46 protein-coding genes, 6 tRNA genes and 2 rRNA genes (1 of these 54 running past the window's edge) are annotated in these 57,671 nt (G+C 44.5%); 12 read left to right on the plus strand and 42 right to left on the minus strand.

Annotated elements, in window-relative coordinates:
• The 32 genes from QZZ41_RS08220 to QZZ41_RS08375 form a co-directional block, all read right to left on the minus strand.
• A 23S ribosomal RNA gene (locus tag QZZ41_RS08220) occupies positions 1–406 on the minus strand; the annotation flags it as partial.
• A gap of 213 nt (positions 407–619) precedes the next feature.
• Positions 620–696, minus strand: a tRNA-Ile gene (locus QZZ41_RS08225).
• A 5-nt stretch (positions 697–701) separates the two neighbouring features.
• Positions 702–777, minus strand: a tRNA-Ala gene (locus tag QZZ41_RS08230).
• A 113-nt stretch (positions 778–890) separates the two neighbouring features.
• Positions 891–2,403 (minus strand): 16S ribosomal RNA (locus tag QZZ41_RS08235).
• Positions 2,404–2,924: 521 nt separating this feature from the next.
• Positions 2,925–4,034, minus strand: coding sequence for a transglutaminase domain-containing protein (locus QZZ41_RS08240; RefSeq protein WP_295070277.1), 1,110 nt, complete (start codon positions 4,032–4,034; stop codon positions 2,925–2,927).
• A gap of 1 nt (position 4,035) precedes the next feature.
• Positions 4,036–4,947, minus strand: a complete 912-nt coding sequence (locus QZZ41_RS08245; RefSeq protein WP_295070280.1) for an NYN domain-containing protein — start codon at positions 4,945–4,947, stop codon at positions 4,036–4,038.
• A gap of 221 nt (positions 4,948–5,168) precedes the next feature.
• Positions 5,169–5,687, minus strand: coding sequence for a hypothetical protein (locus QZZ41_RS08250; protein WP_295070282.1), 519 nt, complete (start codon positions 5,685–5,687; stop codon positions 5,169–5,171).
• Positions 5,688–5,745: 58 nt separating this feature from the next.
• The gene (locus tag QZZ41_RS08255) at positions 5,746–6,282 is read right to left on the minus strand and encodes a hypothetical protein (protein ID WP_295070285.1); all 537 of its coding nucleotides are present in this window, start codon (positions 6,280–6,282) and stop codon (positions 5,746–5,748) included.
• A gap of 22 nt (positions 6,283–6,304) precedes the next feature.
• On the minus strand, positions 6,305–6,829 hold the full coding sequence (locus QZZ41_RS08260) for a hypothetical protein (protein ID WP_295070288.1): 525 nt from the start codon (positions 6,827–6,829) through the stop codon (positions 6,305–6,307).
• 106 nt (positions 6,830–6,935) lie between these two features.
• Positions 6,936–7,011, minus strand: a tRNA-Gly gene (locus tag QZZ41_RS08265).
• Positions 7,012–7,041: 30 nt separating this feature from the next.
• Positions 7,042–7,117: transfer RNA gene (locus QZZ41_RS08270), tRNA-Phe, on the minus strand.
• A 4-nt stretch (positions 7,118–7,121) separates the two neighbouring features.
• A tRNA-Asp gene (locus tag QZZ41_RS08275) sits at positions 7,122–7,198 on the minus strand.
• Between the two features lie 3 nt (positions 7,199–7,201).
• Positions 7,202–7,277: transfer RNA gene (locus tag QZZ41_RS08280), tRNA-Val, on the minus strand.
• A gap of 276 nt (positions 7,278–7,553) precedes the next feature.
• Positions 7,554–7,835, minus strand: coding sequence for a hypothetical protein (locus QZZ41_RS08285; RefSeq protein WP_074718387.1), 282 nt, complete (start codon positions 7,833–7,835; stop codon positions 7,554–7,556).
• 20 nt (positions 7,836–7,855) lie between these two features.
• Positions 7,856–9,385, minus strand: a complete 1,530-nt coding sequence (locus QZZ41_RS08290; protein ID WP_295070294.1) for a DUF4340 domain-containing protein — start codon at positions 9,383–9,385, stop codon at positions 7,856–7,858.
• Positions 9,382–10,971, minus strand: coding sequence for a Gldg family protein (locus QZZ41_RS08295; protein ID WP_295070297.1), 1,590 nt, complete (start codon positions 10,969–10,971; stop codon positions 9,382–9,384). Before QZZ41_RS08295 ends, QZZ41_RS08290 begins: the two co-directional genes overlap by 4 nt.
• 30 nt (positions 10,972–11,001) lie before the next feature.
• Positions 11,002–11,721: an ABC transporter permease subunit gene (locus tag QZZ41_RS08300; protein WP_295070300.1), complete on the minus strand. Its 720-nt coding sequence runs from the start codon at positions 11,719–11,721 to the stop codon at positions 11,002–11,004.
• Positions 11,721–12,839: an ABC transporter ATP-binding protein gene (locus QZZ41_RS08305; RefSeq protein ID WP_295070303.1), complete on the minus strand. Its 1,119-nt coding sequence runs from the start codon at positions 12,837–12,839 to the stop codon at positions 11,721–11,723. Before QZZ41_RS08305 ends, QZZ41_RS08300 begins: the two co-directional genes overlap by 1 nt.
• A gap of 118 nt (positions 12,840–12,957) precedes the next feature.
• Positions 12,958–13,842 carry a bifunctional riboflavin kinase/FAD synthetase gene (locus QZZ41_RS08310; protein WP_295070306.1) on the minus strand — a complete coding sequence of 295 codons (885 nt, stop codon included), beginning with the start codon at positions 13,840–13,842 and terminating at the stop codon, positions 12,958–12,960.
• A 4-nt stretch (positions 13,843–13,846) separates the two neighbouring features.
• Positions 13,847–14,740, minus strand: coding sequence for a tRNA pseudouridine(55) synthase TruB (gene truB, locus QZZ41_RS08315; protein ID WP_295070309.1), 894 nt, complete (start codon positions 14,738–14,740; stop codon positions 13,847–13,849).
• Positions 14,737–15,693: a DHH family phosphoesterase gene (locus tag QZZ41_RS08320; protein WP_295070312.1), complete on the minus strand. Its 957-nt coding sequence runs from the start codon at positions 15,691–15,693 to the stop codon at positions 14,737–14,739. The genes truB and QZZ41_RS08320 overlap by 4 nt, the downstream gene beginning before the upstream one ends.
• Before the next feature lie 11 nt (positions 15,694–15,704).
• Positions 15,705–16,043: a 30S ribosome-binding factor RbfA gene (gene rbfA / locus QZZ41_RS08325; RefSeq protein WP_295070314.1), complete on the minus strand. Its 339-nt coding sequence runs from the start codon at positions 16,041–16,043 to the stop codon at positions 15,705–15,707.
• Between the two features lie 17 nt (positions 16,044–16,060).
• Positions 16,061–16,609 (minus strand): hypothetical protein, encoded by a 549-nt coding sequence (locus tag QZZ41_RS08330; protein WP_295070316.1) that lies wholly within the window; start codon positions 16,607–16,609, stop codon positions 16,061–16,063.
• 39 nt (positions 16,610–16,648) lie between these two features.
• Complete coding sequence (infB, locus tag QZZ41_RS08335; protein ID WP_295070318.1) at positions 16,649–19,396, minus strand: translation initiation factor IF-2; 2,748 nt, start codon at positions 19,394–19,396, stop codon at positions 16,649–16,651.
• Positions 19,397–19,481: 85 nt separating this feature from the next.
• On the minus strand, positions 19,482–19,796 hold the full coding sequence (locus tag QZZ41_RS08340) for a ribosomal L7Ae/L30e/S12e/Gadd45 family protein (protein WP_295070321.1): 315 nt from the start codon (positions 19,794–19,796) through the stop codon (positions 19,482–19,484).
• On the minus strand, positions 19,765–20,043 hold the full coding sequence (locus QZZ41_RS08345; RefSeq protein WP_074718411.1) for a YlxR family protein: 279 nt from the start codon (positions 20,041–20,043) through the stop codon (positions 19,765–19,767). Before QZZ41_RS08345 ends, QZZ41_RS08340 begins: the two co-directional genes overlap by 32 nt.
• A gap of 2 nt (positions 20,044–20,045) precedes the next feature.
• The gene (nusA, locus tag QZZ41_RS08350) at positions 20,046–21,284 is read right to left on the minus strand and encodes a transcription termination factor NusA (RefSeq protein WP_295070325.1); all 1,239 of its coding nucleotides are present in this window, start codon (positions 21,282–21,284) and stop codon (positions 20,046–20,048) included.
• 44 nt (positions 21,285–21,328) lie between these two features.
• Positions 21,329–21,802 (minus strand): ribosome maturation factor RimP, encoded by a 474-nt coding sequence (gene rimP, locus QZZ41_RS08355; protein WP_295070328.1) that lies wholly within the window; start codon positions 21,800–21,802, stop codon positions 21,329–21,331.
• 302 nt (positions 21,803–22,104) lie between these two features.
• Positions 22,105–22,713: a hypothetical protein gene (locus QZZ41_RS08360; RefSeq protein ID WP_295070331.1), complete on the minus strand. Its 609-nt coding sequence runs from the start codon at positions 22,711–22,713 to the stop codon at positions 22,105–22,107.
• 70 nt (positions 22,714–22,783) lie between these two features.
• Complete coding sequence (locus QZZ41_RS08365) at positions 22,784–23,500, minus strand: hypothetical protein (protein ID WP_295070334.1); 717 nt, start codon at positions 23,498–23,500, stop codon at positions 22,784–22,786.
• 313 nt (positions 23,501–23,813) lie between these two features.
• Entirely contained in the window at positions 23,814–24,536 is a 723-nt protein-coding gene (locus tag QZZ41_RS08370; protein WP_295070336.1) for a hypothetical protein, read from the minus strand.
• Positions 24,537–24,548: 12 nt separating this feature from the next.
• Positions 24,549–24,995 carry a LytTR family DNA-binding domain-containing protein gene (locus QZZ41_RS08375; RefSeq protein WP_295070338.1) on the minus strand — a complete coding sequence of 149 codons (447 nt, stop codon included), beginning with the start codon at positions 24,993–24,995 and terminating at the stop codon, positions 24,549–24,551.
• A gap of 361 nt (positions 24,996–25,356) precedes the next feature.
• Between QZZ41_RS08375 and QZZ41_RS08380 the strand changes: the two genes are divergently transcribed.
• The 3 genes from QZZ41_RS08380 to QZZ41_RS08390 all read left to right on the plus strand — a co-directional run bounded on the left by QZZ41_RS08380 (position 25,357) and on the right by QZZ41_RS08390 (position 28,675).
• Positions 25,357–27,774 (plus strand): glycosyl hydrolase family 65 protein, encoded by a 2,418-nt coding sequence (locus QZZ41_RS08380; protein ID WP_295070341.1) that lies wholly within the window; start codon positions 25,357–25,359, stop codon positions 27,772–27,774.
• Positions 27,775–28,093: 319 nt separating this feature from the next.
• Positions 28,094–28,411: a DUF6442 family protein gene (locus tag QZZ41_RS08385; protein ID WP_295070344.1), complete on the plus strand. Its 318-nt coding sequence runs from the start codon at positions 28,094–28,096 to the stop codon at positions 28,409–28,411.
• Positions 28,412–28,465: 54 nt separating this feature from the next.
• Positions 28,466–28,675, plus strand: a complete 210-nt coding sequence (locus tag QZZ41_RS08390) for a helix-turn-helix transcriptional regulator (protein ID WP_072951852.1) — start codon at positions 28,466–28,468, stop codon at positions 28,673–28,675.
• Between the two features lie 316 nt (positions 28,676–28,991).
• On the opposite strand, the gene QZZ41_RS08395 is transcribed toward QZZ41_RS08390, so the two are convergent.
• The 4 genes from QZZ41_RS08395 to QZZ41_RS08410 all read right to left on the minus strand — a co-directional run bounded on the left by QZZ41_RS08395 (position 28,992) and on the right by QZZ41_RS08410 (position 35,305).
• The gene (locus QZZ41_RS08395; protein WP_295070346.1) at positions 28,992–30,125 is read right to left on the minus strand and encodes a hypothetical protein; all 1,134 of its coding nucleotides are present in this window, start codon (positions 30,123–30,125) and stop codon (positions 28,992–28,994) included.
• A gap of 214 nt (positions 30,126–30,339) precedes the next feature.
• Positions 30,340–33,798, minus strand: a complete 3,459-nt coding sequence (gene mfd, locus QZZ41_RS08400; RefSeq protein WP_295070349.1) for a transcription-repair coupling factor — start codon at positions 33,796–33,798, stop codon at positions 30,340–30,342.
• Positions 33,799–33,815: 17 nt separating this feature from the next.
• Entirely contained in the window at positions 33,816–34,442 is a 627-nt protein-coding gene (pth, locus tag QZZ41_RS08405) for an aminoacyl-tRNA hydrolase (protein ID WP_295070352.1), read from the minus strand.
• Positions 34,443–34,540: 98 nt separating this feature from the next.
• Complete coding sequence (locus tag QZZ41_RS08410; RefSeq protein WP_295070355.1) at positions 34,541–35,305, minus strand: histidinol-phosphatase; 765 nt, start codon at positions 35,303–35,305, stop codon at positions 34,541–34,543.
• Between the two features lie 407 nt (positions 35,306–35,712).
• Between QZZ41_RS08410 and QZZ41_RS08415 the strand changes: the two genes are divergently transcribed.
• Complete coding sequence (locus QZZ41_RS08415; protein WP_295070358.1) at positions 35,713–37,035, plus strand: hemolysin family protein; 1,323 nt, start codon at positions 35,713–35,715, stop codon at positions 37,033–37,035.
• 168 nt (positions 37,036–37,203) lie between these two features.
• On the opposite strand, the gene QZZ41_RS08420 is transcribed toward QZZ41_RS08415, so the two are convergent.
• Together QZZ41_RS08420 and QZZ41_RS08425 are read right to left on the minus strand one after the other, a co-directional pair.
• The gene (locus QZZ41_RS08420; RefSeq protein ID WP_295070362.1) at positions 37,204–39,330 is read right to left on the minus strand and encodes an ATP-binding protein; all 2,127 of its coding nucleotides are present in this window, start codon (positions 39,328–39,330) and stop codon (positions 37,204–37,206) included.
• A gap of 17 nt (positions 39,331–39,347) precedes the next feature.
• Complete coding sequence (locus QZZ41_RS08425) at positions 39,348–40,016, minus strand: response regulator transcription factor (protein ID WP_295070367.1); 669 nt, start codon at positions 40,014–40,016, stop codon at positions 39,348–39,350.
• Between the two features lie 362 nt (positions 40,017–40,378).
• Here QZZ41_RS08425 and QZZ41_RS08430 point away from each other — a divergent pair, with 362 nt between their 5' ends.
• On the plus strand, positions 40,379–41,080 hold the full coding sequence (locus tag QZZ41_RS08430; RefSeq protein WP_295070371.1) for a hypothetical protein: 702 nt from the start codon (positions 40,379–40,381) through the stop codon (positions 41,078–41,080).
• Between the two features lie 997 nt (positions 41,081–42,077).
• On the opposite strand, the gene glmU is transcribed toward QZZ41_RS08430, so the two are convergent.
• The 3 genes from glmU to QZZ41_RS08445 are packed head-to-tail and all read right to left on the minus strand — an operon-like array spanning position 42,078 to position 45,403.
• A complete protein-coding gene (gene glmU, locus QZZ41_RS08435) occupies positions 42,078–43,454 on the minus strand; it encodes a bifunctional UDP-N-acetylglucosamine diphosphorylase/glucosamine-1-phosphate N-acetyltransferase GlmU (RefSeq protein ID WP_295070376.1) in 1,377 nt (458 codons plus the stop codon).
• Positions 43,455–43,480: 26 nt separating this feature from the next.
• A complete protein-coding gene (locus QZZ41_RS08440; protein WP_295070380.1) occupies positions 43,481–44,635 on the minus strand; it encodes an alpha/beta hydrolase-fold protein in 1,155 nt (384 codons plus the stop codon).
• Between the two features lie 18 nt (positions 44,636–44,653).
• Positions 44,654–45,403: a hypothetical protein gene (locus QZZ41_RS08445; protein ID WP_295070384.1), complete on the minus strand. Its 750-nt coding sequence runs from the start codon at positions 45,401–45,403 to the stop codon at positions 44,654–44,656.
• 301 nt (positions 45,404–45,704) lie between these two features.
• On the opposite strand from QZZ41_RS08445, the gene ppdK reads away from it, so the two are divergent.
• The 7 genes from ppdK (at position 45,705) to QZZ41_RS08480 (ending at position 56,641) form a co-directional block, all read left to right on the plus strand.
• Entirely contained in the window at positions 45,705–48,332 is a 2,628-nt protein-coding gene (gene ppdK / locus QZZ41_RS08450; RefSeq protein ID WP_295070389.1) for a pyruvate, phosphate dikinase, read from the plus strand.
• Between the two features lie 525 nt (positions 48,333–48,857).
• A complete protein-coding gene (locus tag QZZ41_RS08455; protein ID WP_295070392.1) occupies positions 48,858–51,395 on the plus strand; it encodes a response regulator in 2,538 nt (845 codons plus the stop codon).
• Positions 51,392–52,681: an ABC transporter substrate-binding protein gene (locus QZZ41_RS08460; protein WP_295070397.1), complete on the plus strand. Its 1,290-nt coding sequence runs from the start codon at positions 51,392–51,394 to the stop codon at positions 52,679–52,681. Before QZZ41_RS08455 ends, QZZ41_RS08460 begins: the two co-directional genes overlap by 4 nt.
• Before the next feature lie 14 nt (positions 52,682–52,695).
• Positions 52,696–54,411 carry a bifunctional diguanylate cyclase/phosphodiesterase gene (locus QZZ41_RS08465; RefSeq protein ID WP_295070401.1) on the plus strand — a complete coding sequence of 572 codons (1,716 nt, stop codon included), beginning with the start codon at positions 52,696–52,698 and terminating at the stop codon, positions 54,409–54,411.
• Positions 54,405–54,764, plus strand: coding sequence for an Hpt domain-containing protein (locus QZZ41_RS08470; RefSeq protein WP_295070404.1), 360 nt, complete (start codon positions 54,405–54,407; stop codon positions 54,762–54,764). The genes QZZ41_RS08465 and QZZ41_RS08470 overlap by 7 nt, the downstream gene beginning before the upstream one ends.
• Positions 54,765–55,297: 533 nt before the next feature.
• Positions 55,298–56,047 carry a hypothetical protein gene (locus QZZ41_RS08475; protein ID WP_295066679.1) on the plus strand — a complete coding sequence of 250 codons (750 nt, stop codon included), beginning with the start codon at positions 55,298–55,300 and terminating at the stop codon, positions 56,045–56,047.
• A 129-nt stretch (positions 56,048–56,176) separates the two neighbouring features.
• The gene (locus tag QZZ41_RS08480; protein ID WP_295066682.1) at positions 56,177–56,641 is read left to right on the plus strand and encodes an NUDIX hydrolase; all 465 of its coding nucleotides are present in this window, start codon (positions 56,177–56,179) and stop codon (positions 56,639–56,641) included.
• Positions 56,642–57,091: 450 nt separating this feature from the next.
• Here the strand turns inward: QZZ41_RS08480 and QZZ41_RS08485 are convergent, their stop codons facing one another.
• Positions 57,092–57,671, minus strand: the final stretch of a protein-coding gene (locus QZZ41_RS08485) for a GGDEF domain-containing protein (protein WP_295070407.1). Its footprint extends 812 nt past the window's final position; 580 of the gene's 1,392 nt are visible here — the last part of the coding sequence; its start codon lies beyond the right edge, outside the window — the gene reads right to left on this strand; the stop codon is at positions 57,092–57,094.

Genomic DNA, 57,671 nt, shown 5'->3' on the forward strand with positions numbered 1-57,671 from the left:
CTGGATCCTGCTCGCTGACTCAACTTTTCACCTACGCGATTATCACGCTCTCTGATCGGCTTTCCCACACCGTTCGGTTAAGTCTTGTCAATGCTAAATGCAGTCCGCAACCCCGAAAGAATTGCTTCTCTCGGTTTGGCCTCTTTCCCTTTCGCTCGCCACTACTCAGGAAATCTCGGTTGATTTCTCTTCCTCGCCCTACTTAGATGTTTCAGTTCAGGCGGTTTCCCTCATATACCTATGTATTCAGTATATGATAGATGAGGTTTGCTCATCTGGATTGCTCCATTCGGAAATCCACGGATCAAAGCGTACTTACCGCTACCCGTGGCTTATCGCAGTTAATCACGTCCTTCTTCGGCTCCCAATGCCAAGGCATTCGCCCTGCGCTCTTTTTAGCTTTACCATTTGCTTCATGTTCTATGAGTTCTCTAAGAAATTGTTAATTTCTCAATACTTGTAGTTTATTACCCGATAATTTATCTTATCGTCTTTTACTCGTAGTATCCTCATTTGCATTACTTTTGCTTTATTCAGTTTTCAAGTTCCTTTTCTCTGTTCCTAAGAACAGATCTCAGCAACAACTTTTTTGTTTGTTGCTCAAATCCATGCTTAGGATTGGTGGGCACAAATGGACTCGAACCATCGACCTCACGCTTATCAGGCGTGCGCTCTAACCACCTGAGCTATGCGCCCTTTTTTGGTGGAGATGAGGAGGATCGAACTCCTGACCCTCTGCGTGCAAGGCAGATGCTCTCCCAGCTGAGCTACACCCCCATTATTATTCGGTTCTCTCAGTTGCTTTTCTACAGCATCCTCAAAATCAAACAATGCAATGTAACGGCTCTTGCTGACCAGAGTAGAAACATTTTTGTTTCTTAACTCCTTAGAAAGGAGGTGATCCAGCCGCACCTTCCGATACGGCTACCTTGTTACGACTTCACCCCAGTCATCAATCCCACCTTCGGCTGCGTCCTCATTGCTGTTAGACTACAGACTTCGGGTGTTACCGACTCCCATGGTGTGACGGGCGGTGTGTACAAGGCCCGGGAACGTATTCACCGCGGCATGCTGATCCGCGATTACTAGCAATTCCGACTTCATGCAGGCGAGTTGCAGCCTGCAATCTGAACTGGGACAATTTTTTGAGATTCGCTCCACGTCACCGTCTTGCTTCTCTTTGTTAATTGCCATTGTAGTACGTGTGTAGCCCAGGTCATAAGGGGCATGATGATTTGACGTCATCCCCACCTTCCTCCGTTTTGTCAACGGCAGTCCCTTTAGAGTGCTCTTGCGTAGCAACTAAAGGTAAGGGTTGCGCTCGTTGCGGGACTTAACCCAACATCTCACGACACGAGCTGACGACAACCATGCACCACCTGTCTATATGCCTCCGAAGAGGTTTCATCTATCTCTAGACTATGCATACGATGTCAAGACCTGGTAAGGTTCTTCGCGTTGCTTCGAATTAAACCACATACTCCACTGCTTGTGCGGGCCCCCGTCAATTCCTTTGAGTTTCAACCTTGCGGCCGTACTCCCCAGGTGGATTACTTATTGTGTTAACTGCGGCACGGAAGGGGTCAGTCCCCCCACACCTAGTAATCATCGTTTACAGCGTGGACTACCAGGGTATCTAATCCTGTTTGCTCCCCACGCTTTCGAGCCTCAGCGTCAGTAAAAGCCCAGTAAGCCGCCTTCGCCACCGGTGTTCCTCCTGATATCTACGCATTTCACCGCTACACCAGGAATTCCGCTTACCTCTACTTCACTCAAGAACTACAGTTTCAAATGCAGCTCATGGGTTGAGCCCCTGCATTTCACATCTGACTTGCAATCCCGCCTACGCTCCCTTTACACCCAGTAATTCCGGACAACGCTCGCTCCCTACGTATTACCGCGGCTGCTGGCACGTAGTTAGCCGGAGCTTCCTCCTAAAGTACCGTCATTATCGTCCTTTAAGACAGGAGTTTACAATCCGAAAACCTTCTTCCTCCACGCGGCATCGCTGCATCAGGGTTTCCCCCATTGTGCAATATTCCCCACTGCTGCCTCCCGTAGGAGTCTGGGCCGTGTCTCAGTCCCAATGTGGCCGTTCAACCTCTCAGTCCGGCTACTGATCGTCGACTTGGTGAGCCGTTACCTCACCAACTATCTAATCAGACGCGAGCCCATCTCAGAGTGATAAATCTTTGATAACTAAATCATGCGGTTCAGTTATGTTATGAGGTATTACCATCCGTTTCCAGAAGCTATCCCTCTCTCTAAGGTAGGTTGCTCACGTGTTACTCACCCGTCCGCCACTAAGAATATCTAAGTAAACTCAAATATTCTCCGTTCGACTTGCATGTGTTAAGCGTGCCGCCAGCGTTCGTCCTGAGCCAGGATCAAACTCTTTATTAAAGTTGTATATATAAATCCTTAGATTTAAATATCGATCCAGTTCATAACGCTTGCGTTATTACTTCAAAGTGTTTTTTAGTCTTTTCTTGACTTTTCTTTTTTCAAAGAAATCTCAAGGGTCGTTACTTTTCTTATTCGCATTGTTCAATTTTCAAGATGCTGTTTACCATCTCTTGCGAGACAGCTTTAATATTATATCACTTTCCTTCAGACTTGTCAAGAGGTTTTTCGAAATTTCTTTTGGAAATTTTTCTTTTTCTCTTGACTGTCTTTTAGGACAGCTTTAATATTATATCACAACTCATTTCCTTTGTCAATACCTTTTCGGAAATTTTTGTGATTTGTTTTTCATCTCCGCTCCGTCTTTACCCCTCTAATGCTGCCCCAGCAGTCTTACTCTTCAGCGTCTTTCCCTCGCGGCGACTTATTTATTATAGCAGGTTTGCCATGAAATGTCAACACGTTAATTGTGCCAACCTTATCTGTTGTAATATGCCGAATTGTGTACATTTTTACAACTCTCACGTAAACATCATTGTAAGGCAGAGTTCCTGCTCGTTTTCTTTGAGCGTAAACGTCACTTCACCGTTGTATTCATAGCCCGATTCATCAAGAAGATTGAAGATATTTTCCTCTGTTATGAAGTTCTCTCTGAACCTCTCGTAAGTCTTTGAATCTGAAAAACGTATCTCTATCGTTCCGTTTCCGTTTGACAATTCTCTGCGAACTATTTCTTCCGCTTTCTCTACCGAATCGGCATACAACCCACGCTTCACATAATAGTTCCACTTATTGCTGATGCATGGAAACGGCGTAAATAACGTATCATCGGCATAATGTGTTTTTGAGAAATCTGCATCGGAGCACAGGAAATACATCTGTCTCGTTTCTCCGACAACATCTGTATCCGCCCATGTTACGTCGATATTGTACCATTCGTCGTCTATTTTCACCTGATTCCACGCATGGTTCTCACCTTTGTCGGTAGTACCTGTTATAACCACGCTTTGCAGTCCCAGCTTCCCTGCAAGCAGATTGAAAGCCTTTGCATAGCCCTCACAGTTTGCTTCGCCTCTTACAAGGCAGCCGTAGACAGTTGACGCAAATTCGCTGTCATCACCTGTTATATACTGGCATTTCCTTACAATGAAATCATTGATATATCTTGCTTTCTCCTCATCATTTGTAAGCACGTCAGTCTCGGACATGAACGCATCCAGCGCACCTTCAAGATCCTGCTCCTTCTGATGAGGTCTTGTCATGTCTCTGTATGCTATCTTCGCATCACGAACTTTCTGAGCCGTATAGTAGACAGAATCAAGATAATAAAATGCACTTTCCTGCTTTTCGAGTATGCAGTAGACCTTGGAGTAGGTATTGCCGTCCACCTCGTAGGGCAGGGGTATCTCTTCCTTCCTCTCGCATATTCCACGGTAAAGTGCAGTATATATACTTTTCTCCTTTGTTGTGAGCTGGCTGTATATCGGTCTCATAGCCTTTTCATCTGCTGTGAGGTACGAAGCGTCAGGATAGCTCTTCATTATGCCCGAGCGTTTGATATAACGCCACGACATGAACAGACAGCCGGCACATACGATACAAAGGATAACTGTTATCAGTTTCTTTCCCAAATCAGTTCTCCGTTATCATAACTGTATTGTTCCGTATTTTGAATGACGGCAGATTTTCCACGAACTTGCTGAACTTTGAATACCCGTAGGACTTTACATCAAACTCGGGTATCTTTGCACAGAGCTGCTTTTTGAGCTCACCAAGATTGTAGCCTTTGCTGCCGTTTGTGCGGACTATAGCCGCAAGAGTGTTTTCTATGCGTTCAAGGTCGGTCATGCTGGACTTCTGGGAAACGAGTATGCTGCTTCCCACCTGTCTGAAGCTCAGACCGTCGAAATCCTTCAGGAACTGTGAAAACTTTGAATAGCCGTAGTTTCTCACATCGAAATCAGGATAGCGGTTGAGAAGTCTGCTTCCAAGCTCGCCTATATTGATCTCGTCCTGTAGGTTTGCATTTTCGGTTATTATCCTTACTATAGCCGATTCAAGAGTCTTGAGCTCTACCTTTTCGCTCTCAACTGTACCCTGCAGCTCCTCATCAGCAAGTATCTCAAGGTACTTGAATGCGTTACAGGCTGTACTGAAAGGCTTCGGGGTTTTCTGCTCGCCCATGCCTATAACGTGCATTCCCGATTCACGCAGACGTATAGCAAGTCTTGTAAAGTCGCTGTCACTGGAAACGATGCAGAAGCCGTCAACGTTATGGGAGTAGAGTATGTCCATAGCGTCGATTATCATAGCCGAGTCGGTCGCATTTTTTCCCGTGGTATAGCTGTACTGCTGTACAGGGGTGATAGCATTGTCAAGAGCCATATTCTTCCAGCCTGCAAGATTTGGTCTCGTCCAGTCGCCGTAAACTCTTTTGTAAGTTACAACTCCGTAGTTCGATACCTCATCGAGAATATATCTTGTATATTTTGCCGCAACATTATCTGCATCTATCAATACTGCATATCGTGTTTCTTTTTCCATTTTCTCACTCCTGTATTTTATACCCGCACAGCGGAATGTGATATATTTATTATAACATTTATATAAGATTTTGTATATAGTAATTCCGCACAAAGACAAAGAGCCGTCTTTGTGCGGAATTAAGACACCGCCAAGCCGACAGTATAATATTATGCGGTATTTTTGCAATTATTACCATAAGAAAAAGTCCTGAACAAAAAATTGTTTCAGGACTTTATATATCAGTATTTAAAGATCTGTCCGTTATGCTCAACGCCGTTTTCCGACCACTTAAAATCGCTGAAGCTCTTATCGGAATAGAAAATGCGCTCATACTCAAACATACCGCTCTTGCGGTATACAGAACGGCTTTCCTTTTCTTCGCTCTCTCCGTCTACATAATAAAGAGTATGCTTTCCGTCAGGGCTTTTCATGCTTACGAGAGACTCGCCCAGCCAGTCAGTACCGAAAATGAGGAAAGAAAATCCAAGCGCGCCGAGGAATACCAGTGAAAGCACAGACGGAAGTCTTTTGCCGCCGTATTGTCTTTTCCATATCTGCAAAAAAGCCATGAACGTTCCAAGGCACAGAAAAGCAGGCGCAGCCAGTGCGAGCACGTTCACCATGAACCTTTCCGTAAATTTCCAGATCGCAATAAGCTCGTTGGTATCACCGATTAATACCATAAGGCATATCATTGCTGCAAGGCATAATATACCAAGAATAAGGAATAACCATTTCAATGCTTTTATCAGTTTCATTTTTTGACCTCTTTTTTCATAATATTATAAAATTTATTGCTGCATAGATAAGTGGGAATTATTTTTGAGATATATTATCAAGCAAATCATATCCAAACATCTCACCGTCAACAGACAGTGCATCGTCTTTCCATTCTATATTGTCAAGAGCACCCGAATCAGTACTTTTGATAATATAATACGTGTGACCGTCGCCCTTGCGCAGCCACGCAACATCACCTGTTTCTTTGTTTCTTACGTAATAAACAGAGTGCTTTCCGTCAGAGCTTTCCAGCTCATGCATAAAGTATCCGATGTGACCGCCTGTTATGGCGTAGATAAGTCCAAGAGCACCTCCGCAGATAAGAGCGACAAATCCAAGTATTATAATGCCGTTTTTATTCGCGCGTATCCTCTCAACCAATGCGATAACAGCAGTTGCTCCAATAAAAAGCGGTACACCCACAAAGCACAGATTACTTAGAAAGGTCTCGGACATTCCGCAGAAAACCCTTACAGCATGGTCATCGAGACCGCTCTGGGTGGTTTCAAAATAACATACACCGCCGACACAGACCAAAGCTGCCAACAATAAAACTATTTTCAGTATCTTCATATTCTGCCTCAACAATTATATATTATTTGTCATCATAAGGAGAACACGGGTATTGCTTTCCGTCAACATTAAATCCTGCATCTCCCCACTCTATTTCAACAGGCTCATCGCTTGCAAACAGATACTCATAGGTAAATGTTCCTACTCTGCGGTAGTAAACGCATTTCCTGCCCGATTCAGTATCCTTTGCAATATAGCTTACAGAGTGTCTGCCACCGGGACTTACTGCCTTGTGTTCCCTTACGTATATATCATCATTTTTTGACATACAGAACATGAGCACAGCTGCGCCAACCAAGACAAATGTACCGAACAGCCAGAGTCCCTTATGCTTTTCACCATTCTTTACTTTTTCAATAAAGAGTGCAAATGAAGCAACTCCGAGGAAGAAAGGCACCAGCAGGAACAGCACCCATTCCAAAAAAGCTTCTCTGAAGCCGAAAATCAGAATAAGGTCTTTCGTAATACTATCAAAAAATCCCACAATAAAGCAGGCAATACCGCTGAGCAGTGCCAGAACGAGAGACGTTACTTTAGATTTTTTCATTTTTTACCCCTTTGTATGATTATCCCTATTACCCCATATTAATTAAAAAATCCCGAAACTATTGCTTCGGGATTTACGTAATACCAAGGTTATTACCCCAGTACTATGGAGCGGATTACGAGGCTCGAACTCGCTACCTCCACCTTGGCAAGGTGGCGCTCTACCAGATGAGCTAAATCCGCATTGTATATAGAACGCGTTCGCGTTCTATATGGTGCTTCCGGTCGGAATCGAACCAACGACACGGGGATTTTCAGTCCCCTGCTCTACCGACTGAGCTACAGAAGCGTGTTGGCGACCCCGAACAGATTCGAACTGTCGACCTCCTGCGTGACAGGCAGGCGTTCTAACCAACTGAACTACGAGGCCATGTGGTGGGGACTACAGGGCTCGAACCTGTGACCCTCTGCTTGTAAGGCAGATGCTCTCCCAGCTGAGCTAAACCCCCACATCGCATTGCTTTATTCTGTCGTTTCAGGTGTCTTATCCCTGACGACGAAAATAATTATACCACAGTATTTTTGATTTGTCAAGCATTTTTTGAAAAAAATTTCGGATTTTTTTAAAAAAGTCCGAAAAAGCCTATTTTAAGCAAAAAAATATGCAACGATATCGCTCGCTAATAACTAATAACTATCCGCCAACAGAAAAGCCATAGCATCTCTGACCGTGAGACGCTATGGCTGAAACTCATTATTCCCGTACCGTTAAGCACGGCACTGTCTTAGTTCTTCAGAGCTTTTTCAAGCCATACGCTTGCGATATCGAGTGCCTCATAGAGACCGCACTCACGCTCTGTATTCTTAACGAAAGCTTTCAGGGGGTTGGGCTCGTTGGTATCCATCTGAACGACTCTTACCTTTGATGTGACCTTTTCGCCGTTTTCTTCTTTTGTATCGAGTATCTGAATAAAAATAACGTAAGGATCAGACATAAAGCCGTAGTATATGTCGTTGCCGCTTCTTACCAGAGGGTAGCCCTTATATGTGTTGAATTTTGCGTTCATTATATAACCTCCTTGGAATTTTACCAGTTTTTAATGTAATCCTCTCCTGTGCCTATGCGCTTGATATTTTCTATGAGGGTATTCACATAGGACTTTGTACAATAGTACCTGCTCTCCCCGTTTATAACAATAAGAGAACGCATTAAAGAATCATCATAGAATTCATACGTTGTAGTTGTGTTTGCATGGTCATCTTTATACGACAGAGTTGCCATTGGTTCACCGTCAGGAACAGGCACGTCTATTGCAAATTCCTCTGCATTTGTACCTGTAAGGAACGAATAGAACAGTCTGTATCTTTCAGAGTCGAAATCCTCACCGTTTTTCTTTACAATGAAATCGCTTGACTTCGGACTGTCGGGAATATTATCCTTATCCTTCGGCATTATTGCAAAATCCACCTTTTCATCTGCGTCCTTTACAGACAGCTCGGAGATGTTCCATACATAGTTTGTGATAAGCAGACGTGTAACTATGTCTATCGGATTGACAGTAAGCCATTTAGCATTGTCAACAGGAACGATGAATATCACCTTTGCCCCTTCAAACATAGCATTGCTGCACTTTTTGCCACTGTCGCCGGCATACGGCTCGCTGAGCAGAAGCTTATATGTGTTTCCGTCATCGCAGTCCATAGTTACGGTGCAGAAAGGTGCATCAAGACCTGCTTTTTTGATATCTTCGTCATTGCAGTCAACAGCATAGACATCGGAAGCTGTAAGCCCGAACATACCTGTTGTGATATTTGTGGACTTTTCTACGGCAAGATAGCTCTCTACAGGAGATACCAGCTTATGCGAAGCAGAAGTACCGCCTGATTTCTTGTCACTGCTTGTGTCATCGTATTCGATGAGCATATCCTCGTCCATATCGCCGCGCTGTATCCTCAGACTATTAATGATAGGATACTCGTTATTTTCAGGCTTTGCCAGCATGACCTTTGAGATAAAGTCCTTCTGTCCTTTCTTAAAGTCCGCAATAGTTCCTGCACTTACGATATACACGTCTTTTTTACCGTCGACCATACAGTAAGTCGCGTCACCCGAAGGGGTATCTTCACCTAAATATAACTTGACCTTATTGCCTGACTCGTAGGTCAGTTCCACCTCTGCGACAGGATTGTCAAGTCCGTATTTACTAAGGTCGTCACAGCCCTCGGCAATGAGTTCCTTTGCCTGCAAGCCGTTTCCGCCATTGATAAGGGACGTTAACTTTGAAGTATCCGCGTTTATATCATCACCGTTTTCAAATGTATAAACAGTGACAGCATCTCCTTCTTCCTGCGGAACTTTCTTCATTACTATATCAAGAATGCCCTCGCTGTTCTTGATAACAGCACTTTTTACAACTGCATTCTCGTTTCCGTTATCGCTGACGAGAACAGTACCCTGTCCCACAGCCTGAGTAGCAATAATCTCCATTGTGGAATTAGTGTTGTTATTGCCGCCTTTTCCTTCTTCGGGAGTAAGCTTCATGTAGGCATATCCGCCTCCCAGCATAGCCGCAAGGACTGCACTGAGAGCGATGATGCCCTTTGCCTGTTTTTTCATTTATTCTTTCTCCTTAACAGTACGATAACACCGACAGCAGCAACGATGAACGGGATCACCCAGATAACGATGATCTTTATAACATTCGATTCCTTGAGAGTCGGTCTTATAAACGACTGCTGTAAATTCTTATCAGGAACGATAACGCCGCTTTCCTTACCTGTCATGTTATTAATGATATTAAGGACAACATTGCCGTTATTATATGCAGTGCTCTGTGTGAGGTATGTGCTGCTTGTCATTGCCGCACTTCCCATTACAAGGATGCTGCTTGTCATTGTCTTTATCTGCTCTGTACGCTGCTTCTGTGAAAGCATTACAACTGTCTTTGCGCCTTTTTCACCTGTTGCAGTTTTCATATCCTTCATATCAACAGCATAAGACTCATCGCATGATTTGAGAACTTCCTTTACAACGTCCTCGTTATTCTTTTTCAGTAATGAGATCTCTCTTGAAAAAGGAGCGATGATAGGCAGCTTCTCGTTAGGAAGCTTGCCAACAGAGTCGGGATCGTTTACATTGACCATAATGTTTGAAGCGTACTGTTCTGCATTTTCCTCATCGATTATGATGCTGTTTTCGACCTTTATGCTCCAGTCAGCAAGGAATTCGTCGATATTGGTAAGATCTGTCGATGAAAGATCAGGGACGTATATCATGCTCTTGCCGTAATTACCGCCGTTTTTAAGGAAATCATCAAGCTTTGTGATGATAGTTGGGGTAAAGTCAACGGAAGGAGTATAGATAACTACCATATCGTACTTGGCAGGATCAAGCTCATCTGTAGCTATGTCGATATCTGTACATTCATAACCGTTCTTTGCAAGGAGCTTATCCTCGAAAGAAGCGATAACGTAAGAATAGTTATCGGCATTGTAGACAGAAGCACCGTTAATGGTCTTTACGAAAGCCACGCTTACAGGGTGTGCATCTGTAACATTCAGGATAGCAGAAGTAAGTGTGCTCTCACCAACGAAATTAAGGCTCTGTGTTGTCTGATTGGGAGCGATCATATTCTGCACTTCAGCTTCAGTAAATACTTCGACCTTGTCGCCCGAAGAAATAATGATATTATTATGTGCTATATCGCCTGTAAAGTTCTTTTTATATTTGTTTATGATGTCAGGATCCTTATCCATATTGACATATTTTACATTGATACTGCCTTCACCCTGCTCGGCATATACCGAGTATTTATCAAGTATCTCGGGGATGATCTCAAAGGGTATCTCGATAATGATGCCGCTTTCGGCATAATCTCTCTCGATACTGTTTCCGAGATTTTCAAAATAGCTTCTTTCGGCAGTAACAACGATGTCAACGTCCTTTTTCAGTGACTTTACTGCATTGATCGACTGCTCTGTAAGCTCATATCTGTTATCGGGAGTTATATCCAGCTTCATAGGCTTGCGCTTAGCCATTATGCCCAGCATTATATTGAGCACAACAACTATAGCAGTAACGAGAGCAATGATAGTATAGAACATAGCACCGTATTTAAGCTTCTTTAAGTTTTTCTTTGCAGGAGCTTCTTCGGTAACTTCTGTTCCGCTTACCTTTGACTCATCAGTATCTTTTATACTCATCTGTATCAAAACCTTCCTTTCATGAATAGATCAGCTCCAGCGTCTCTTCTCAAGCACCTTGACGGTGAAGAAATTGAAGAGGAAAGCTACGCTGATGAAGAATACTACACTGGTGAGACTGAATACTCCCCTTGTAAATTCAACATATCTTGAATAGAAGGCTAAAGAAGTAACTGCCTTATAGACACCCTTCTCGAACCAGTTTCCGTTTGCGAAATTTGATACGAGCAGCTCTGAAAGATACATAACAAAGAGCAGCACAAGGCATACAACAGCAGAAGCCATCTGGTTCTCGGTAAGTGAAGATACGAATAATCCTACAGCTATGAAAGCTGCACCGAGGAAAAGTACGGCAAAATAGTTGCCAAGGAGCGGAGTCCATGCTATATCGCCCAGATAATTCAGTATAAATGCGTATATGAATACAATAGACTGAGCGATTATAAACAGCGTAAGAGCTGCAAAATATTTTCCCAGGACAATATCCCACAGACTTACAGGAGCTGTAAGAAGTCCCTGATCTGTCTTATTCTTCTTTTCTTCACTGAGAAGCTTCATTGTGAGTATCGGGATAAGACACATTACCACATAGAACATCGAGCTGAACATAGAAGCCACATTCGTGGTATTCGACATGATAGTGCCCGTAAAGAAGAATATACCCGAAACAAGCCAGAACACAGTAAGAAATACATAAGCTATGCCTGACGTAAAAAATGCGCCCATTTCGCGCCTGTAAATAGCTGACATTATTCCTCACCTCCGTTGTTTTCGCTGTTTTCTGCCGGTGTTTCCTCAGCTTTTTCCTCAGCCTCGTCTCCGGCATCTTCCTGAACAGCCCTGAGCTTACCGTTCTCAGTACGCTTTATAGCTATCTTTGGTTTGGAACTGCTGCCATTCTTGCTGTTCTTTTTGATATCCTCGTCCATAGTGATCTTGAGGAATATGTCCTCAAGAGTAAGGTCTGAAAGCTGAAGCATAAGGATATTCCAGCCTCTCTCGGCACACATTTTGTTGAGCTGACGGCGGATATCATTCTTTCCGTCTGTCTCCACATCGTAATCGTAAATGCCCTTTTCACGCTCCATATCAGCGCGGACATACTTTACACCGCCTATAGACTTGATAGCGTCTATTATTTCGCGCTTGTCATCAGCAGTATGAGTAGGACCTTCGATACGAAGCACCATTTTATGCTCATTGGTGATGTTGCAGGCTATTTCCTCGGCAGTGCCGTCAGCAGCAACCTCGCCCTTGTTTATAATGATGATTCTGTCGCATACAGCCTGTATCTCGGGAAGTATGTGTGATGACAGGATAACTGTATGTCTCTTGCCGAGCTTTTTGATAAGAGTTCTTATCTCGATTATCTGGCTCGGGTCAAGACCAACTGTAGGCTCGTCAAGAATAAGCACAGGCGGATTGTTGATAAGTGCCTGAGCAAGACCTACTCTCTGACGATAACCTTTTGAAAGGTTCTTGATAAGTCTGTGTCTTACGTCCTGTAACATACAGCGTGTGCAGATGTCCTTGAGATGAGCTTTTCTCGGGAGCTTGCACTTTTTAAGATCATACATGAAATTGAGATAGGCATCTACCGTCATATCAACATAGAGAGGCGGTATTTCGGGCAGATAACCTATCTTTGCCTTGGCTTTCTTAGGTTCTTCAAGGATATCAGTACCGTCAATGAGTATCTCTCCCGAAGTTGACGATATATATCCTGTCAGCATATTCATGGTCGTTGACTTTCCTGCACCGTTAGGTCCGAGGAAACCGAGTATCTCACCCTTTTCGACCTTGAAGCTGATATCGTTTACAGCTACTTTTGAGCCGTATTTTTTTGTAAGGTTTTTGACCTCTATCATTGGGTTTTACACTCCTTATTATATAATTCAGAGGTTTCGCGGCATAAAAAACCGCATTTTCAGCAATATCTATGTTAATACTTGTTTGTGATAACAAAATGAAAGCAGTGCGAATTTTTCAGGAGATATTGACAGCTGCCTGTATATCGGCTTTTATCTGTGCTTTCAGCTCATCGAGAGAGCCGAATTTTGTTTCGGGACGGATAAAGCTCTTAAAGCATACATCAACGTTTTTGCCGTAAAGGTCGCCGCTGTATCCGATTATGTGAGTCTCCGCAAGTGGTCTGCGAACGCCCTCTATAGTAGGCTTTACCCCCACATTTGTCACCGACGGGAGCACCTTTCCGCCCACATTGGTGAGCGTACTGTACACGCCGTATCTCGGCACGAGCTGTCCCTCGGCAAAGTCCTGATTGATAGTCGGGAAGTCGATAGTCCTGCCGATGTGATTGCCGTCTGTTACATTTGCATTTATGAAGTAAGCAGAGCCGAGCAGCTCGTTTGCCGAAGCAATATCGCCTTTAAGCAAAAGCTCCCTTATGCGGCTTGACGAAACAACGCTGCCGCCGTATTCAACTGCGCCGACTACCTCGACTTCAAAGCCGAAACGCTTTCCGAACTCCATAAGCTCCTGCGCACCGCATGCTGCATTTTTTCCAAATCTGAAATCATCGCCGCAGCACACATGAGCCGCGCCCATTTGCCTGCAAAGTATCTCCTGTGCGAATTCTTCACCTGTAAGACCGCAAAGGCTCTCAAACGCAGGACTTATAATATCGTCCACGCCTATCTGCTCACAGAGGAGTATCTCCTTTTCGGTCTTTGTATAGATAAATCCCGACGAGCCGCCTGATTTTCTCAGCACGCACTCTGGCTCGAAAGTGAATACCGAAGCCGTAAGTCCGTTTTCACGCTGAGCCGCAGCCGCATCTATCACGGCTCTGTGGCCAAGATGCACTCCATCGAAAAGTCCCAAAGCAACAGCAGTTTTTTTAGTTCCCATGCCGTCACCCTAAATTCTTTCCCACACGAAGGATACCGCCCTCGCGGTCAGCAAAAGCCGTACCTATAAATGCACCGTCAAAGCCGTACACTCCGTAACATTCCGCATCATCGCGTATATTGCGAAGCTTTGAAAGGTCAAGCTTTACGCCGTTTCTGTACATTCTTGTCTGCGCCTCGCCCAGCCTGAGCTTAGGCAGCTTTTCAAAGACTCTTTCAATAGGCAGGATAAGCTCTTCCAGCCTGTCCTCGTCCTTTGCCTTCTGTATCTCTTCCAGTGAAAAACATTCATCAAGACCGAAGCCGCCTGAGGAAGTCCTTACCAGTGAGGTCATTATCCCTCCGCAGCCCAGTCTTTCACCGATATCGCTGATTATAGTTCTTATATAAGTACCCTTGCCGCAGGCTATAGACAGTACACCCTCACGGGTACTGCTGTCATATTCCTCCAGCACAAGCTTTGATACTTCTATTTCACGAGCCTCACGCTCGACTTCTATTCCTTGTCTCGCAAGGTCGTAAAGGCGTTTTCCGCCCACCTGAACAGCCGAATACATAGGCGGAAGCTGCATTATCTTTCCTGTAAACTCAGGTATAACAGCTTCTACGGCAGCTCTTTCCACTGCCATATCCGACTTTTCACTGACCTCGCCCCAGATATCCTGCGTATCCGACACCGCACCGAGGCGGAAACCTGCACGATAGCTTTTTGTATTATCGGGCATGATATCGCAGGCTTTCGTGGCATTGCCCACGAATACAGGCAATACTCCCGTAGCCATAGGATCAAGAGTACCACCGTGTCCGAGCCTTTTCATCTGAAGTATGCCGCGAAGTTTCGCCACAACATCAAACGAAGTAAAATCCTGTGGTTTGTTTACGCAGAGAATACCGTTCATTTGCTGAGAGCTCCTTCAACAGCACTGATGAGGAATTTCTTAGCGTCCTCAAGAGGACCGTCGATAGTACAGCCTGCTGCCTTTGCGTGACCGCCGCCGCCTATCATCTGACATATAGCCGAAACATTCACCTCATTTGCCGAGCGGAATGAGCACTTGAAAACGCCGTCCTCACGCTCGCGCATAAGTATACCTACTTCTGTTTCTTCAAGCTGTATAGTCAGCGGAGCAAAGCCTTCCAGCTCCTCCATAGAAACGTTCATAGCCTTCATCATGTCCTGTGTGACAGCTGCGATAGCCAGCTTTCCGCCGAGGCAGTATTCCATGAGCTCGTTGACCTTAGCTTCAAGCTTCAGTCTGCCCATAGACTTCACATCGAACATATAACGGTTTATTCTTGCGAAATTTATATCATAGCTGCGCATCATCTCTGCTGCTATCTCATGAGCACGGGGAGTAGTACAGTCGTACTTGAAGCAGCCCGAATCCGTAGCAATACCCGTATAAAGGCACATAGCGCAGTGCTTGGTTATCTTTACGCCCATGAACTTTGCAAGATCATAGATTATCTCGCAGGCAGCAGTAGCGTCGCTGCGGAGCAGAGTTTTCTCCGCATAATTCTTATTTGAGATATGGTGGTCGATGCAGAGCTGCACCTTTCCGCCGTAGATGTCCTTATAGTCACCCATAAGGTTTTCGTCGGCGATATCCACCGCAATGATCGTTTTAGGCTCAAACTCTTCTCCTGCGCCCTCGCTTACGAGAAAATCATAGCGCGGCGAAGGGAAGCCGTCATGGCACACGACTCTGCTTCGGATACCCAGCTGAGCAAGGATATCCTTCAAGCCAAAGCCTGCACCTATACAGTCACCGTCAGGATTACGGTGAGTGATTATAACTGCGTCCTCGCAGTTTCTGAGAAAGAGCTCAGCCTCACTGAAACCGATGAACATAGTGATCCTCCTTACAGCAGGTCATGGAGCTTTTTGCTTATCTCCGCGCTTCTTTCGATAGAATTGTCGGCAATGAAGGTAAGATTGGGAGCTTTACGCATTTTGAGTCTGTGAAAAAGCTCTCTCTTGATAAATCCTGCCGCACTTTTAAGTCCCTCAACGGACTGTTTTGCTCTTTCAATGCCCTCAAAGCTGGATACGTATATCTTACAGCTTGACATATCGCCCGAAAGATCGGCTCTTACGATAGTGAGCATCTTATCTATGCGCGGATCTTTAAGCTCTCTGAGAATTGCTGTCATTTCCCTTTTTATATCTTCAGCCATACGGCTGTTCTTGAAATTAGGCATGGTAATCCTTCCTCGTGTCACAAGCTGACGGTGAAACCGCCATCTTTTTTCTCTTCATGTTTATCGGAATCGGCAGATTTTGCAGACTTTTTCGCATTTTTCTTAGCAGCCTTTTTGGCCTGCTTCTTCACAGGCTTCTCTTCAGCTGCATTTTCCTCGGCAGCTTCTTCAACAGCTTCAGGCTCGGGCTCTGCCTCAGCAGCAGCGCCCCCATCAACTGCCTGCTCAGGCTCGGCAAAAAATCCGTCGCCGAATATATCCGCAGAAAAAGCTACATCTTCATCGCTGCGGCTGTAATCGGGTATTTCCTCGTCGCCCTCTTCGCCGTAGTAGATATCTGCGTAATTGCCGTATTCGGGTTCAAGCTCCACATCACGAACAGGACGCTCGATACCCATAAGATCATCTGTATATGCTTCAGGTTCTTCAAATGCGCTGCACTGACCGAGAAGTATTTTCTTTACCGACTCAAAGAAGAATACGTCGATAGGACCAAAATCGTCCCACGCCAGTGCCTCATTACAGTACTGCAGCATATCCGCAGTACTCATTCTGCTGTTATCCATGAGAAATTCCCCCTTTATCATTGATGAGAATAATTGATTTTAATCTTCACGGTATTCCTCAACGATATAAGCCTCGAAGATATCGCCTTCCTTAACGTCGCTGAACTTCTCGAGACTGATACCGCACTCGTAGCCTTCTGCTACTTCCTTAGCGTCGTCCTTGAAACGCTTGAGTCCTGATATCTTATCATCTGCAATGATGATTCCGTCACGTACTACACGCACCTGACTTCCTCTTGTTACCTTACCGCTGAGCACATAGCTTCCTGCTACCATACCAACGTTGGATATCTTGTATACCTGTCTTACCTCTACTCGTCCCTGCTCTACCTCACGGGTCTTAGGAGCGAGCATACCCTTCATAGCTGTTGTTATCTCCTCGATAGCATCATAGATGATACGATAGAGTCTGATATCAACGCCGTCACGGACTGCATTTTCAGCAGCAACAGGATCAGGCCTTACATTGAAGCCGACGATGATAGCATTTGAAGCAGCTGCGAGCATAACGTCGCTTTCCTTAACAGCACCAACTGCACCATGGATAACTCTTACTCTTACCTCGTTGTTAGAGAGCTTTTCGAGAGACTGCTTAACAGCTTCAACTGAACCCTGAACGTCAGCCTTTACAACGATCGGGAGCTCCTTGATCTCGCCCTCAGCGATCTGGCTGAACAGGTTATCGAGAGTAACCTTGCGGTAAGCGTTGAACTGCTCCTGCTTCTGCTCGTGCTTTCTCTGCTCAACGAGCTCACGTGCAAGTCTTTCGTCCTCAACTGCATTGAAGATATCACCTGCGCTTGGAACTTCTGCAAGACCTGTTATCTCAACAGGAACAGAAGGACCTGCTTCCTTTACAGTTCTGCCCTTGTCGTTTGTCATAACACGAACTCTTCCGACAGCAGTACCTGCGATAAGAACATCGCCCTGCTTGAGAGTACCGTTCTGTACGAGAAGTGTAGCGATAGGACCTCTGCCCTTGTCAAGACGAGCTTCGATAACAGTACCCTTTGCAAGTCTGTCAGGGTTAGCCTTGAGCTCCTTGACCTCAGCAACGAGGAGTACATTTTCGAGAAGGTCATCGATACCCTCACCAGTCTTAGCTGAAACAGGAACGCAGATAACGTCGCCGCCCCAGTCCTCGCAAACGAGGTCGTACTTTGTGAGCTCTTCCTTGATACGGTCAGGGTTAGCACCTTCCTTATCCATCTTGTTGATAGCAACGATGATAGATACTCCTGCTGCCTTTGCGTGGTTGATAGACTCTACAGTCTGCGGCATGATACCGTCATCAGCAGCAACAACGAGGATAGCGATATCAGTGATATTAGCACCTCTTGCACGCATTGAAGTGAAAGCCTCATGTCCGGGAGTATCGAGGAATGTGATGTCCTGTCCGTTGATATTTACCTGATAAGCACCGATGTGCTGTGTGATACCGCCTGCTTCGCCTGCGGCAACGTGAGCATCTCTGATGCGGTCGAGAATAGAAGTCTTACCGTGGTCAACGTGACCCATAACAACTACAACAGGGCAGCGCGGCTGGAGGTTTGTATCGTCATCATCTGTATCGTCGATAAGACGCTCCTCAATAGTAACGATAACTTCCTTTTCTACCTTTGCGCCCATCTCGTCTGCAACGAGAGCAGCTGTATCGAAATCTATCTCCTGATTTATAGAAGCCATAACCCCCAGCTTCATAAGCTGTTTGATAACGTCTGTAGCAGTAGCTTTAAGACGTGTAGCAAGCTCGCCGACAGTGATATTGTCAGGGATAAGTACCTTGAGCTGCTGCTTTCTTGCTCTTTCGAGCTCCAGTCTCTTGAGCTTTTCAGCCTCGCTCTCCTTCTTTGAGAACTGCTGACGTGTTCTCTGAGCTGACTTCTGATTTATCTTCTGCTTCTTAGAAGAATAGTTGTCGTTCTTATGCTTGTTTGAGGTAGCCATCTGGTCGTATCTCTCGTTGTACTTATCGAGGTCAACGTAGCTTCCTCTTGTATCTACAGTTCTTCTCTGTGTAGAAGTCTGTGCTGTTTCAGAACTGAATGCAGCGTTGAACTTTGTTCTCTCGCCTCTGTCCTGAGCCTTAGCCTGCTCCTTCTTCTTGTCCTTTTTCTTATCGTGGACGTGAGCAGTATTCTTATCAGCTTCCTGAGCCTTTTCTTCCTTCTTTGGCTCGGCAGGCTTTTCCTCAGTCTTTACAGGCTCAGCCTTTGGCTCGGGCTTTGTTTCCTGTTTAGGCTCGGGTTTAACTTCCTGCTTTGGCTCTGGTTTAGCTTCCTGCTTTGGTTCTGACTTTGCTTCCTGCTTTGGTTCTTCCTTCGGAGCTTCCTTGACAGCAGGAGCTGCTTCCTGCTTCTTCTCGGGCTCAGCCTTTTTAACGGGAGCAGCCTGCGGCTTTTCTTCCTTCTTTGGCTCGGCAGGCTTTTCAGCCTTCTTTACAGGAGCGGGAGCTGCTGCGGCAGCAGCCTTTTTCTCTTCCTTTTTAGGCTCTTCAGTGTTCTTTTTCTCAGCAGGCTTCTTAGCGGCTGTAGTCTTTTTCTCTTCCTTTGCAGCGTCTTCCCTGACAGGCTTGGGATCGTTCTTTGAGTTGAAATAATCGTTCAGTGAGCCTACAGAATAACGTTCCTTTGTGTAATGCTCAAGAACAGTGTTCATTTCCTCCTCAGTGAGAGAAGAACCCGTTTTCTTTTTATTATCGCCTTTTTCAGCGAAAAAGTCGATCAATTCCTGTGCAGGGATATTTATATCCTTTGCAGCGTCGCTTAACTTTATCTTTTTTGCCATAGGCCTGATTACCTCCAATTTGTCTTTGCCGTACTGTGCGGCAGTAATATATCTATAACGTATCTATATCAACGCATAACTGCGATCAATCAGATATTATCCTCTCAAAACCGTCCGCGAAGCCCTTGTCTGTGACTGCTATGACAGCTGTCTCTTTTCCGCAGAGCTTTCCGATATCGGCTTTGCTCATTTCCGTTGCGAGAGACTTTACACTGTATTTCTCACAGTAGAACTTTACTTCCTTGACTGTTTTTTCCGAAGCGTCAGAAGCGGTAAGCAAGCAGAAAGCAGTACCGTTTTTCACAGCCTCGACTGCACTGTCGAAGCCCTTTACAGTCTTGCCCGCTCTGATACAGATACCGAGAAGATTAGCTGTCCTGCGGCTCTTCTCTGAGCTCATTCATCATCACCTCATAAACGCTTTCTTCGATCTTGCATGAGAAGGATCTTTCAAATTTTCTTGCTTTTCTTGCCTTTTCCAGACAATCCGTACTGCGGCAGATATAAGCACCTCTGCCTGCGGCTTTGCCCTTGAAGTCAAGACTTATCTCGCCCTCGGGAGACTTCACCACACGTATAAGCTCTTTTTTAGGCTTCATCTCACCGCAGCCGAGACACATTCTCATAGGTGTCTTTTTTGGCTTCATAATTATTCCTCGTCAGCAGCAGGAGCTTCAGCAGTTTCCTCAGCTGCTTCAGTATTTTCCTCGGCTGCTGCCTCTGTGATCTCCTCTTCCTCAGCAGCAGGAGCAGTCTCCTCGCCCTCTGTCTCAGCTGGAGCAGACTCAAATACAGGAGCAACAAAGTCAGGGCTCATTTCGGGAGCTTCCTCACCTGTTATGTTGTCGAACTGAGGCTTGATGTCGATCTTGAAGCCTGTAAGCTTTGCAGCAAGCTTAGCATTCTGTCCCTTATTGCCGATAGCAAGTGAGAGCTGATTGTTAGGAACGATAACTGTGCATATCTTTTCTTCCATGGAAACGATAACTGTCTTGAGTACCTCAGCAGGAGCAAGTGCTCTTGCGATGAACTCCTCGGGAACTTCGCTCCATGGGATAATGTCGATCTTTTCACCGCTGAGCTCGTTTACTACAGCTGTTATTCTTGAACGCTTAGGACCGATGCAGGCACCTACTGCGTCAACGTTCTCGTCCTTTGACCATACAGCGATCTTTGTTCTTGAACCTGCCTCACGGGAGATAGACTTTACTTCAACAGTACCGTCATATATCTCGGGAACTTCCTGCTCAAAGAGTCTCTTTACGAGGTCCTTGTGAGTACGTGAGATCTTAACTACAGGCTTCTTGTTCTTGCCGATGATGCCTGTGATGTATACCTTTACGGACTTGCCCTCTTCAAGGTTCTCACCTGGTATCTGCTCGTTGCGGAAGAGATAGAGCTCAGTTCCGTCATAAACCACAGTAACAGTACCTCTGCCGGGTTCTACCTGAGAAACTCTTGCAGTGATACATTCGTGTTCCTTCTGCTCAAACTTGCTGAGCATCTGCTCACGGTTGATCTCTCTCAGGTCGCCCTTTATGGACTGCTTTGCTGAAAGTGCAGCCATTCTGCCAAGCTTTGAGATATCCAGCTCCTTCATGATAGTTCCGCCGACCATAGCATGAGGATCCATAGTCTTTGCAACGTCGATATTTACTTCGTTTTCGTCGATAGGCTCATCATCGATGATATCCTGTCTGATATACATTTCAAACTTTTTCGTTTTAGGATCAATCTCAACTGTTATCCTCTCTTCGCTGTGCGGATAAGCTCTTCTTGCTGCCTTGAGCATAGCTGACTTCACCTTTTCGATAAGCAGCTCTGTCTCCACACTGTTTTCTTCGCCAAGAGCCTCAAGTGCCTTGAAAAAGTCCTTATTCATGTTCATGTCTGTAAATTCCTCCAATATATTATATTTTGTTTTTTTGCATTTCAGAAATCAAGATAAAGCTTTACAAAAGCAATATCTGCCAGAGGGAATTTCTTCTCCTCACCGCTTTCGAGAGCCACGGTAACGCCCTCTTTATCTGCGCCAACAAGCTTGGCAACTATTTCCTTTTCCCCGTCAACAGCTCTTATGAAGCGTATCTTCACTTCATCGCCCTGACACACTTCAAAGTGTTCCTCCTTGACAAGCTCACGCTCCAGACCTGCCGAACCGACTTCCAGCATATAGCTCTGAGCAATGGGGTCTTTCTCATCGAGGATATCGCTTATAGGAGCATTTGCGCGTTCGCAGTCCGCAATGGTTATTCCCTCGTCCTGATCTATAAAGACTCTCAAATACCACATCGCGCCTTCTTTTTCGTAGCAAACGTCCCAGAGGTAGTAGCCAAGCTCATCTGTGATAGGCTTGATAAGATCGTATACCTTTTGTTCCGTACCGCCGAATTTTTTGAATTTCATAGGCAGTTTTTCCCGATATATCGGGTATCTCCTTTCTCTGTAAAGTTAAAGTTTCGATATAAATACTAAAGACCGGAAGGTTCCGGTCTTTGGGTTTACTATCATCATAAAGTATTATACCACGGTTTTTCGCAAAAATCAAGTGTTTTTCGGAATTTTTTTCAAAAAACTTCTTATTATATAAGAAGATACGAAAAAGCTCCTCTCATAATGCCTGCGGCGGCACCGAGAGGAGCTTTTATTTTTATTATAAATCCCGTTTTTGTCCCTATATCTTTTATAAAAGTTTTTACCCTACATTATTATCTGCTCAGTAATCTTTTAGCTGAAGCGGCATCAATATTAGCCGTTCTCACCAAGAGATTCTGTGCGTTTGCTTTTGTAACTAATCTCTCCTGCTTTGTTGCCATATCAATTACCGTTACTCGGTCTGTTCTTCTACTTCCTGCGATACTTATCTTTTCTATCTTTTCTGCAATTACAGCTGTAACAGCCTTATTTCTAATGAACTCATCGATACCTTTACGGAATCCATCACCTAAAGTTACTTCGGCACGTGGATCTATCCAATCGTCCTTAACCCAAACTAAAACCCAACAACCATTTACATAAACCCACTCCCAATGTCCACTGGGTCCAATCACGCGACCTATTTCAAACTTGTGGCTCATCTGACCTCTGACATATTCGCCCCTATAAATCGGTAATTCTTCAGCCTTCTTAATGCCGCCCTTTGCAAATGTGAGTTCAGATGCTTTCTTATATTCCTTAGCATCAAAATTGATCTCTATTGCTTCGCGCTTTATTCCCTCTAAATTGCCTGCACTTGCTGACATTGCGCTTACCATTGGAACTGCGCACATTGCTGCTGCAAAAATAGCTGCTAATGACTTTTTAATAGTATTTTTCATAATAATCTCTCCTTAATATTCATATAAACTCTATACCCATTATAAATCAATGTATGTCAAACTTTAATGCTCAGAAACAGCCGCCATATATGTCCTTCATAAGCTGAATATCTATCTGTGTTTTAATACCGCCTATATCTATTTGCTCTATTTTTGCAGAAGCTTCCTTCTCAAAGGAATTTGCAACTCGCCCAACGCTGATCACTCGCTCTGATCTGCCTTGTAAAATTGACGCACCATTATCTGCTACTGGATTTGTCGGAGGCCAAGGACCAACCCACCAAGATGGCGGATCTTGTGTATAAAGTCCTACCGCGCCGGAAAATTCAACTACACCGATTTTGTTTCTTACATTTCTTGAAAACTCAGAAACCTTGATCTGATTTGCATCAGTTGCTGCAACGATAATGATCCACCACGGAACGTCATCCGGATTGGTATCAGGAGCAAGCTTACCTACTCTGCCATTTACAAATTTTACTTCTCTTGAACCTTTTGATGTTATCCTGTATGCCTTACGCGCACGTATACGAATAGGCCATGGTATATCATCAGGATCAGTTTCAGGCAAAAGATAGCCAACACTGTCTACTTTAGCTTTTGACAACGAAGTCCCCCTGCTAAGGCCAAGCTCTTTCACCGTCATTGTTCCCGAAATACTGCCAATCTCATATTTTTGTACCTTTCCTGTTACTTCTGCACTTGCTGTCATTGCACTTACCATTGGTACTGCACACATTGCTGCTGCTAAAATTCCTGTGATTGCCTTTTTGATTGTAGCTTTCATAATATTCTCTCCTTAATAAATAATATTAAACAAAAAATGTACGGAATAATTGCCTGCTTTAGTTTTCGTTTCAGGTGTTGCGCAACCCTATGATTTTATTATACTCAGAATTCTAATTTTGCATAGGTGAAATATGTCATTTAATGAGTGACATATGTCACTTCCTGAATGACATATGTAACACTGAACAGCAAAAATGGTCAGACAAACCTGTATAAAGCTCCGTATATAGCCAAAGTTATACTGTGAACCTGTATCGCGGCACAAAATACAGCAAAACAGGCGGCTCATAAAGCCGCCTGTAACCATTCTTTTATTCTTCCAATGTTACCTGACTGTATTCGTTGACATTAAGATTTACGCTCGTCTGAACGTCAACGTGCTGCTCCTTGCTGTCTGTGTTTTTACCGAAAAACAGACTGTATGTTATGATAAAATCGCCCTTGTAACCACCCGTATCTATTGCGATCAATCCGTTTTCACCCATTGTATCCCAGTTTGCAGAAAAATGATTAAACTCGAAATCAACAGTAATATCCGAAAATGTCACTGATCTACTGCCTGTGTATTTAGCCGTTGCCAGTACAGGTGCAAATACATGAGTATATTCCTGATCCAAAGTATATATCTCGATACAGGTATCGCCCTTATTGACAGTATGTTTTGTATAGCCCTTTATCTCATCGCCGAAGCTGTACTCACCGATAAGCGAATCTTCAAGAAGCGTATCATGCATCAGTCCTATTGACGGGTCACATATCATATCCGCACGCGACATCTTTATTTTTACCGACATTAATACTATAAGCCCCACCCATAGCACAAGTACAATACCAACAGCACTTGTCAGTATAACGATAACAAACTTTACAGGCGACATCATAGGCTTGATTTTAGCTTCTCTGCCCTCTGCAAGTCTCCTGTTTATCTTTCGTGTATACGAAGCACGATATACAGCGAAACCTATGGCTATCAAAGCTGCGATTATAAGCAGAAAAATTATTGATACACCAACTATATTTGAATTTTCTTTCATGTTCACCCCTCCTTAAATCCCCAAGAATTCCTTGAATATGTAGTAATACGTCCTTGTAACGTCCACCTTTGCGCCGTTTTTCATCGTCAGCATGAACTTCTGCGACAATGCAGGACGTATTGACTTTATATGCGACATTGACACTATGACCGAGTTGCTCACTCGTATGAACTCTTTCGGATCGAGTATCTCCTCGAGACGGCGCAGCGGCTCGGAAAGCCTGTATTCCTCTGTGCCGCAATATGCTACTATATCATGTGCAAAACTTTCTATGTGAGAGATATCCTTTGTTTCGAGCCTGTATATCTCCTCGCCGCGCCTTGCTATAAGATGCGATACCGTGATGTTGCTCTCCGAGAGTATAAGTTCAGCGGTGTCATCGATATCTATGCCCTTTTTAATCAATTCAGCCGCTATTGCATCGTAGTGTTCGTCGCTTACTAACAGTCTTATCTTCATTTGCTCGCATCGCCTCCCTGTATCATTGATAAGCTTATCTGTCTATATTATAAATTGAGCAGCTGAAAAAATCAATACTCACCGCATATCTTTCACTTATGAAAGCATATCTTGCATTTGCACCCACACAACAGACATACATAAACATAAAGTATAAGTCCAGCAGAAAAGTGATATAACATTTAGAGTAATTATAGCGTAATATTACATAATGTAGTAAAAACTTGTCGTTTTTTGCTGTTGTTAACGATATGTTCATTTTTACCCCCTTGTCAAAGCTCCTGTTTAATGGTATAATTAGTGTGATATTTTCTGCCTGAGGAAAGCACTGTCCAACGGCAGCTGAGAAGGAGAATGTATTATGCAGTACGGACATTTCGATCTTGAAAACAAAGAATATGTCATCACTAACCCCGCCACACCCGCACCTTGGGCAAACTATTTAGGTGATCCCGAATACGGTGCTATGATATCCAACAACGCAGCAGGCTACAGCTTCGTAAAATCAGGTGCAAACGGAAGACTTTCACGTTTCCGCTTCAACTCTGATATGGCTCTCCCGGGTCGTTACATTTATATAAGAGATAACGATACCGCTGATTACTGGTCAGCTTCATGGCAGCCTGTAGGCAAGCCCCTCGACAAGTATAAGAGCGAGTGCCGCCACGGTACAGCTTATACAGTCATTTCTGCTGAGTACGCAGATATCAAGTCCGAAACTACATACTATGTTCCCTACGGCAAGACATACGAAGTATGGAGAGCAAAGGTAACAAACAACTCCTCAAAGGAGAGAAAGCTCTCTGTATTCGGCTTTATAGAATTCACAAACGAGCCTAACTATGAGCAGGATCAGGTCAACCTCCAGTACACACTGTTCATCACACGTACAAGCTTTGAGGGCGGCAACCGTATCCTCCAGCACATGAACGAGAACACAGGCTTCGATGAGAACGGCTACAACGGTCAGGAGCGTTTCTTCGGCATGGTAGGTCAGCCTGTTACAGGCTGCTGCGGAAGCTTCAGCGACTTCATCGGACCTTACAGAACTTTCTCAAATCCTATCGCTGTTGAGAACGGCAAGTGCAGCGGCGTTATGAACTATAACTCCAACTCATGCGGTGCTCTCCAGAGCGATATCACACTTGCTCCCGGCGAGACGAAGGAATTCGTTTTCGTACTCGGTGAACGCAAGGATCCCGAGGCTGCTGCTATACTTGAAGAATACAAGGCAGCAGGCAAGGTAGATGCAGAAGTCAAGCAGCTCAAGGACTATTGGCACGGTCAGCTCTCAAACTTCAAGGTAGAGACTCCTTCCGACGAGTTCAACAACATGATAAATGTATGGAACGCTTATCAGTGCTTCATTACATTCATCTGGTCAAGAGCAGCTTCATTCGTATACTGCGGTCTGAGAAACGGCTACGGCTATCGCGATACTGTTCAGGATATTCAGGGTATCATACACCTTGATCCGGAAATGGCTGCCGAAAAGATACGCTTCATGCTTTCCGCTCAGGTAAGCAACGGCGGCGGACTCCCGCTTGTTAAGTTCGACCACAACGCAGGTCACGAGACTTGTCCTGACGAGAACGACGAGCACAGCGTTTACGCTAAGGAAACAGGTCACCCGTCCTACCGTGCTGACGATGCACTCTGGCTCTTCCCGACTATCGTTAAGTACCTCGGCGAGAGCGGCAACAAGGGCTTCCTCGATGAAGTTATCACCTACGCAGAAGAGGGCGGCGGAAAGGCTACTGTTTACGAGCACCTCAAGAACGCTATCCGCTTCTCTATGGAGCGTCTCGGCGATCACGATATGCCCGCAGGTCTCCACGCTGACTGGAACGACTGTCTCCGCCTCGGTGCAAAGGGCGAATCCACATTCGTTGCATTCCAGCTCTACTACGCTATGAACGTTATGCGCGACATGGCTAAGGACAAGAACGACACAGAATATATCACATACCTTGACGGTGCTCAGAAGAAGCTCGGCAACGCACTTGAAAAGTGCTGGGACGAGGACAGATTTATCCGCGGTATCCGCGACAACGGCGTTATCGTTGGTGCAAAGAAGGATCCCGAGGCTAATATGTGGCTCAATCCTCAGAGCTGGAGCGTAATCTCACACTTTGCTTCTGACGATCAGGCTGAAAAGGCTATGAACAGCGTTCACGATATACTCAATACACCTTACGGTGCTAAGCTCCTCGAACCACCTTACAAGTACCACCACTTTGAGGGTGCGCTCATGCAGGTATTCAACCTTGATACAAAGGAAAACGGCGGTATCTTCTCACAGTCACAGGGCTGGCTCATACTCGCCGAGTCTCTCCTCGGTCACGGTGACCGCGCATTCGAGTACTTCCTCGAAAGCTCACCTGCTGCAATGAACGACAAGGCTGAGATACGTGTTATGGAGCCATACGTTCACGGTCAGTTCACCGAGTCAAAGGCTTCTCCATATGAGGGACGTTCACACGTTCACTGGCTCACAGGTACAGCTTCAACTGTAATGGTAGGCTGTGTTGAGGGTATCTGCGGTATGCGTCCTGACCTCGGCGGTCTCACTATTGCTCCGTCTATCCCTGCTAAGTGGGACGGCTTCAAGATCGAGAAGAACTTCCGCGGCAAGAAGCTCAATATCAATATCGACAACTCCGCACACGTTCAGAGCGGCGTAAAGGAGATCACTCTCAACGGCGAAAAGCTGGCTGGCAACTACGTTCCTGCCGATAAGCTTGCTGCTGTAAACGAGATAAACGTAGTACTTGGTTAATGCGTAATTCATAATGCATAATGCATAATTAAGGCACTGTGATTTTCACAGTGCCTTTTTGTTTGTATGTGTGAATGACCGTATGTAGGGGCGCTTTCCGAGCGCCCGCCGATTTTTTATATGTATTTTAATTCGGGCGAGCGGAACTCGCCCCTACGCTATTGTGCAAGTCGTTAAAATACACTTATTCCGAATTGTGCATTCACACAATTCTGACAAGTTTACTTTGCAAAGTCTTGACAAGTACACTTGGCAGCGCTATAATACAATTACCAAGTAAACTTGGCAAAATGCATTACATGATATGGGAGGTACTACTATGAACAAGGAAGAGATTCTCGAAAAAAGCAGAAACGATAACAAGAATAACGATCCATTTTACCTTGAAACGAGGGTAAAAGGCATGAAATACGGCAGAATTGCCGCTATCATATTCTGTCTCGCTTTTTTTATCATTGACTGGTTTATAACAGGAAACGAAGATTACAGCTATTACAGTATTTTCACCGCATCATTCGCCGCTGATTACCTTTACAGGTGGAAAAAGACCGATAACAAGGACGACTTTTACGCAGGAGCACTTATGGCTTTAGCAACAGTAGTATCTGTTGTACTGCACTTCGTTCATGGGTGTTGACTATGAATACGGAAGATCTCTGTAAAGCAATTGATTATACGAGGTGACTGCATGATAGACGATTCACTTATACTCCGAAACCGTCTGAAAGAGATACGCAAGGAGCAGCGGCTCTCGCAGGACGAGCTGGCGAAAATGGTAGGCGTATCCCGAAATACTATCAGTTCTATAGAGACGGGGCAGTTCAGCCCCACGGCTAAACTGGCATTAGTCCTGTGCATTGCCCTTGATAAAAAATTCGAGGACATATTTTATTTCGACTGATAAAAAAAACGCTTCCGAGATAACTGCAATACTGATACAGAAACTTTTATACTGATTATTGAGAGAACCCCTTTTGAAAAAGGGGCTTCTCTCAAACTCTCTCCCGAAAACTTCTGTTTTTATTTTTTCACAGATAGGGCGCGACCTGTATTTTTACAGGTCTTTTTTATGGCTTGTTCGCGCCCTATCAGTGAAAAAATCAGATAAAAGTCTTTGGAAAGGGGTTCGGGGGAAAACCTTTCCTCAGAAAGGGTTCCCCCGATAAATTAATATAAAATTCTATATTAGCATCACGGTTACTCGGAAGCGTTTCTGTTTATCTGTCCTGAATTTTACCGATCATCTCAGAAGCTTCATCAATAGCTCCTTGCACCTCGGCGTTTACCTTTTCAGCATCTGCTTTTGCTTTTTCAATTTCGTCCATGATCTGCTGTTCAGCGTCAGAGGTTTTACTGATCGACTCTTTGAGTTTTTCCTCAAACTCCTTCATCTTTGCCTCGGCTTCTTCAAACTGCTCGGACTCTTTAACATCATCCATCAGCTTTTTATATTCAGCCTCAAGTTCTTCTCTACGCTTCGGATCTGTTACAGCTGACTCAATATCTTCTGCAGCTTTTTTGTACTTGGCTTTGAGCTCTTCCCTTTTTTCTTCGGTATCAGCCTTTATCCCGTCAATTATATCCTCAGCCTTGCTCTTCAGATCTTCAACAGCAGAAGCAGGAGCTATCGGTATAGAATTGCCGTCCTCGTCATAGAAAACGATATTGTCGATATACATATCCGATTCATTTGCTACGCCCCAGCGCATGATAAGGAAGTTGGCATCGTCCATTTCCTCTGTCCAGCACTGTCCGCTGTCAGCGAGCAGGAATTTGAACTGCGCATGGACTGCACCTGACGCTTCAAAATTGTACTCACCGCCTGAAAAGTCCTGAAAATCATACCACTTTTCCTGCGCGGTAACAGTTCCGCCGCCGCCGCCTATCCAGCCTGGAGCTCTTACAACTTCTCCGTCATCTCTTTTCAGTCCGTCTGACGTAGCCTCGGCATACATATCAAATTCTATCCTGCGAACCTTTGCTGCACCTTCACTGCCGAGGAGCTTTGTAACGCTTATACCTATTTTCTGCACCTTACCTTCCAGCGGCACGGTATTGTCATCGGCAAATTTAAGCATCTTATTGCCCATAAGCTCTGCAACCGAAACTTCACCCTTTGCGCAGTCCTTATCATCTGTCTTGACATAGGCAAAATCAAATCTTCCGTCATCAAAGGTTATGGCATTTGGATCGGTTGCTTCTGTAGGTGTAGGAGGAATAAGCTCCTCTGTTGTAGTCTCAACAGGAACTGTCTCCGAGCCTGCATCGGGATCTTTCTTATCGCTGCATCCCGCAGCACAGGCTGCAAGAGCAAAAGCCATCGCACCTGCGATAAAGTTTTTATAATTCATATTTGCTTCTCCCTGTACAAAACTGTACTGATTTATTTTTTACACAGTGCTCTGCATCACTGTGTCTTTCTTTATTTATAAATAAATTGTAGCATAAAAATACAACTCTGTAAAGTAACATATCGTCCAAATCACAATACGTTTTTTGTAACACATTACACAATAATTGCGCTCAGATCCAATTCTCACCAATTATTGCTCAGGGATTTTACTATTACTTTTCTCTGTTCTGATAAAATATTTCGACAGTTTCCCTCATCATATCAAAGGGGCGCATTTTCGGTGATATTTTCACGGAAACATAGGATTTTCCTACGCCGTTGAAGGTTATCCTGCCCTTGTACGCCTGCTGCAATGCAGCTATCTGCTCAGGAACAAGATATTCCGTATAAAAATACATAGCACCGTTTTTCTGAGATATTTCGGTAATTCCCAAATGAGCAGCCTTGTTTCTGAGCAGAGAGACGTCTATAAGTCCCACCACCGACTTAGGCGGTTCGCCGTAACGGTCTATAAGCTCGTCGATAAGGTCGGTCTTGTCACTGTCCTCGTTGACCAGCATTATCTTGCGGTACATATCTATACGCTGATTAAGGCTTGAAATGTACTTTTCGGGGATATGAGCATCTATCTGTATATCCACAAGACACTCTGGTATCTTCTCGGGCTGCTCGCCCTTTTCCTCTGCGATAGCTTCCGAAAGGAGCTGCAAATACATATCGTATCCTACGGCTTCCATGTGTCCGTGCTGCCTTCCGCCCAGTATACTGCCTGCTCCTCTTATCTCAAGGTCACGGAGAGCTATACGGAAGCCGCTTCCGAACTGTGTGAACTCGCGCATTGCGTTAAGTCGCTTTGTGGCTATCTCAGTGAGCACCTTGTCACGCTTGTATGTGAAATACGCATAGCCTCTGCGGTTAGAACGACCCACACGGCCGCGGAGCTGATAGAGCTGCGACAAGCCGAAGCGGTCGGAGTCCTCAATAATAAGGGTATTTACATTTGGCACATCTACGCCAGTTTCGATGATAGTGGTGCAGACAAGGATATCTATCTCATGCTCAACAAGCTGCTCCCATATGTCGGACATCTCGTCCTCACTCATCTGTCCGTGAGCAAATGCTATCCTTGCTTCGGGAAGAAATTCCTGTAAACGGGCTGCACAGGCAGTTATTGTCTCAACGCGGTTGTGGATATAGTATACCTGTCCGCCGCGGCGAAGCTCCCTGACTATCGCCTGTACCACTGTACCGATATTGTACTCGATAACATAGGTCTGCACAGGGTATCTGTCCTGCGGAGGCTCTTCGATCACTGACATATCGCGTATGCCGCTCATTGCCATATTAAGTGTACGCGGTATAGGAGTAGCCGACAGCATCAGCACATCGACTCCCGTAAAGCTCTCCTTGAAGCGTTCCTTGTGAGCTACACCGAAACGCTGTTCCTCGTCGATTATGGCAAGTCCCAAGTCCTTGAACACAACGGACTTCTGGATTATCTTATGTGTACCTATTATAATATCTATTCGTCCCTGTTTCAGCTTCCTGATTATCTCCTCCTGCTGTTTAGGTGAACGATAACGGCTGAGAAGCTCTATCTGCACAGGGAAGTGCTCAAAACGGCGGAGTGCCGTCTGGTAATGCTGATATGCAAGAACTGTTGTCGGCGCAAGTATAGCGCACTGCTTTCCCGAAAGCACACATTTCATGGCAGCTCTGAGAGCTACCTCTGTCTTGCCGAAGCCAACGTCTCCGCAGAGCAGTCGCTCCATAGGACGCGGTCTTTCCATATCTGCCTTTATCTCGGATATAGACTGCAACTGGTCGTCAGTCTCCACGTACGGGAAACGCTCCTCGAAATCGTGCTGTATCTCGTCATCGGGATAAAAGGCAAAGCCTACGCTCTTTTCACGCTTTGCATAGAGCGCGATAAGCTCATGTGCCATATCCTTTACGGCACGTTTTACATTGCTTCTTGTTTTCTGCCATTCTCCCGAGCTGAGCTTATTCAGTTTTACGCCGCTGTCATCTCGTGGGCCTATGTATTTTGACACCATATCCAGCTGAGTTACGGGAATATAAAGCTTATCCGTACCTGCATACTGTATGGTGATATAATCCTTTGTAACGCCGTCCATTTCAAGCTTTCGGATACCGATGAAACGACCGATACCATGGCCTGAATGTACAACAAGATCGCCCTCTGTGATATCAGCAAGCGAGCGTATCTCCTCTGCCTTGTTCTTCTTTTTGCGGCGTTTTTTGCGAACAGAATCCATAGAGCGTCCCTGTGTTATGAGGACTGTCTTGTTCTCGGGATACTCAAAACCGCCGCCGAAGCTTCCCGACATAAGAAGTACTCTGCCGCTTATTGGTTCGATGCTGTCTGATGCGATATCACATGGTATGCCGTTATCATTGAGATCCTGCTGTATTATGGGAAGAGTCTTTTCGCTTCCTGCCGCAAGCACCATCCTGTATCCGCGGTGCTTGTAGTCCTCCAAATCCTCCACAAGCTGCTTCATCTCACCGCTCCACGGTGCAGTCTGCATAGCCTCAAAGCTGACAAGTCTGCGATAGTCTATCCTCTCACCGCCCTGCATGAAGCTGCTCATGTAGAGACATACGCGCTTTTCGGCAATATGCTGCACTTCTGCAAGCTCCAGTACATAGCCGTCAAGTCCCTTGCAGAGCTGTCCGTCCTCCATGAGTATCTTTATATCCTCATTGTGGCGTGTGAGGACTCCTGCGGCGTTGTCCATAACATCGGAAAAATCACTGAATATTACAGTTCCGCCTATGTAATCGAATACTGTTGAGGGCTCGCCGTAAACCAGCGGATAGTACTTTACTCCGTGAGCAAGTATCTCCCCTGCCCTGAGTCTGTGTACGTCCGCACCCAAATGCTCACGGACTGCCTCCATGTGCTTTCCGCGGACTTTTTTGCACAGCTCCTCTATTTTGTCGGCAAGCTCTTCATTATTATAAAGGACTTCGCCCGACGGATATATCTCAACACTTTCAAGTGCATCGGTACGGCGCTGCGAGTCTGTCTCGAACTCGGATATCGTGTCTATCTCATCGCCCCACAGCTCGATACGCACGGGCTTATCCGCCTGCACAGGGAATATATCAATAATAGAGCCTCTTATGGAGAACTGCGATGCTCCCTCCACCTTTTCGCAGCGTTGATAGCCGCACTTCGCCAGGGTCAGCGCAAGCTCCGACAGGTTCACTTCCGCTCCCTGTTTCAGCTCGATACCTGCTGCGATAAGGACTCCCACAGGTATAACAGGCTGCATTACAGCCTCGATACTTGCACATATAACGCTGCAACGACCTTTAGCCGCCTTTATAAGGGCGGCTATACGCATATGTTCGTATTCGTGGTTGGTACTGTCAACAGGTGTGAATACCAGTTCCTTTGACGGGAAAAGGACCGCCGCTTCACTGCCTGCCATCATGTTTATATCATCGCAGAGCTTCTTTGCCTCTGCCTCCGAGCCAGTTATTACAAGGTCTATCTTTTCACCGCACAGGGAGTAAATAAGCTGCGCCCTGTGTATATGGGAAAGACCTGTCACGGAGACAGGTGATATCTTCTTGTCAATTGCTTCACGCAGACTTTTATAGCCTGCAAGCTCGGTAAATAGATCTTTAAACAGTTTCATCGCATTCTCCGTAGGGATCAGGAATTGTACTTGTTCATGGCTTCATCGGTCTTGCCCTGTACCATGAGCTTTATGCACTCGCAGGCATTTTCGGCTGACTGCTTCATGAGCTCGCTGTCCTCCTTGCCGAACTTTCCGAGCACCCACTTTGCAAGGTCGTAATCGGGGTGAGGCTTCTTGCCAACTCCCATTTTTATGCGCGGATAATCGTCCCTGCCTGTAAGCTCGCATATGCTGCGGAGCCCGTTATGTCCGCCGTGGCTGCCCTTTCGGCGTATCCTCAGCTTGCCGCAGTCCAGCGATATATCATCGCATACGACTATGAGGTTCTGCACGTCTATCTTGTAGAACTCCAGAGCCTGCACTATGGACTCGCCGCTGTTGTTCATGTAAGTGGTAGGCTTCAGCAGCAGACAGCGTTTGTCACCGATAGTGACCTCGGCAGTCTTGCCCTTGAACTTTAGACGGTCAATCTTTTCGCCCAGCTGCTCAGCAAGCATATCAAGCACCATAAAGCCTGCATTGTGTCTTGTGTTTTCGTATTCAAGTCCGGGATTGCCCAGACCTGCTATCACATATTCTATTTTACCTCTTGACGAGGAAGAATTTGCGGAAATCCTGTCGAATACATCAAAAATACTCATTCTTTTTTTATTCTCCTTTAACGGGCGGATAATATCCGCCCCTACTCATTTGCAGCTTATTCGTCAGACACGGGCTGCCACAGGCAGCACCTACATGGCTAACGGCTAATGGCTAAAGTCTCAACCAGTTCAAGTCCGTAATTCTCAGCAAAGCGTCTGCACTTTTCTATAGGTGATTCGTCCGAGAGTGCCTGCGGAAAATGCGCATCACAGCCGATTATGGCTTTATTGCCCACTTTCTGTGCGATACGGAAAAACTTATCACAGGGATAGTGTCTGCCGTCTCTGAGTCCGAGGAGATTTATCTCCAGCGGTATATCCTTCCCTTTTAAATAAGTACACAGCCGCGTGAACTCTTTTTCATAAAGCTCATCGCTGCCTGTGAAGCACAGCAGATCGGGGTGAGCGAGATAAAGGTATCTTTCCGACTCCATTCCCTCGATTATGCGGTCAACATACTGCACAAGGAGTCTTTCATCTGAAGTCGGAACTCCCATATAAGCTCCCCAGGTCTCGGGATCGTTGAAGTGCTGTCCCATTATCATATAGTCAACGGGATAATCCTCAAGCAGTCTGTCCTGCTTTTCGATGAGCTGCGGGATATACTCCGCTTCAAAGCCTATGTATATCTTTATATCAGATGCGTACTCCTGCCTGAGATCGGTAAGCGATCTGAAATAGCCCTCGACCTCTTTCGGAGTCATACGTATACGCGAAATATAACCGTCATCAAATACCCACGGACAATGGTCGGAAAATCCCAGTTCCTTCATTCCGTGTGCTATGGCGTGTTCTACATATTCCCTGTCCTCGCCCAGTGCGTGATGACATCGGGAAGTATGTGTGTGATAATTTGCAAACATGAGCCGTGCTCCTTTCAAACTATGATTATACCACGTTTGCGAAAAAAATTCAAGTGAAAGAGTAGTTAGTTGTTAGTGATTAGTTGTTAGTGCATAGTGAGCAGAAACTAAGATCTATCAACGGGCGCACACCGTGCGCCCCTACAAGCTAAGGGCTAACGGCTCAATTAATGCCGCTCTTGACAAAATAACAATTATAATGTATAATGTTATAAATTAATAGAATAGGAGATGACACTCACAATGGACGGTGCCCCTGACGGCAGTAATCCAAATTATTACGGGAAATACTTCGTTAAATACGTATTTATAAGGCATGGTCTTCACTATCGTTTGTGTTAGGCTGTGCCTTTTAGAGGTTACACAAATATACAAAAATAAATACTTTATCTAACGGAGGATATGAAATGATAGGGCAGATAATTCTGCAAATAATACTCATCGCGCTCAACGCGCTTTTCGCCTGCACTGAGGTGGCGGTCATCTCAACAAGCGATATAAGACTTGAAAAGCTTGCCGCCAGCGGCAATAAAAAAGCCATAAGGCTGAAAAAACTCACGGCCTCCCCCACTCGCTTCCTTGCTACGATACAGGTCGCTATAACTCTTGCAGGCTTCATCGGTGCAGCTTTTGCTGCCGACAGCTTCTCGGAGTGCCTCACCTCTGCCATATTAAAAACAGGCATCGGTATCCCTGCGACTGTACTCAAGAAGATATCAGTCGTACTTATAACGCTGATACTCTCTTACTTCACCCTTGTTTTCGGTGAGCTCGTACCAAAGCGCGTGGCTATGAAAGATCCCGAAAAGATCGCCCTTGCCATGAGCAAGACCATATCTCTGGTCGCAAAAATATTTGCTCCGCTTGTATGGCTTCTCAACACATCAGCCAACGGCATACTCAAACTTATCGGCATTGACCCCGAAAGCGAGGACGACACCGTTACCGAGGAAGAGATACTTATGATGTCCGATGCAGGTGCTGAAAAAGGCACTATCGACGAGGACGAGAACCGCATCATCAAGAACATTTTTGCTTTTGATGATACCACAGCCGAACAGGTATGTACTCACAGAACAGACGTTGATGTGCTCTGGAGCAATGATGATATATCGGTATGGGAAGAAACAATACACCGTACCCGTCACTCATCTTTCCCCATATGCGGTGAAAGTGTGGACAACGTTATCGGAGTCCTCAACGCAAAGGACTATTTCAGACTTGACAACAAGACACGCGAAAACATAATGAAGGAAGCTGTCCGCGAACCATGCTTCGTTCACGAAAGCATGAAGGCTGACCGCCTTTTCGATCAGATGAAACAGCGCGGTGCAGACCACTTTGCAATAGTTGTAGACGAATACGGCGGAATGAGCGGTATAATAACTATTACCGACCTCGTTGAGGAGCTTGTAGGCGATTTCGCAGACGATCCCGAGGACGAGCCTGCTGTAAGACTTGAAGAGACAGAGGAAAATGTATGGACAGTTCCGGGTATGACCTCACTCAGCGACGTATGCGATGAGCTTGAAGTTACTCTCCCTGCGGATAAATACGAGACTTTCGGCGGATATGTCATAGCTGAACTGGGAGAGATACCTAAGGACGGTTCTCAGCTCTCATTCAAAAGTGACGGGCTCGAAATCGAAGTTCTTGAAGTTAAGCATCACCGTATTGAAGTCTGTCGTGTCAAAAAGCTTCCTCTCGTTGAGGAAAAGGAAGAAGAATAATAGTGATCAGTTATCAGTGATTAGTGCATAGTTAAGGGGCTGCCAAGGCAGCCCCTTGTTTTTATGCAAAAATCAACATATATGTATACGGTGTCATCGGCGTTCCGTATTATTTCAATGTTATACACGGCAAAAAGCCCGTAAGCTTAAAGCTTACGGGCTTTACAATTACATTGTTATTACGAAGCAGACGCTCTTGCCTGGCTGGTTCATTATATGCACCTTAAACTTATGCTTGTCTATGATAGACTTCGCAATGGCAAGTCCAAGACCATAACCGCCTGTTGCACGGTTTCTGGACTGGTCGCTTCTGTAAAATCTCTCGAAAATCTTGTCTGTTTCTTCTTCCTTGATACCTTCACCTGTGTTGTATACCGAGAACAGCTTTCTGTCGCCTGTTTTCTTCAGCGTTACCCTTACAGTACCGCCTTCGTTTGAGTATTTCAGTGCGTTATCAATGAAGATAGCAGCCATCTGCTTTATATGCTTCTCACTTCCGCAGAGCATTACATCATCGTCAATGTTCACTTCAAACTTCTTGTTGTTCTCAAATGCCTGACACTCGAAAGGAAGTGCAGTATTGACGATAGCCTTGCTGAGATTGAAGTATTTGCGTTCAAGGTCTGTATTGTTGTTTTCGAGCCTTGTAAGGTTGAGCAGGTCATTTACAAGTATGCTCATACGGTCGGTCTGCGCCTTGATGTATTTGAGCCACTTATTATCACCTATCTCACCTTCAAGTACATCTGCATTTGCAGAAATAACTGTAAGAGGAGTTTTAAGCTCGTGGCTTGCATCTGATACGAACTGCTTCTGCTTATCGAAAGCTGTCTTGATAGGCTGGATACTTCTCTTGCTGAAGAAGTATGCAAGAACAGAAAGTATAACAAGTGCTATAGAACCTATGATAATAGTTGTTCTCTTGAGCTGTCTGAGCATATCCATTTCATAGCTCTTGTCTGTGAATACCATAAGAGTTCCGTTAGGCTTTGAAGTCTGATAGAACTGATACGAATTCACCATACCTGTATCAATATTCTCTTCAAGTATCCTTGTGATGTAATTCTGTGCTGTTTCAGCATTCATATCATCATTATTCTTAGCATCAAGATATTTTCCGTTCTTATCTGCCATGATAACAAAGAACTCGATAGAACCCAGCGACTTCGGGATAGGCTCTTCCTTAGGAGCATTTACAGCAGTATTCTGACGAGACTGATAATTCTGCTGAACACTTGTAGCATCAGATGATGCTGCGGAAAGATCCGTTCTGTTTGCAAGAGGCTTTATGTATGCCGACATATCATCACTGTAGCTGTATGCAGTTTTGTCGGCAATTATTTTCTCATCGGCATCAGTTGTTTTTTCTTCCGGAACGTTATCATAACGGGGATCCATTTCACCGTGATCGTTTATCGTATCATAACGGGGATCATTTTCGCCGTGGTCGTTACGGGTCACAGGATACTCGCTTGAGTAAGCCTTAGTCTGCTCCCATACCCACGGATAATAGCCCCACATCCATGTGTACCATGGATAAGTGCCCTGTGCATTTGGATCGCCCCACTGACCGTTCCACTGTCCGTTATTGTTCTGGTCGCCCCATTGTCCGTTCCACTGTCCGTTATTTGGATCGCCCCACTGACCGTTCCATTGTCCGTTATTTGGATCGCCCCACTGACCGTTCCACTGTCCGTTATTCTGATCTCCGTTGTTCCAGTTGCTCCAGTCCCAGCCGCCCTGGTCCCACGAAGGAGTTGCTCCAGATGAAGCATCAGCAGACGGAGCCTGTGTTTCTGGTGCCTGGGTTGCAGGTGCCTGAGTTTCGGGAGGTACAGTCTCAGCAGGCTGCTCATCATGCGGCTCATCATAAGACTCCTGATTTTCCTCGATAGCCTGTGTATCTTCCTGAACAGGATCTGTAGGAGCGTCTGTCACCTTTTCCTTTGCCTTTTCGGTAGATGTCGAAGCTTCGGTAGCGGACGGCTTTTCCGTAGTAGTCGGATCAGTCGGCTTGGTCTCTGAAGGCTTTTTCTCCTTCTCGTACCTTCTGTCATCTCTGTTTTCGTTATTCATCGGCACGGCGTACTTGAACCTTGCCTCTTTTTCATCATACTCTATTCCCGAAGCTATCTGCATCAGGACTTCCTTTGACTGTCCGCGCATTACAGCTTTTGTAATAACATTGATCGAGCTTATAAGTGCCACAAAGACCGCAAGAAGAATACTAACGATCATTGTAAAAAGCTTCATCTGCGCTTTTTTGAACATCTTATCATGTGCCTTTTTGAACATAACAGCATTCCTCCTCTTTATTCAAGTGAATAACCGATGCCTCTGGCAGTTTTTATCTGTACAGGAGCAGATATGACTGAAAGCTTCTTTCTGAGGAAAGATATGTATACCTCTATATTATTGTACTCCACATCGCTCTCGTATCCCCATATCTTTTCAATGATACGCTCCTTTGGAAGTATCTGGTGGGGATTGGAGATAAGAAGCTCCATTATCTGGTATTCTTTCAGCGAAAGCTTAACATCATTGCCCTTCCACATTACTGAACAGGTATTCTTGTTAAGCTCAAGTCCGTTGTAATCGAGTCTGTTTTCGTCAACGATCTCGCCCTTTCTTCTTGTAAGAGCTCTTACTCTCGCAAGAAGCTCGCCTGTGACGAAAGGTTTTGTAAGATAATCGTCCGCACCGCAGTCCAGTCCGTTTATCTTGTCCTCGATCTCGCTTCGCGCTGTGAGCAGGAGCACAGGCGTACTTATATGCTCTCTTCGCATATTTCTAAGTACTTCTATACCGCTCATGCCTGGAAGCATGATATCGAGTATGATACAATCATATACCCCTGTGAGCGCGTTGTCAAGCCCGCTCACTCCGTCGTATACGGTATCAACATTATACATATTCCTTTTAAGAATCTCTGAAAGTGCATCAGCCAGCTGCATCTCGTCCTCCACAACGAGAAGTCTCATATAAAATACCCCCTTGGCGTTTTCGCAGCTGCACAAAGCAGCAATTTTTTCCATATTCAAGGTGTAAAAAGCGTACACCATTCCACTCTAATTCTATTATATCACACATTATTGAAATAGTCTTAAAAATTATGAATAGTTCAATATATTGATTAGGAAAAATTTATTTAAGTTTTTTGTGCATATCAACAGTTTTTAGTTTTGCTCGCTAACAATTGTTGACTACGTAATGAATTTGTGATAAAATTGAATATGCAAACAGAGAATAATAATTCACTGTTTTTACTCATAATAAATATAATATATATTATTATATGATATGTAATAGGGTATACTAAAAGATAGAATGGGAGGGACGGCAAATGATTTCACCGAATGAGCGAAGAAAGATAGGTTTTCCTCTTCTGGCATCTACTAATTCGGAAATGAAAAAATACACCGATGTATACAGTCTTTTTGCAGAAAACGGCTATTCAAAGGACCTTTGTGAGGCATACGCCGATGCTTTTCTGGACAATGTAAAAAAGCCCTCTCCTTTTGATATAATTCAGGTAGCTGCACTTTATGACAGGATACATGACCATAAAACAGCCTTTTTTTATCTTGAAAAGCTTACAGAAAAGAAACTCGGCGGCGATGAAAGGTTTTACTTCTGCATAGAGGTGCTGAGTATACTCGGCAAGATCGGCAACTGGCGCGAGGCTGAAAATTTCCGCACGAATAATATCAGTTTCCTGCAAAAGCATTGCGAAAAAGCTACTGCCACCATGCAGGCGCAGCTTTATATAGCACTTGCGATAACCGACTGTGCGGCAAAAAACTATCAGCCGGGACTGAAGCTGCTGAAATTCGGCTACAAGCCACAAGGTCCAAAGGATATCACACTGCTTGAAATATTCATTACGGCAGTTTACATTTTTGCAAAAGCAGGCGACAAAGAAGGACTTGAAGGTGCTCTTCATAATGCCGACTGCTGTCTCGCACTTTTCAAGGATTTCGATTTCTCGTGGCAGAGCCACTACTACCGCGAACGCATCGAAAACGCAGCCAACGGAATACTGTGACCGAAGCTCCGAAGGACAACTTCGGAGCTTTTTATGAGAAAATGCCGCTCACAATATAGTTAAAATAAAAAAATATATATGAAATATTCAAAATCTGCTCTAAAAAAATTCACAAACGATTATTTATTATTTTTAACCTTTGAAATAAATAACAAAATTTTTCAGCACGATTCGTTATCGTTAAAAGATGTTGTTTTCGTGCTATAAAATCACAGTGGTGATAAAACAACGCATTTTCGAGGAATTAAAAATTAACTTTCTGTTTAAAAGTTGTATAATTATCTTCTGAGGAAATTAATTTCTAAAATATGTATTTATTAGATTTGTTATTTCGTTAATATTTTATTAATATAAATGTTTATACATATTTTAGCAATATAGTCCTAATTTTAAGCAATATAATCAATTGAACTTCCCGTCCCTATGTTTTATAATACAATTGTTGGAAGAGAAAAATGCCGAAACATCGGCTAATCTCTCCGATCGCATAATTAAAGATATATTATGTGTCCTGTAACAAAAATCGGCAATTATATCCTGTATTGCTTTATGCGGTTTTAAACTCCGCCGCATCTATCAGCACTAAATGGTTTCACTAAACATCCCACTCCCTCGACTGTTATTAAACATTAATGCCTATAATATGTTTAATCGCCTAAAACAGTCTTTCAGTTATTTGAAACGTCAGCACAATCGTGATACCACAGCAAGCGGATATAAGGCACTTCGGAATTTGTGCCGGCCGTAAGGCAACTGCGTATAGAGGGTGCGCAGAAGCCAACTCGATAGCGACCTTGATTGGCTTTTGAGAGGGTGTCAATAAAGGTCGTTATTATTTTGCCAGTTCCGGTTCTATACCTATTATAAAGAAGCTGTCCATCGGGCAGCTTTTTTACTTTTTACAAAAAACTTTGCGGGCGGATAATATCCGCCCCTACACCTCTATTCACTACTCACTACTCACTAAAATAAACGGGCGGAATGTCCGCCCGTTTTCTTATTTACCAAGCTTGCTCTTGAGTTTTCTGAGAGTGTAGCCCTCATTGATCTTCATAACACCTCTGTCGATAGCAAGTGCATAATCAGGAACATCTCTTGTAACAGTAGTTCCTGCGGCGGTATATACTGCCTTGCCAAGCTTCACAGGTGCGATAAGATTGGTATTGCAGCCCACGAAGCAGTTATCACCGATAACGCAGCGGCTCTTTGCGATACCGTCATAGTTTACGGTAACAGTTCCGCAGCCTATGTTTACGCGCTTTCCGACATCACTGTCGCCAACGTAAGCAAGGTGTGCGATAGCAGTTTTTTCGCCGATAGTTGAATTCTTTATCTCAACAAAGTCGCCTATCTTAGCTCCCGACTTGATAACGCTGTCAGGACGGATATGTACGTAAGGTCCTATCTTTACGCCTGCTTCTATCTCAGCTTCATAAGCCTGTACAGTATGAAGATTTACGTCGTCGCCTATCTTGCAGTTCTCGATAACTGTGTTAGGGCCTATCTTGCAGTTCTTACCGATAGTGGTATTCTTGCGTATGATAGTATTCGGAAGTATCTCTGTACCTACGCCTATCTCAACGCCGCGCTCGATAACGACTCCGTCTGTGCAGGTAAACTCAACACCGTTTGCAAGGTGCTTTTCGATAACTGCCATTCTTGCGTATGTATTCAGTGCAAGCAGGTCTTTTCTGTCATTTGCGCCCTTGATGATATCAGCATTCTCTGACTTGTAAGCACCTGCATTCTTGCCCTCTGAAAGAGCTATGGAAATTGTGTCTGTAAGGTAATACTCTTTCTGTACATTGTCATTTGTGATCTTTCCGAGAAGCTCGATAAGATCAGCAGTCTTGAACCAGTATGTGCCCGAATTAACTTCCTTTATCTGACGCTGTTCTTCCGTAGCATCCTTCTGCTCAACGATGCCGCTTATGCCGCCTGCCGAGCGGATTATTCTTCCATAACCGAAAGGATTTTCCAGTTCAGCTGTGATAACTGTAACAGCATTGTTCTGCTGCTTGTGAATGATAAGGGACTCCTTTATAGTCTCAGCGTCAATAAACGGAGCATCTCCGCAAAGCACGAGAGTATTTCCGTCTGTATCCTCTTCAAGGAAAGGTATTGCTTGCATAACAGCATGACCTGTACCAAGTCTTTCCGCCTGCAAAACAGTCTTGTGCTTTCCGCCGAGATACTCGTCTATCATCTCGCCCTTGAAGCCCTTTACAACGCAGATATCATTTATATCCGCACTTTCACAGGCTGATATTACCCAGTTGAGCATAGGTTCGCCGAGAACCTTGAAAAGCGGCTTCGGCATTTCAGCTTTCATACGCTTGCCCTGTCCGCCGGCTAAGATTATTGCCTTATTCATGTCTATTCCTCCTGTATTTTATATAATTATTCTGTCGGGAAATTCTGCTTCAAATACTCTTTCAGCATATCCTCCACATAATTGGTATGATAACGATCCTCATATATTTTTAGTTCTGCGTTCACGCCGTGAGCGATAAGCCTTTCGTAAAGATCTCTCACATTGTCGATCACATTATCGCCGCCATTATACCCTATCGTGTTAAGATCAGGTTCTCTGCCGCCTGCGCATACCCAAACATTTTTATCCAATGTCTCATGGCGTTCAAAATAGTCATAATCGCTGTTACACGCCATATGCTCTGCAATAACGCTCTCGTCATAACCTTCAGGCATGATTTCGTCCCAGTACTCCTTGCTTCCCATAGTCCAGAATGCCGAGCTTCCTATTATGTAATTAGCAAATGGCTGCTTATCATACTTATCTGAATTGAAAAGCGCGTAATCTGCAAACAGACCGCCCCAAGAGTGCCCGAAAAATACGGAATGCGAAGCATCTACCCTGTAATTGAGGAATATAGCTCCCATAAGGTCATTGGTAATAAAATCGAGAAATTTGTCCTGATAAAGGATAAAGTTGTTAAAACGTGTAGTATCGCCGTAATCCACATCATAATCGTAACCAAGAGTAACAAATATCACAGGCGATGCCTCGCCGTCCTTGATGATATTCCACATTTTCGGCACACAGGATATCCACGATACCGCATCGGTTATAAGGTATACAGGATATTCCCTGTTTTCATCATAGTCGGGCGGAAGAATTATATGTACAAGGAAATTTTCATCGAGCTGCTCATCATACATTTTCAGCTCGCGAACATTGTCCTGTATCTTCTTCATCGCACTTTCATCGGGATACACGCTCCACCTGTACCAACCTATCGAGAACCCCTTTTCGGGAGAAAACAGTGTTATTTCACGGAAACTTGAATTTTCCTTTTCCTTTTCGGTCATGGTGTCAGAGCATATTAATCCGTCATAATATTCAACTTCTGCTTTAGTCGCAGGTTCTGTAGTAGGTTCTGTTTCTGTTTCAGTGGTCTGCTCTGAAACAGTCTCCGCGGCTGTAGTAGTCTCAGCCGTATTTTCAGAGGAGCTGTTCCCCTTTGTATCACTGCACGAAACAGCTGTACAAAAAAGCAAAGCACAGGTAATAAATGTTGTAATACGTTTTTTCATGAGAATCATCTAAAAGCATCAGTCATCTGATCTTGCAGCAGGAACTTCCTCAGGTTCAGATTCAGAATCCCTTTCAAGAAGCTCGATCAGTTCAGAAGGCTCTACAGGAACGTACTTCCAGCCCTCATCTTTAATGTAAACGAAGCAGGCTTCTTCTTCCCCTCCGTTTCTGACACCGTCTCTGCGGATATCTATATTCATAGTGAGGTAATAGCCTCTTTCAACTTTACATTTTGCAGTATCAACGCTCATCATATCAGCGACCGACTCAAAATACTTTTCAGCTCCGATGAGTGCGTCAGCATTAAGCTCTTTTACTTTTTCAGCCTTGCTTTCCACAAGCTTGCTGTTGCTGCTGCCCATAAGGTCAGAAGCATCTTCAAAGGAAGAAGCAAACTCGGAATTGATAATAGCATCTGCTATGCTTTTCGGGTACATAGAGTTGATGAGTTCGTCTGCATCGCCTCTGAGAGTCATCTCAGCGAACTCTGTTACTACGGTATTCATCTCATTGACAACATCGCCCGATGCTTCCTTATCGATAATACCAACGTTCTCGTCGTCCTTTTCGTCAGCATCGCCATTATCATCGTCTTTATCGTCGCTGTCTGCTTTTTCCGTTGTCTTTTCGGCAGTAGTCTCCTCGTCAGCTGTTGTCACCTCGTTCTTGCTGTCGGAAGAGTTTTTTCCATCGCTTTTGTCACTGCACGAAACTGCGGCACAGATGAGCATTGAACAGGCAAAAAGAATTGCTGCAAGTTTTTTCATAATACCTTACTCCTTAGTGTAAACTTCATGTATAATCATTCTGCCCTATATGTTAAAAATACTATAGGCATAAATAGTGACCGTACCTCATTATTCTTACATACTTTAACAATAATTGCAAGCCTTTTTTGGAGAAAACAATTTTCTTTGTTGATTTTTATACAAAGTGCAGCTATTTTAACGTCTATTTTTTGTCATCGCATATATGGTATTTTTTTCTAAGATGTGTTATAATAGGTATAACTCGAATGATGTCTTTCTTGGAATCGTTCGGTAATGTTTAAAATGGAGGTATACACCAATGGCAAATAAGTATTGTTACCTTTTCTCTGAAGGTAATGCCAACATGAGAGAGCTTCTCGGCGGTAAGGGTGCTAACCTGGCTGAGATGACAAACATCGGTCTCCCTGTTCCTCAGGGCTTCACGATCACAACAGAGGCTTGTACTCAGTACTATGAGGACGGCGGTATCTCTGAAGAGATCCAGGCTGAGATCAACGAGTATATCGTTAAAATGGAAGGAATCACAGGAAAGAAGTTCGGTGATAAGGAGAATCCTCTCCTCGTATCTGTTCGTTCAGGTGCAAGAGCTTCAATGCCTGGTATGATGGATACAATTCTTAACCTCGGTCTTAATGAGACTGTTGTTAACACAATTGCTGAAAAGTCAAACAATCCAAGATGGGCTTGGGACTGCTACAGAAGATTCATCCAGATGTATTCTGACGTAGTTATGGAAGTTGGTAAGAAGTACTTTGAAGAACTCATCGACAAGATGAAGGCTGAAAAGGGTGTAACTCAGGACGTTGAGCTCACAGCTGACGACCTCAAGACACTTGCTGGTCAGTTCAAGGCTGAATACAAGGCTAAGATCGGCGTTGACTTCCCTGACGATCCTAAGGAGCAGCTCATGGGTGCTATCAAGGCTGTATTCCGTTCATGGGATAACCCAAGAGCTAACGTATACAGAAGAGATAACGATATCCCATTCTCATGGGGTACTGCTGTAAACGTACAGTCAATGGCATTCGGTAACATGGGCGACGACTGCGGTACAGGTGTTGCATTTACTCGTGACCCTGCTACAGGTGAGAAGAAGCTCATGGGCGAGTTCCTCACAAACGCACAGGGCGAGGACGTTGTTGCCGGCGTTCGTACTCCTATGCCTATCCAGCAGATGGCTGAAACATTCCCTGAGGCTTTCGCTCAGTTCAAGGAAGTTTGCCAGACTCTCGAAAATCACTATCACGATATGCAGGATATGGAGTTCACTGTTGAAAACAAGAAGCTCTATATGCTCCAGACAAGAAACGGTAAGAGAACTGCACAGGCTGCTCTCAAGATCGCTTGTGACCTCGTTGATGAGGGCATGAAGACAGAGCAGGAAGCTGTTGCAATGATCGACCCAAGAAACCTCGATACACTTCTCCACCCACAGTTCGATACAAAGGCTCTCAAGGCTGCTACTCCTATCGGCAAGGGTCTCGGTGCTTCACCAGGAGCTGCTTGCGGTAAGGTCGTATTCACAGCTGATGACGCTGTTGCTTGGGCTGAAAAAGGTGAGAAGGTTGTTCTCGTACGTCTCGAAACATCACCTGAAGATATCACAGGTATGAAGGCTGCTCAGGGTATCCTCACAGTTCGTGGTGGTATGACATCACACGCTGCTGTTGTTGCTCGTGGTATGGGTGAGTGCTGCGTTTCAGGATGCGGCGACATCAAGATGGACGAAGCTAACAAGAAGTTCGAGCTCGGCGGAAAGACATTCGTTGAAGGCGACTACATCTCAATCGACGGTACAACAGGTAACATCTATGATGGTATCATTCCTACTGTTGATGCTCAGATCGCTGGCGAATTCGGCAGAATCATGGCTTGGGCTGATAAGTACAGAACTCTCAAGGTTAGAACAAATGCTGATACTCCTGCTGACGCTAAGAAGGCAAGAGAGCTCGGCGCAGAAGGTATCGGTCTCTGCCGTACAGAGCACATGTTCTTCGAGGCTGACAGAATCGCTGCTTTCCGTGAGATGATCTGCTCAGATACAGTTGAAGGAAGAGAAGCTGCTCTCGCTAAGATCGAGCCAATGCAGCAGAGTGACTTCGAGGCTCTCTATGAGGCTCTCGAGGGTAACCCGGTTACTATCCGTTTCCTGGATCCACCTCTCCACGAATTCGTTCCTACTGAGGAAGATGATATCGCTGCTCTCGCTAAGGCTCAGGGCAAGTCAGTTGCTGACATCAAGAACATCATCGCTTCACTCCACGAGTTCAACCCAATGATGGGTCACAGAGGATGCCGTCTTGCTGTAACATATCCTGAAATCGCTGCTATGCAGACAAAGGCTGTTATCAAGGCTGCTATCAATGTTAAGAAGAACCACCCAGACTGGAACGTTAAGCCTGAGATCATGATCCCACTCGTTGGCGATGTTAAGGAGCTCAAGTTTGTTAAGAAGGTCGTTGTTGAAACTGCTGACGCTGTTATCGCTGAGGCTGGTGCTAACCTCGAGTATGAAGTTGGTACAATGATCGAGATCCCAAGAGCTGCTCTTACAGCTGACGAGATCGCTGCTAACGCTGACTTCTTCTGCTTCGGTACTAACGACCTTACACAGATGACATACGGCTTCTCACGTGACGATGCTGGTAAGTTCCTCGGTGCTTACTACGACAAGAAGATCTTCGAGAACGATCCATTCGCTAAGCTCGATCAGACTGGTGTTGGTAAGCTCATGGAAATGGCTATCAAGCTCGGTAAGCCTGTAAATGCTAAGCTCCACTGCGGTATCTGCGGTGAGCACGGCGGTGATCCTACATCTGTTGAGTTCTGCCACAAGATCGGCCTCGACTATGTATCTTGCTCACCTTTCCGTGTTCCGATCGCTCGTCTCGCTGCTGCTCAGGCTGCAATCGCTGACAAGAAGTAATTCTTTCGGAAAGATAAATCAATACAATAACAAAGTCCTCACAGTTTTGTCTGTGAGGACTTTTTTGTTATAATAAAGACCGCAAATAAATCTGCGGTCTTTTCAGATTAATATGAATTACGCTTAATCCAGGTTCTTTGTAAGTGTAAGAAGAATATAGTTGTTCGGAGCTTGGTGCTCCTGTTATTGGATTATCCAATGAGTATAAAGCAATTGAAATATCATTATTTAAAGGTTTTTTATCTTGTTACATTATACAACAGACATATTCTAAGATTGTACAAATATACAAAAAGCGAAAATATGTGCATTGTTAATAAAATATATTTGAATCAATTCAAACATTATGATATTATTTCTATATAAGATAAAACTATGCCATTATATAATTATCAATATTATGTTCTTTGCCGTATCTGGTAAGGAACTTATGTTGACTATCATTATCTTTTATCAGAAATATATACCGAAAACAGCTATTGTTGAGAGGTGTGGAAGTAATATTATTTAGGAGCGGAATGCGTTATGAAAAAAAAATGGATCATTATTTTTAACGTGTTCATTATGATTGCTATGCTGATCTTTGTGGTTCTGAATTCCAATCTTCAGAGTCGAAACACTGCACAAAGACAAATAGAACATTTTGAAAATACCACAATCGCAATGGAGCGTGTCACCGAGAATTATCTGGAGGGCGAACAGCGCATCTGCGATGTGTGGGCACGCTATATCAACAGCCAAAATATGACCATTGAGGATGCTGTTTCCTTCATCCGGATCTCTCATGTGCTGCCAAATGCATCTGCACATATTGTGTATCTTGATACATTGTCCGGGCTATCTACAAAAGCAAAGCAAGATACCTTCAACGATTATACCGTTTCATATAAGCGGATGGATCTTCTTAACGATGTGAGCTGGATCTCCGATATTGGGGAATCCATTAATATTTCCCGTGCATATACGAATCCGGTAAATGGCAAACAATCTCTGGCATTCTGCAATTTTATAACCCTTTACGATTCAGATACCGATGTTCCAAAAGACGCCATATTGCTGCGGGTGCTGCCGATCACAGAACTGGAGCAGAAATGGATCTTCCCACAGGAAGAGTATGAAAACGCTGAGCTTTCCATGATCGATGCAGACGGCAATTATATCATCAAGGATCATTCATTCAAAAATTCTAATTTCTTTGAGTTTTACAAGTCTTACAATGCTGGTGATACTGCTGCCGCACAGGAGCTTTTTGAAAAAACCACTTCTTCGACCGGTTCGTTTTCTATGCGTAATTCCCGCGGTGAGAAATGTATTCTCGCGTATACTCCGATTGCTTCAAAAGCGGAATGGGTGCTTCTCAGCTTTATGCCGATGAATGAGCTGAGCGTCAACACTGAAAACTGGCTGTTGGTCGGAATTGTTTCAGTCGGTCTTCTGATCCTGTTTGTGTTTGATCTGACAGTTATGCTTTACTTCAATCAGAAGCTTCATGCAGCGGCAAGAGAAGCGGCATCGGCAAACAAAGCAAAAACCGATTTTCTTTCTACGATGTCCCATGATATACGAACGCCGATGAACGCGATCATTGGCCTTACGACGATTATGAAAAATAATCTCGATGATACCGAATTAGTCAGAGAGAATCTGAAAAAGATTACGCTGGCGAGCAATCATTTGCTCACTCTAATCAATGATATCCTTGATATTTCCAAGGTTGAAAGTGGAAAACTGAACCTCTGCCCGCAGACCTTCTCTATCGTCGAGGCAGTGGAAAATCTCGTGAACATTTCCCAGCCGATGATAAAGGAAAAGAGCATCGACTTTCACTTCCGGATCAATCGGATGGAAAAAGAATATTTCTACGCCGATCAGCTTCGGTTGAATCAGATCTATATCAACATCCTATCCAACGCCATCAAATATACAGAACCCGGCGGTCATGTCAGCGTGGATATGCATGAGGATGAAAGCAAGAAACCCGGATGCGTGCAGCTGACCTATATCGTATCCGATTCCGGCATCGGCATGAGTCCGGAGTATATGGAGAATATGTATCATCCGTTTTCCCGCCAGACAGACAGTCGTGTTAACAGCATTCAGGGAACCGGACTCGGACTTGCCATCACAAAACAAATGGTCGATCTGATGGAAGGTACGATCGACTGCCAGAGCGAACTTGGAAAAGGAACAACATTTACCGTAACACTGGATATTCCGATTGCGGAATGGCAAAGAGAAGATATGATGCTTGAACCGATGGATGTCCTGATTGTGGATGATGATCCAATCCTGCTGGAGACCGCAGCCGATACGCTCAAGTCACTCGGAGTGACTGCTGACTGTACAGGAAGTGCGTCCGAAGCGCTCGAAATGATTACGCATCGTCACGAAACAGAACAAGATTACAGTATTGTGATACTCGACTGGAAAATGCCTGATATCGACGGCATCGAAATGACGCGCCGCGTTCGTTCGGAGGTTTCGCCGAACATCCCTATCCTGCTGATTTCCGCTTATGACAGAACGGATATTGAGGGGGCCGCGAAGAAAGCAGGTGCAAACGCTTTCATCAGCAAGCCGTTGTTTCGCTCAACGCTTTACGATACGATCAACGATGTTCTCGGCACTGGTGTAACATCCGCTGAACCGGAGAATGACTATTCTGATCTGCAGGGAATGAACATCCTGATCGCAGAGGATTTTGATGTCAACTGGGAAGTTATTTCAGCTCTTCTCGGTATGTACGGAATCAACTCAGAACGCGCTGAAAACGGACGTATCTGTGTAGAAAAAATGAGATCAGCATCAGAAGGAAGCTATGATCTGATCTTTATGGATATACAAATGCCGGAGATGAACGGGCTCGATGCCACTAAGAATATCCGTGCGCTAGATGATCCATGGGCGGCATCCATTCCTATCATCGCCATGACAGCGGATGCATTTTCCGAAAACATCACCGAATGTCTAAACGCCGGTATGAACGGACATATCTCAAAACCAGTAGACATTAAACTCGTAATCAAAGAGATTCGCAGAATTAAGGAGGAAAAAAAGGTATGAAAAAGCTATCCTGCATGATTTCAGCTATAATCATAGCTGTATCCCTGACGTCATGCGGCAGCAAAACGGATGAAAAATCCGCCGCCGGATTTGCTCCGCATCTCGATACAAATACCAGCTGCAGCATCACAGTAGCGGGAAGCTATGATAACTTTGAAGCATTGGAAGCGGAATTTGACAGGTTCAACGAAGTATATCCGAATGTACGGCTCAGCTATGTGAAGCTGGATGACTATAACAATACGATAGCAATGGCACTGCAAGGGAATGACCAGCCAAATATTTTCTTCTCCAATGGCTGGATGAAAGGAAACACAAAATACGATTCGGTGTTTGAGCTTGCGGAGGATCTTTCTGCCCCTGCTCTGTCTCTGGATCTTGATTGCATTCGCTCTGGGCTGATCAACCATGATGCAGAAGACCGCGTGGTGATGGTACCGATTTTTTCCAGAACTTACGGTATGCTGGTGAACAACGATCTGTTCGAAAAAGAAGGTCTCAGCTTCCCATCAACATGGACAGAGTTGCTGACGGTGTGTGAGAAATTCAAGAGCAAAGGTTACGCCAGCCCCATGATGGGTTACACTCTCAAGTCCTCCGGATGTTTTATGAACACTGTCGCTTATCCTGCATTTGCAGCCACGCTTGCATCGAACCCGGAAGCCCTTGAACTCGCTAATGCATTAGATCCTGCGGCAGGTGAATATATGCGTCCGGCGCTGAACACAGTTGAACAGCTGATCCAAAACGGATGTACTGATCTCAATGCGTGTTATGAAATTGAAGACAACTATACCCAGGTGATCCTGCGTTTCTTTGAAGGCGATGTACCGATGATGATCTGTACTGCGGATACTGTATCCGGTACGAAGAAACGAGAAAGCCAGTCGGAAGCATTCACCAATGAGCCTTTTGAATATACATTTTCACCGATTCCTTTGACAGATGATGGCGGATACTTTATTGACAGTCCATCCATCGAATTCTCCGTCAACAAGAACTGTGATCATCTGGATATGACAAATGAATTTATGCGATTTTTGATCACAAAAGAAGAGCTGAACAATATGGCATCCCTGAAGCGTCTGATGACGCCCACCACGGATTTTTCCTTTGATTCGGTTTACGCTCCTTTCGGTCAGGTACCGTCCGATCGCATTATTTCCCCGGAAATGCTCGGAATCACAGATCCGCTCACGGTCCAGATGCGTGTCGCGTCATTTCAGGTCGGAAAAGGTGAGCTTACTATAGATGAAGCCGCCGCAATGTATGGAAGTTTTGAATAGGAAGGAGCATAGTTATGAATGCTAAAAATGCTTTCAGTATATCTGAAGAAAGAAGACGTATTTTACTTGTTGAGGACGATTATGTAAATCAGGAAACGCTGAAGGCGACGCTTGGTGATGTTTATGAAATCGTAATCGCTGAAACCGGAGAGGAAGCGCTGGAAATCATTCAAGATCAGTATGAAATGCTCAGTATCGTTCTGCTCGATCTCAATCTTCCCGGCATTCAGGGTATCGATGTCCTTAGCAGGATAAAAAAAGATTCCCAATATTCCCGTCTTCCCGTCATTGTGATGACATCGGACAACGAGGCGGAGGTTGAATGTCTGAAACTTGGAGCAATAGATTTTATACCGAAGCCATATCCTGCTTCTAAAGTGATCCTTGCCCGCATATTTCGAACAATAGAGCTGTCTGAGGATCGGGAGACCATCCGTCTGACAGAAAGAGATCAGCTGACGGGACTTTATAACAAGGAATTTTTCTACCATTATGCCGCACAATTAGACCTGTATCATAAAGACACGCCCACGGATGCAATCGTGTTTGACGTCAATCATTTTCACACATATAACGACCGTTACGGAAAAAGCCGCGGGGATGAAATCCTGAAGCGTATCGCAAATAACGCTATGTCTTATGTGAATGAAGCAGGCGGTATCGTTTGCCGAAGCGGAGCAGACACTTTTATGCTGTACTGCATACACACTGACGATTACACAGCTCTGCTTGCCAGTCTGTCTGCCTGTCTGGACGATGACAGTATCGGCAATAACCGTGTACGTCTCAGAATGGGCGTTTATGTAAACGCGGATAAAACCGTTGATATAGAACGCAGATTTGATCGTGCGAAAATGGCAGCGGATACTGCGAGGAATCATCTTACAGCTCCTATCGGATTCTTTGATCATTCGATGCGTGAAGCAGAAATTCTTGAAGAACAGCTGATAGACGGATTTCACGCAGCACTTCGCGAAAAGCAGTTCGTTGTCTTCTATCAGCCTAAATACGACGTAAAACATGACATTCCGGTTTTAAGCAGTGCTGAGGCGTTGGTTCGCTGGAAACATCCAACGCTTGGACTTGTGAGTCCCGGTGTTTTTATTCCGTTATTTGAGAAAAACGGATTGATTCAGGAGCTTGATCACTACGTCTGGTCACAGGCCGCATCACAGATCAAGGACTGGAAGGATCGCTTAAATATTTCTCTGCCTGTCTCAGTAAACGTGTCACGTATAAACCTGTACGATTCAGAGTTGACGGACAAGCTTCTGAATATCACGAAAACCAACGGAATAACCGCCCAAGACCTTTTGCTGGAGATAACCGAATCGGCGTATACTGAAAAAACCGATCAGATAATAACAACGGTGAAAAACCTGCGAGAGCTTGGTTTTTACATTGAAATGGACGATTTCGGCTGCGGTTATTCATCTTTAAGCATGCTTATAGATATGCCTATAGATGCGCTGAAGCTGGATATACAGTTCATACGTAGCGCATTTAAAGAGCAGAAGGATACCAGACTTCTTGAAGCGATTATAGGGCTTGCCAAATCATTTGAAGTACCGACAATTGCAGAAGGCGTGGAAACAGCCGAGCAATATACCGAGTTGAAAGCGATGGGGTGTAATATTATTCAGGGATATTATTTCTCCCGTCCGCTTCCATCAGATGACTTTGAAAAATTGATAATCAACACACTGAAAAAGGAGGAACAAGAATGCTGACTGTCGAAAAACTTGAAGAATACGGTGCTGATACTGAGAGTGGTCTGTCGCGCTGTGCCGATAACGAAGCATTGTATCTTCGTCTCGTGGGTATAATCGTTCAGGAGCTTTCCTCAGATGCACTCGGAGAAGCGCTTGAAGCTGGTGATTTCGACAAAGCCTACTATATTGCGCATAAACTGAAAGGAGGCGTGAATAATTTGGCGCTCACGCCGATTGCCGAGCCGTTGTGTGAGCTGACTGAATTGCTTCGGAATAAAACGCCAGGAGATTATAAGACACTTTACGTCAAGATTACCTGCAAAACAAATGAGCTTAGTATTATGATAGATCCAAAACTTATAAAAAAATGATATCGAGAGTCCCCGTGAGGGGACTTTCTTGTATGTGTATTCTTGAATTTGGGAGACAGAACAGTATATAATATTAATAATAAACATGTAACCATGATATCCAGTATAAAAGGAAGCCATATTGGCTGCCTATCTTGTTTAATCCTGCTTTTGTTTTTTGTAATTATAACTGTCGACAATGGAGGACTTTTGCCTCATCCAATTCACAGCGAAATATAGCCATTTATGAATTGCATTTTGATTGCCACACTATACACAGTACAGGCTGCAATCGCTGACAAGAAGTAATTCTTTCGGAAAGATAGATCAATACAATAACAAAGTCCTCACAGTTTGTCTGTGAGGACTTTTTATTATCCTGTCTCATCTGAAAAACTGCACAAAAAGCACGCCAAATTTTTATGCAAAAAATTTTGTAAAAAAATCATTATTTTTGTTACACTTAGGTCTCTTCATGCGAATATTATTAGTGAAAGCAAAAATACAGGAGCTTCAAAAACTCTTGAAAAAAATATAAAAAGGAGACAACAAAAATGAAAAAGGCGTTATTTATCACAGTATTAACTACCGTATCTTTAGGACTTATCGGCTGTGAAGCCGTAAACACTGCCAATCGTTCCGCAATGAGCAGTATCACAACAACTGTAACAACTTCTGCTGAATCTGATGCAGCTCCTGTTAAAACTGAAACTGCGGCTGTTTCAGAAGCTTCCGATGAAGCCGCCGTGCCTATGAATAATTCTATCAGTACTGACACAGATAATACCGCAGACTGGAAAACAGCATACAAGAAAACTCTTACTGAATTTATGGACTCGGATAACTACGGTGAGATGTCCACATGGGATATACAGGACATTGATAACGATGGAACTCCCGAATTACTTATATCTGAAGCTCAGCAGCATATTTCAGGCGTTATGTTCTACTATTATGAGAACGGTAATGCTGTCCCCGTACTTGATGATAACAGAAACCCTCTGCGCTATGGTGCTTACGGCGGTGTATTGATCTGTCCCGAGGAAAGTCTTATCGGTATCGAAGATGTAAAGCAGGGACTGCATTATTCCGTTATGCATAAATACAAAAACCACAGGATCACATTTGTTCAGAGAACTCTTGAGGACTCAGGCGCAGTCGGTAAAGAGAATGCTACTTACACAGTTAATGATGATACTGTAGGTGAAGATGAATACAACAGCGCATACAACGAAATCTTGTCAAAGAACTGGACAGCTGTAGGTAATCAGTATACATTTGATGACCTTTCAGCACTTGACTAAAGACAGTTACAATCTCCTTAATAAATAAAGTAAGTCCTCATAGCTTAGGCTGTGGGGACTTGCTTATTATTGACTTGTTTTTTCAGCTGTGGTATAATTGGTAAAAATCGTCTGACGGAGGCAAATACTATGGGATATATCTTGGAACTTCGCAAAACACTGGGCAGCCGACCTCTTATCATGGCAGGCGCAGGAGTCATACTCGTAAACGATAAAAATGAGATACTGCTTCAAAAGCGCAGTGACAACGGCTATTGGGACTACCCTGCCGGTTCAATGGAGCTTGGCGAGAGCTTTGAGGAGTGTGCACGGAGAGAAGTGCTGGAAGAAACAGGTCTGACCTGCGGCAAGCTTGAATTCTTTATGGACCTGTCGGGCAAGGACTCTTTCTACGAGTACCCCAACGGCGATCAGACATACGCCGCAGTAATAATATACATTTGCCGCGATTTTTCGGGAAAGCTGAAAGAAAACGATGACGAAGTTAGCACACAGAGGTTCTTCCCTCTCGATGAACTTCCTGCGAAGAACGATCCACGCGGACTCGGGATATTTGACAAGCTTAGGGAATATCTGAAAAGCCCTCACAATTAGCCGTAACACTTGTATAAATCATAATTTAGCAGCGTAATAACTTGCCGAGCATATGAACGGGTTTCCAAAGGGTTTACAACCCTTTGGTCAGGTCAAGGGCTGACAGCCCTTGTGGGGTGTGGGGCGAAGCCCTGCATTCGTAAGGCGCACCGCAAGGGTGAATTCCGAAAACAATCCAGTGAATTGTTTTCGGAAGAGGGACGCCCTGCAAGAGAGGGCGTCCCTTAACAATTTGATACGCTCTCTTTGGGACATCGAGGACGCCGTCCCCTACAACAATATTTTCAGTTATTTCGTTGCAAACGGGCGGATAATATCCGCTCCTACAACGGAACACCGAGGGAGGGCGTTCCCTACAAATGAAAAATATGATTTATATAAGCAATAAAAACATCAAGCCCCGAAGCACTTTAATTGCCTCGGGGCTGAATTTATATATGAGTACCACTCTTACCTGTACTTACGCTCTGGATGGCTTTCGTAGTATTCATTCTTATCGGCGTACATACGCTCATCAGCAATATGCATTGCACTGCGGATATCATCACCTTTGTTGACGATACAAGTACCCACGGCAAAATTCACATTTCTTGTATTAGCAGCCTGATCAGTAAGTTGTTTTACTCTTGCTTCCGTTGCTGCCTCATCAAGTCCGTCAGCTATGAGCATAAACTCATCACCGCCTGCACGGTATACCTCACTGTCATAGAAAACTCCCCGAAGTATAGCCGCAGCGTTTTTCAGCAGCTGATCGCCTGCAATGTGACCTTCCTCATCGTTCACGCGCTTGAGTCCGTTAAGGTCGGCAAATACAACTGCATATGGATAGTTCATTTTCCTCTTTCCCTCAACTATCTCATCTACCGTATTATTCATGGTATTACGGTTCTTTACTCCTGTAAGCATATCCACAGAGCTGAGTATCTCAAGCTTCTGCATAAGCTGATAGTTGGCTATCTCCGAAGCAAGGAAGAAAGTTGTCAGCTCAAGAGTTTCTTTTATTTTTACTGTATTTTCTATATTGAAGTTT

It is taken from the genome of Ruminococcus sp., assembly GCF_016283395.1.

Coding starts and splice junctions, on each gene's coding strand:
- QZZ41_RS08245 (WP_295070280.1), bottom strand. CDS start 4,947: ATGGAAAAAGAAACACGATATGCAGTATTGATAGATGCAGATAATGTT.
- QZZ41_RS08250 (WP_295070282.1), bottom strand. CDS start 5,687: ATGAAACTGATAAAAGCATTGAAATGGTTATTCCTTATTCTTGGTATA.
- QZZ41_RS08255 (WP_295070285.1), bottom strand. CDS start 6,282: ATGAAGATACTGAAAATAGTTTTATTGTTGGCAGCTTTGGTCTGTGTC.
- QZZ41_RS08260 (WP_295070288.1), bottom strand. CDS start 6,829: ATGAAAAAATCTAAAGTAACGTCTCTCGTTCTGGCACTGCTCAGCGGT.
- QZZ41_RS08285 (WP_074718387.1), bottom strand. CDS start 7,835: ATGAACGCAAAATTCAACACATATAAGGGCTACCCTCTGGTAAGAAGC.
- QZZ41_RS08290 (WP_295070294.1), bottom strand. CDS start 9,385: ATGAAAAAACAGGCAAAGGGCATCATCGCTCTCAGTGCAGTCCTTGCG.
- QZZ41_RS08295 (WP_295070297.1), bottom strand. CDS start 10,971: ATGAGTATAAAAGATACTGATGAGTCAAAGGTAAGCGGAACAGAAGTT.
- QZZ41_RS08300 (WP_295070300.1), bottom strand. CDS start 11,721: ATGTCAGCTATTTACAGGCGCGAAATGGGCGCATTTTTTACGTCAGGC.
- QZZ41_RS08305 (WP_295070303.1), bottom strand. CDS start 12,839: ATGATAGAGGTCAAAAACCTTACAAAAAAATACGGCTCAAAAGTAGCT.
- QZZ41_RS08310 (WP_295070306.1), bottom strand. CDS start 13,842: ATGGGAACTAAAAAAACTGCTGTTGCTTTGGGACTTTTCGATGGAGTG.
- truB (WP_295070309.1), bottom strand. CDS start 14,740: ATGAACGGTATTCTCTGCGTAAACAAACCACAGGATTTTACTTCGTTT.
- QZZ41_RS08320 (WP_295070312.1), bottom strand. CDS start 15,693: ATGTTCATCGGTTTCAGTGAGGCTGAGCTCTTTCTCAGAAACTGCGAG.
- rbfA (WP_295070314.1), bottom strand. CDS start 16,043: ATGCCTAATTTCAAGAACAGCCGTATGGCTGAAGATATAAAAAGGGAA.
- QZZ41_RS08330 (WP_295070316.1), bottom strand. CDS start 16,609: ATGGATAACAGCAGAATGAGTACTGCGGATATGCTGCAGTACTGTAAT.
- infB (WP_295070318.1), bottom strand. CDS start 19,396: ATGGCAAAAAAGATAAAGTTAAGCGACGCTGCAAAGGATATAAATATC.
- QZZ41_RS08340 (WP_295070321.1), bottom strand. CDS start 19,796: ATGAGCTCAGAGAAGAGCCGCAGGACAGCTAATCTTCTCGGTATCTGT.
- QZZ41_RS08345 (WP_074718411.1), bottom strand. CDS start 20,043: ATGAAGCCAAAAAAGACACCTATGAGAATGTGTCTCGGCTGCGGTGAG.
- nusA (WP_295070325.1), bottom strand. CDS start 21,284: ATGAACATGAATAAGGACTTTTTCAAGGCACTTGAGGCTCTTGGCGAA.
- rimP (WP_295070328.1), bottom strand. CDS start 21,802: ATGAAATTCAAAAAATTCGGCGGTACGGAACAAAAGGTATACGATCTT.
- QZZ41_RS08360 (WP_295070331.1), bottom strand. CDS start 22,713: ATGAAAAATACTATTAAAAAGTCATTAGCAGCTATTTTTGCAGCAGCA.
- QZZ41_RS08365 (WP_295070334.1), bottom strand. CDS start 23,500: ATGAAAGCTACAATCAAAAAGGCAATCACAGGAATTTTAGCAGCAGCA.
- QZZ41_RS08370 (WP_295070336.1), bottom strand. CDS start 24,536: ATGAAAGAAAATTCAAATATAGTTGGTGTATCAATAATTTTTCTGCTT.
- QZZ41_RS08375 (WP_295070338.1), bottom strand. CDS start 24,995: ATGAAGATAAGACTGTTAGTAAGCGACGAACACTACGATGCAATAGCG.
- QZZ41_RS08380 (WP_295070341.1), top strand. CDS start 25,357: ATGCAGTACGGACATTTCGATCTTGAAAACAAAGAATATGTCATCACT.
- QZZ41_RS08385 (WP_295070344.1), top strand. CDS start 28,094: ATGAACAAGGAAGAGATTCTCGAAAAAAGCAGAAACGATAACAAGAAT.
- QZZ41_RS08395 (WP_295070346.1), bottom strand. CDS start 30,125: ATGAATTATAAAAACTTTATCGCAGGTGCGATGGCTTTTGCTCTTGCA.
- mfd (WP_295070349.1), bottom strand. CDS start 33,798: ATGAAACTGTTTAAAGATCTATTTACCGAGCTTGCAGGCTATAAAAGT.
- pth (WP_295070352.1), bottom strand. CDS start 34,442: ATGAGTATTTTTGATGTATTCGACAGGATTTCCGCAAATTCTTCCTCG.
- QZZ41_RS08410 (WP_295070355.1), bottom strand. CDS start 35,305: ATGTTTGCAAATTATCACACACATACTTCCCGATGTCATCACGCACTG.
- QZZ41_RS08415 (WP_295070358.1), top strand. CDS start 35,713: ATGATAGGGCAGATAATTCTGCAAATAATACTCATCGCGCTCAACGCG.
- QZZ41_RS08420 (WP_295070362.1), bottom strand. CDS start 39,330: ATGTTCAAAAAGGCACATGATAAGATGTTCAAAAAAGCGCAGATGAAG.
- QZZ41_RS08425 (WP_295070367.1), bottom strand. CDS start 40,016: ATGAGACTTCTCGTTGTGGAGGACGAGATGCAGCTGGCTGATGCACTT.
- QZZ41_RS08430 (WP_295070371.1), top strand. CDS start 40,379: ATGATTTCACCGAATGAGCGAAGAAAGATAGGTTTTCCTCTTCTGGCA.
- glmU (WP_295070376.1), bottom strand. CDS start 43,454: ATGAATAAGGCAATAATCTTAGCCGGCGGACAGGGCAAGCGTATGAAA.
- QZZ41_RS08440 (WP_295070380.1), bottom strand. CDS start 44,635: ATGAAAAAACGTATTACAACATTTATTACCTGTGCTTTGCTTTTTTGT.
- QZZ41_RS08445 (WP_295070384.1), bottom strand. CDS start 45,403: ATGAAAAAACTTGCAGCAATTCTTTTTGCCTGTTCAATGCTCATCTGT.
- ppdK (WP_295070389.1), top strand. CDS start 45,705: ATGGCAAATAAGTATTGTTACCTTTTCTCTGAAGGTAATGCCAACATG.
- QZZ41_RS08455 (WP_295070392.1), top strand. CDS start 48,858: ATGAAAAAAAAATGGATCATTATTTTTAACGTGTTCATTATGATTGCT.
- QZZ41_RS08460 (WP_295070397.1), top strand. CDS start 51,392: ATGAAAAAGCTATCCTGCATGATTTCAGCTATAATCATAGCTGTATCC.
- QZZ41_RS08465 (WP_295070401.1), top strand. CDS start 52,696: ATGAATGCTAAAAATGCTTTCAGTATATCTGAAGAAAGAAGACGTATT.
- QZZ41_RS08470 (WP_295070404.1), top strand. CDS start 54,405: ATGCTGACTGTCGAAAAACTTGAAGAATACGGTGCTGATACTGAGAGT.
- QZZ41_RS08475 (WP_295066679.1), top strand. CDS start 55,298: ATGAAAAAGGCGTTATTTATCACAGTATTAACTACCGTATCTTTAGGA.
- QZZ41_RS08480 (WP_295066682.1), top strand. CDS start 56,177: ATGGGATATATCTTGGAACTTCGCAAAACACTGGGCAGCCGACCTCTT.